We start from the raw sequence: 48,380 nt of genomic DNA, 5'->3' as shown, positions 1-48,380 counted from the left end.
CCGTTCGCGCTGCGCGCGCCGGCCGCACCCGGCTGCGTCGCGTAGACGCCGCCGGCCGGGTACGCCTGCGCGACGGGCGCATCGGGCCGCTTGTAATGCGGCGCCATCGTGCAGCCCGTGGCAAAGAGCGCGACCGCGATTGCAGTCAAAGCGTGTTTTTGCATCATCACTGTCCCTTGTTGCCTTCGTCGCCGTTGCCCGGCTTCTCTTCATGGTGCGAGTGCTCCTGAGCCAGGCGCAGCGCCTCGTCGACGTCTTCCTTCTCGCCGCTGAAGATCGCACGGATCTTCACGAAGAACATCGGGATCATGAAGATCGCGAGGAACGTCGCCGTGATCATCCCGCCGATCACGCCCGTACCGATCGCGTGCTGGCTGGCCGAACCCGCGCCGTTGCTGATCGCGAGCGGCATCACGCCGAGAATGAACGCGAGCGACGTCATCAGGATCGGACGCAGCCGCAGGCGCGCCGCTTCCAGCGCGGCCTCGATCGGCCCCATCTTCTCCGTCATCTGCAGTTCGCGCGCGAACTCCACGATCAGAATCGCGTTCTTCGCGGACAAGCCCACGGTGGTCAGCAGGCCGACCTGGAAGAACACGTCGTTCTCGAGGCCGCGCATCGTTGCCGCGAGCAGTGCACCGATCACGCCGAGCGGCACCACCATGATCACCGAGAACGGGATCGACCAGCTTTCATACAGTGCCGCGAGACACAGGAACACGACGAGGATCGAGATCGCATACAGGATCGGCGCCTGCGAACCGGACTGGATTTCCTGGAACGACAGGCCGGTCCACGAATAGCCGATACCGACCGGCAGCTTCTTCGCGATCTGTTCCATCGCCGCCATCGCCTGACCGGTCGACTTGCCCGGTGCGGCCTGGCCCTGGATTTCCATCGCCGACACACCGTTGTAGCGCTCGAGCTTCGGCGAACCGTACGTCCAGTGACCGGTCGCGAACGAACTGAACGGCACCATCCCGCCCGACCCGTTGCGCACGTACCAGATGTTCAGGTCTTCCGGCGTCATCCGGAACGGTGCGTCTGCCTGCACGTAGACCTTCTTGATCCGGCCATCGGTATCCAGGAAGTTGTTCACGTACTTCGACGCCCACGCGATCGAGAACGTCTGGTCGATCGCATCCGCCGTCACGCCGAGCGCGTTCGCCTTCTCGCGATCGATGTCGACCTTGTACTGCGGCGTATCGTTCAGGCCGTTCGGACGCACACCCTGCAGCGTCGGATCCTTCGAGGCCATCCCGAGCAGCTGGTTACGCGCGGCCATCAGCGCATCGTGGCCGAGGCCCGCGTTGTCCGTCAGCTCGAAGTCGAAGCCGGCAGCGGTGCCGAGTTCAGGAATCGACGGCGGGTTGAACGGGATCACGATCGCGTCCTTGTAGCCCGCGTAGCGCCCGAACATCCGGCCGATCAGCGCCTGCACCTTCTGGTTCGCATGCTGACGCTGCGAGTAGTCCTTCAGGCGAACGAACACGAGACCGGAGTTCTGGCCGCGGCCGGCGAAGCTGAAGCCGTTGACCGTGAACGCCGATTCGACGATTTCCTTCTCGTCCTTCAGCAGGTAGTCGGAAATGTTCGCGAGCGTCTTCGCGGTCGTTTCCTGCGTCGAGCCCGACGGCGTCTGCACGATCACGAACATCAGGCCCTGGTCTTCATCGGGCAGGAACGACTTCGGCAGGCGCACGAACAGCAGGCCGACCGCGACGATCACGACCAGGTAGATGATGAGCCAGCGGCCCGAACGCTTGATCACGTGGTGCACGCCGACGTGGTACTTGTCGCGGCTGTTGTTGAACGTGCGGTTGAACCAGCCGAAGAAGCCCTTCTTCTCTTCGTGATGCCCTTGCGGGATCGGCTTGAGGATCGTCGCGCACAATGCCGGCGTCAGAATCAACGCGACGAGCACCGACAGCACCATCGCCGACACGATCGTCAGCGAGAACTGACGATAGATCGCGCCGACCGAGCCGCCCGAGAATGCCACCGGCACGAACACCGCCGACAGCACGAGCGCCACGCCGACGAGTGCGCCGGTGATCTGGCCCATTGCCTTGCGGGTCGCCTCCTTCGGTGACAGGCCCTCTTCCGCCATCACCCGCTCGACGTTCTCCACGACCACGATCGCATCGTCGACCAGCAGGCCGATGGCGAGCACGAGGCCGAACATCGACAGCGTGTTGATCGAGAAGCCCACCATCGACATGATCGCGAACGTGCCGAGCAGCACCACCGGCACCGCGATCGTCGGGATGATCGTCGCCCGCAGGTTCTGCAGGAACAGATACATCACGAGGAACACGAGCACGATGCCTTCGAGCAGCGTCTTGACCACTTCCTCGATCGACAGCTTCACGAACGGCGTCGTGTCGTACGGGTACTTCACGACGAGACCGTGCGGGAAGAACGGCGCCAGTTCGTCGATCTTCGCGCGCACGGCCTTCGCGGTCGCCAGCGCGTTCGCGTTGGTCGCGAGCTGGATACCGAGTGCCGCGGTCGGCTGACCGTTGTACTTCGTGTCGAAGTTGTAGTTTTCGCCGCCGAGTTCGAGCTTCGCGACATCCTTCAGGCGAACCTGCGAGCCGTCCTGGTTGACCTTCAGCAGGATGTTGCCGAACTGCTCGGGCGTCTGCAGCAGCGTCGATTCGGTGATCGTCGCCTGCAGCATCGTGCCCGGCGTGGACGGCGTGCCGCCGATCTGGCCGCCTGCGATCTGCACGTTCTGTGCGGAGATCGCGGTCGACACGTCGACCGGCGTGAGGCCGTAGTTCGTCAGCCGGGTCGCATCGAGCCAGACCCGCATCGCGTACTGCGAGCCGAACAGCGTGACGGTACCGACGCCGTTCAACCGGCTGATCGGGTCCTTCACGTGCGACGCCACGAAGTTCGCGAGGTCGTACTTGTTCATGCTGCCGTCTTCGGAGTTGAAGGCGAGCACCAGCAGGAAGCTGCTGCTCGACTTCGTCACCGACAGGCCGAGCTGCTGCACGACCTGCGGCAGAATCGGCGTCGCGAGCGACAGCTTGTTCTGCACCTGGACCTGCGCGATGTCGGCGTTGGTACCGGGCGCGAAGGTCAGCGTGATCGTCGCGTTGCCCGAGTCATCGCTGGTCGACGACATGTACAGGAAGTTGTCGAGACCGCTCATCTGCTGCTCGATCACCTGCGTCACCGTGTCTTCCACCGTCTTCGCGGAAGCGCCCGGGTAGTTCGCGGTGATCTGGATCGAGGGCGGCGCGATCGTCGGATACTGCGAGATCGGCAGCGTGAAGATCGCCGCAACCCCGGCCAGCATCAGGATGATGGCGATCACCCACGCGAAGATCGGGCGATCGATAAAAAACTTTGCCATGAAACAGGCTCCCTGTTATTGCGCGCTCGAAGCAGCGGCAGCACTCGCCGGCGCGGCGCCCGATGCGGCAGCACCGGAAGCGGCAGCGGCGCCGGAACCGGCGGCAGCCGGCGCGGCGGTGGCGGCGGCGCCCGATGCGGCTCCGGCCGCCGGTGCGAGCTGTGCCGGTACCGACTTCACGGTCGCACCCGGGCGCACCTTCTCGCCGCCCTGCACGATCACGTGGTCGCCCGCTTGCAGACCGCCTTCGACGATCCAGTTCGGGCCCTGCATACCGGTGGTCTTCAGCGGACGCGGCTCGACCTTGTTGCTGGCGTTCACCACCATCGCGATCGCCTGGCCCTTCTGGTCATGCGTGACGCCGATCTGCGGCACCAGGAATGCGTTCTCGTTCACGCCTTCCTCGATCCGTGCGCGCACGAACATGCCCGGCAGCAGCACGCGGCCCGGGTTCGGGAACACCGCGCGGATCGTCACCGAACCGGTGGCCTGGTCGACCGTCACGTCCGAGAACTGCAGCTTGCCGGCTTCCGAATAGGTCTTGCCGTCTTCCAGGATCAGCGACACCTTCGCGGCGCCCGGGCCGCTCGTCTTCAGGCGGCCGCTCTGCACGTCCTGACGCAGCTTCAGGCCTTCGAGGCTCGACTGCGTGAGGTCGACGTACACCGGATCGAGCTGCTGCACCGTCGACATCAGCGTCGCCTGGCTCGCCTGCACGTACGCGCCCGGCGTCACTTGCGAGATGCCGACGCGGCCGGTGATCGGCGACACGACGTCGGTGTAGCCGAGGTTGATCTGCGCGGTATCGACCGCCGCCTTGCCGGCCGCGACGTCCGCCGCTGCCTGGCCCTGCGTGGCCACTGCGTTGTCGTAGTCCTGCTTGCTGACCGCGTTCGCGGCCACCAGCACCTTGTAGCGCGCGACCAGTGCGTTCTGCGTGACGAGGTTCGCCTGCGCCTTCGCGAGCGTTGCCTTCGCACTGTTCAATGCGGCGATGTACGGCGCCGGATCGATCTTGTACAGACGCTGGCCGGCCTTCACGTCGGTGCCTTCGGTGAATTCGCGGCGCAGCACGATGCCGTCGACCCGCGCGCGCACCTGCGCGACGAGGAATGCGCTGGTGCGGCCCGGCAGTTCGCTGAAGACCGGTACGGCTTGCGGTTGGACGGTGACGACGCCGACTTCCGGCGTTTGCGGCGGCGGTGCCGATTCTTTTTTCCCGCACGCGGCCAGGAAAACGGCGGCCGTCGCGACAGTGATTAAGCGGTATGGAACCCGTTCGACGCGCATGGAGCGACCTCTGTGTATAACCAATGGAATAAGTGCCGCACCCGACCGGAGGGAGCGCAACACGGATGCGCCTCACGGCGCAGATCGAACACCTGAAATACTGGACTGCTAGATACAGCAAGCGGCACGAAACCTCCGTGCCGACAGGTTGCCCCGCACTGCGGACTGTTACTTTGGCGGGAATCAGCAGAGTGGGATATTAACTGATTGCCACTTGGGTCATTCGATCGTAGGGTGGTATTGTATATACATTCATGAATGTATGTAAAAAGCCCGTTTGTGCCTCGCCTGCTGTCCAGTCTTACAGATTGTTACCAACCGCAAGCATAGCCAGTCTATATGACTGCGCCGAGGGTTGCAGACCCTATATTCACCTACGATCATTCCAATCAGGCCTGCACATGGTCAGACGTACCAAGGAGGAGGCGCTCGAGACGCGCAATCGCATTCTCGACGCCGCCGAACACGTGTTCTTCGAGAAAGGCGTGTCGCACACGTCGCTCGCGGACATCGCGCAGCATGCCGGCGTGACGCGCGGTGCGATCTACTGGCATTTCGCGAACAAGAGCGAGCTGTTCGACGCGATGTTCGACCGCGTGTTTCTGCCGATCGACGAGCTGAAGCGGATGCCGCTCGACGCGCCGGGCGGCAATCCGCTCGAGAAGATCCGGCAGATCCTGATCTGGTGCCTGCTCGGCGTGCAGCGCGATGCGCAGTTGCGCCGCGTGTTCAGCATCCTGTTCATGAAGTGCGAGTACGTCGCGGATCTGGAGCCGCTGCTCCAGCGCAACCGTGCGGGGATGAGCGAGGCGCTGCACGCGATCGACGCCGATCTCGCGGGGGCCGTGCGGCTCAAGCTGCTGCCCGAGCGGCTCGATACCTGGCGCGCGACGCTGATGCTGCACACGCTCGTCAGCGGTTTCGTGCGCGACATGCTGATGCTGCCCGACGAGATCGACGCCGAGCAGCATGCGGAAAAGCTCGTCGACGGCTGTTTCGACATGCTGCGCTACAGCCCGGCGATGCTGAAGGACGGTGACTGACCGCGCAACGAGCGGTCGTCTGCGGCGTTGTGTGTTTCATCGGGCGGCGCACCGACCTCGCCAACGCGCTGCCCGCGCCCGCTCCCATCTCCCTCCTGTTTCAGGCCGCCTTCGCGCGCTGCGCGCGAGCCCGCCGGTTCGACGCGGCGACCGAATCGCGCTTCGGCATCGGCGCACCGGCCAGTCCCGCGATCCACGCGTCGGTCGACATCACGGCCGCGAAGTTCGACTGGAACACCACCGAGTACGCGCGGTGAATCTCCTCGGCGCTCGCCGCGCCCGCTTCGTTCTCGTACGGCAGCGTGCCCGTCGCGTCGTCCAGGTACTCGACATTCAGCCCCGCGTGCGCCGCGTGATAGACCGTCGACGCATTGCAGTTGTGCGTCATGTAGCCGGCCACCGTGAGCGTGTCGATCCCGTGCGCGTCGAGCCACGCGGCGAGGTCGGTACCGGCAAACGAGCTTGCCTGCTTCTTCTCGATCAGGTGCGCATACGGCCGGCCGGCAACGACCGCGTGCAGCGCGACGCCGTCGGAGCCGGGCGCGAAGATCGGCGCGCCGGCCGGTGCGACGTGCTGGACGACGATCACCGGCACGCCGGCCGCGTGCGCGGCATCGATCGCGCGGCCGATGTTCGCGAGCGACACGTCGAGCGGCGGATATTCGATCGGCAGGTTGCCCGTCACGTATTCGTTCTGGACGTCGATCACGATCAGGGCGCGACGGGAAACGGCTTGGGAAGCGGAATGCGGGACGGCGTTCGACATGGCGGGCTCCTGGTCCGGGGGCGCGGCCCCGCCCCGGAACGGGACGGCCAGCGGCGCGATGCGATGCGATGCGATGCATTGTCGGCGCGCATCGTTCGCGCGGACAGTGGCCCGATAGCCATTCTTCGATAAAATCGGGCCATTGCCATTCCGGAGCCCGCCATGACCGCCGCCGCCCCGTCCATCCGGACCGCCCAGCCTGCTCCGACCGTCGTTGCCGTGATCGCGTATGACGGCATCAGCCCGTTCCATCTGTCGGTGCCGTCGGTCGTGTTCGGCAAGGAGCGCGACGCGGCCGCCTCGCCGGCGTTCGAGTTCCGCGTCTGCTCGGCCGAACGTGGCCCGCTGTCGACGACGGGCGGCTTCACGATCACCGCGCCGTACGGGCTCGACGGGCTCGACGATGCGGACATCGTCATCGTGCCGGCATGGCGCGACCCCGACGAAGCGCCGCCCGACGTGCTGCTCGACGCCGTCCGCGCGGCCGCCGCGCGTGGCGCGCAGCTCGTCGGGCTGTGCCTCGGCGCCTACGTGCTCGCCGCGGCCGGCCTGCTCGACGGCCGCCCGGCCACCACGCACTGGGCGTGGGCCGACGATTTCGCACAACGCTTTCCGCGCGTGAAGCTCGATCCGGACGTGCTGTACGTGGACGACGGCAACCTGATGACATCGGCCGGCACGGCCGCCGGGCTCGACTGCTGCCTGCACGTCGTCCGGCTGCGCTTCGGCTCGGACGCCGCGAACCGGATCGCGCGCCGCCTCGTGATCCCGCCGCACCGGCAGGGCGGGCAGGCGCAATACGTGCCGCAGCCGGTCGCCGCGCACCCGCGCGATGCGCGGCTCGCAGGCCTGCTCGACTGGGTGCGCGCCCACCTCGACGCCGCACACAGCGTCGATTCGCTCGCCGAACGCGTGCTGATGAGCCGGCGCACGTTCACGCGCCACTTCCGGCAGGCGACCGGCACGACCGTCACCGCGTGGCTGCAGGCCGAGCGGCTCGCGCGCGCGCAGCATCTGCTGGAAACCACCGGGCAATCGATCGACGCAATCGCGCAGGCGGCCGGCTACGGGTCGAGCGTGTCGCTGCGCCAGCATTTCGCGGGCACGCTCGGCACGTCGCCGTCGGCATATCGAAGGGAATTTCGCGGCGCCGGAGCCGGCGCCGATGTCGCGCGGTAACACGCGCGGCGAGCAGGCCGCGCGGCGGAACCGGCCGGCCGCTCAGCCGACGTTGAACCAGCGCGCCGCGTAAAGCAGCAGCGCGACGAAGACGATCATCGCGGCCCACGCCCACACGGGCACCGTGCCGGCGTCGCGATGCGGGAGCGCGCCGGCGGCACGCCCGGTCAGCGCGCTGCCGAGGTGCGGCGGCAGCGCACGCTTCGTCGCGGCCACCAGCGACGCCGGCCGCAGGAACACGTGCTGGCGCCGCGGCGCGGCCGAGCGCGCGCGATTCGGTGCAAGCCCGTGCTTCGCCTGCACGACCGCGCAGAATTCACGGAAGAAATCGTCGGTCCATTCGCGCAGCGTGTTTTCGATCTGCCGCCCCGGCAGCTCGGTGAGCGGGCCGCTCGCCGTCGCCCAGACCACGTACTCGATGCGCGTGGCGTTCGCGTCGTCATCCGGCATCAGCACGAGTTCGACCTGGCCGCGCAGCGCGCCGAGCCCGTCGGCCCGCGCCTTGAAGTTGAGCACGCGGCGCGGCCGCCCTTCCGCGTCACCCTGCTCGGCGGCCGCATGCGCACGCACGTCGTAGCGGGCACGCAGCGGGCCGAGCGGCACCGTGATCGTCAGCGCAAACGCGCCAGGCGCAAGCTTCTCGAAGGATTCGCAATGCTCGAAGCTCGCGCGCAGCAACGCGAGATCCTCGAATGCCTCCCGCACGACGGGCGGGGCGAGCGGTATGCGCAATGTGTCGTTCAGTTCCATGACGCCTCCCCGATGAACACGCGCCGCATCAGGACGTCTCGACGAGACTGTCGATCCGTGCAGCGTCGAAGGCAACGTAGTGCGCGAGCGCCGACGCGGCCTCGTTCGGTTCCTCGTAACTCCATGCGGCGTTCTCGATCACGCCGTCTTCGGTCTGCAAGTCGAAGTGCACGGCCTCGCCCCTGAACGGGGAGGTCGACGTGACGCCTGATTTCACGAGCCGGCGCATGTTGACGTCGCGGCGCGGCAGGTAGTGGGTGTCCGGCAGACCCGTTTCGCGCACGGTCAGCGCGCCGTGCGAATCGGCATACGTGATGCCGCGATGGATCACACGCACGCGATGGCGGTTCGGCACGATTTCGAGGCGAGGGTCGGCTGCGTCGGACATCGTTTCTCCTTGGGGCGGCCAGGCCAAGCCGGGCTCAGGAAACGAAAAAGCCACGGCACGGGTGCCGTGGCTTTCATTATGGGCGAAACCGCCGCCGAATGCGCAACCCCGGCCGGGGCCGCGCGCGGCGGGCTACTGCGCGCTCCACTGGAAGGCGGTTTTCGCGCCGCCCTTCGTGCCGACCGTGACGGCGTGGGATTCCTCGTTGCCCTGGTACGACGCCTGCACCGTATAGCGGCCCGGCGGCACCTTCACGAGCATGTACGGCCCGCGCGCGTCGGTCTTCAGCACTTCGGTACCCTTGCCGTCGACGATCCGCACATGGACGTCGGCCAGGAACTCGCCGCCCTTGCCGGTGAACCGCAGCGCCAGCGGCCAATTCGGCTCGTTGCGCTGGAACGCCGTCGATTCGTCCAGCCCGACGCCGCCGGACACGAAGGTGACGTCGCCCTGCTGGCGCGCGGCGGGCAAGCCGTCCGACTGCGCGTACGCGCCGGTCGCGCCGGCTGCGAGGCCGGCGGCCAGCGCCGCGGCGACGGCAAATCGGGACACGTTGCGTAGATATTGCATGGCTCTCTCCTTGGGGTCGGAACACATACAGGGCGCCGCGTCACACGTTCCGAACGGCGGCGGCGCCCGCCGCGGCCGGCCTGGCCGGCCGTCGGCCGTGGCCGGTCAGCTCAGGTCGACCGGCACGAAGATCTGCGCATTATCGCGCTGGATCAGTAGAGCAAGACTGTTGCCCGCGCCCTTGACCGCATCGCGCAACTGCTCGGGGCTCGTGACCGGACGGCCGTTGACCGCGAGGATCACGTCGCCGGGCTGGATGCCCGCGTTGGCCGCCGGGCCACCGGCCTGCTGCACGATCAGGCCGTGCGACAGGTTGCTGGCACTGCGCTCCTGCGGCGACAGCGGACGCACCGCGACGCCCAGGCGCCCCTGCTCGACCGGCCCGCCGTCGTTCGACGCGAGCTTCGCGTCGGCCATCGCGCCGAGCGTCACGCTGATCGACTTCTTCGACTTGTCGCGCCAGATCTGCAGGTCGGCCTTCGAACCCGGCTTCAGGTTCGCGATCTGCGCGGGCAGCGACGTCGAATCGGCGACCGGCGAGCCGTTGACCGACAGGATCACGTCACCCGGCTGCAGGCCGGCCTTCGCGGCCGGGCCGTTCGCGTCGACCGAGCTGACGAGCGCGCCGTCCGGCTTCTGCAGTCCGAACGAGCTCGCGAGCGTCTGGTTCAGCCCCTGCACGGCAACGCCGAGGCGGCCGCGGCTCACGTGGCCCGTCTTCACGAGCTCGTCCTTCACCTTGATCGCCTCGTTGATCGGGATCGCGAACGACAGGCCCTGGAAGCCGCCCGTCTGCGAGTAGATCATCGAGTTGATGCCGATCACCTCGCCCTGCAGGTTGAACAGCGGGCCGCCCGAGTTGCCGGGGTTCACCGGCACGTCGGTCTGGATGAACGGCGTGTAGTTCTCGTCCGGCAGCGCGCGCGACTTCGCGCTGATGATGCCCGACGTGACCGTGTTGTCGAAACCGTACGGCGAGCCGATCGCGACGACCCACTGGCCGACCTTGCTCTGCGCCGGGTCGCCGATCTTCACGGTCGGCAGGCCGCTTGCGTCGATCTTCAGCACCGCGACGTCGGACTGCTTGTCGGAGCCGACGACCTTCGCCTTGTATTCGCGCTTGTCGGTCAGCTTGACCGTGACGACGTTCGCGCCGTCGATCACGTGCGCATTGGTAAGGATGTACCCGTCGGAGCTGATGACGAACCCGGAACCGAGGCTCGCGCTCGGCTGGTCGTCCGGCTGCGCGTCGCCGCCCATGCCCGGCACCTGGCCGTAGAAGTGCTTGAAGAACTGGTAGAACGGATCGCTCGGGTCGATCGGCAGCTGCGGCTGCGGCACGCGCCGCGACACCTGCTTCACGACGTGCTTCGCACTGATGTTCACGACCGCCGGGCCGTAGGTCTCGACCAGCCCGGAGAAATCGGGAATGCCGGTCTTCGCGGCCGCTTCGGCCGGCATCAGTGCGGCCTGCGCGGGCGTGATGATCTGCGGATCGGCGCGGCGGGTGCCGGCAACATAACCTGCGGACAGGGCGGCCGCCACGGCGACCGCGACGGCGCCGCGCGCAAGGAATCGGGTGTTCATCGTAGGACCTCCTCTTTGTTAGGACGCAGCGTAACGACCCTGGCTTAAAGGAGGCTTAATCAGCCTTAAGCGGGGCTTAAGCGGCCGTCGCCGCCCGCCGCGGAGCGTTCTTCACGCGGATTCGGACGGCTGCGGCGCCTCGGCCGGCATCTCGGCGTCGCGGAACACGACGCTGACGAGCAGGCCGCCCGCGGCCGCATCGCCGAGTGACACCGTCGCGCCCTGCTGCGCGGCCACGCGCTTGACGATCGCGAGCCCGAGCCCGCTGCCCGCCACGTCGGTGCGCGCCCGCGCGGAGCTGTCGCGGTAGAAGCGGTCGAACACGCGTTCGCGCTCCTCGGCCGGAATGCCGGGCCCGCTGTCGCCGATCTGCACGCACGCGCGGCCGGCCGCGTCGCGGGTCAGCGACACGTCGATGCGGCCGCCGTCAGGCGTGTACTTCACCGCGTTGTCGAGCAGGTTGCCGAACATCACGCGCAGCGCGCCGACGTCCGCGACGACGCTCGCCGCGCGCGTCTCCTCGAAGCCGAGATCGATGTCGCGCCGTTGCGCGAGCGGCGCAACCGCGCCCACGCATTCTGCGAGCAGCGCCTGCAGGTCGACCGGCTCGCGCATCGTCGCGCCATCCGGTTCCGCGCGGGCGAGCGCAAGCAGTTGCTCCGTGAGGCGCGTCGCACGCGACACGCCATCCTGGAGATCCGCGACCGCCTCGCGGCGCGACGCGTCGTCCTTCGCGCGGGCGACGAGCTGCGCCTGGATCTGCACGGCCGCGAGCGGCGTGCGCAGTTCGTGCGCGGCGTCGGCCACGAAGGCCTTCTGCGTGTCGAGAGCGGCCGCCAGCCGCGCGAGCAGCCCGTTCAGTGCCCGGACGAGCGGCTGCACCTCGAGCGGCAGGCGCCCATCGGGCAGCGGATCGAGCGCTTCCGGCCGGCGCGCCTCGACCGCGCGCGTCACGCGGCCGAGCGGCGCGAGCCCGCGCCCGACGATCCCCCACACGGCCGCGCCGAGGAACGGCAACAGCACGATCAGCGGCCACAGCGTGCGCAGCGCGACGTTCGCCGCGAGCCGGTTGCGCACCGACAGCGGCTGCGCGAGCTGCACGACGTTGTCGCCGACGATCGCGCCGTACACGCGCCATTCGCCGCGATCGGTGCGTTCGGTCGAGAAGCCGAGCTCCGCGCGCGGCGCGATCGGTGCACGCGGATGCGAGAAGTACATCAGCACCCCGTTGCGGTTCCAGATCTGGATCACGATGCCTTCTTCGCCGTTGGTGCGCGAACCGAACACCTGCGAGAACGGCTCGGACGGCAACGCCGCGGCGATTTCCTGCAACTGGTAGTCGAACAGTTCGTTCGCCTCGGCGAGCGCCTGCCGGTAGATGAGCCAGCCCGCGATGCCCACGCCCGCAACGACGATCGCGAGCAGCCAGATCAGCAATTGATGACGAATCGACCTCACGCGTCAGCTTTCCTTGACGACCATGTAGCCGAGCCCGCGCACGTTGCGGATCAGGTCCGAGCCGAGCTTCTTGCGCAGCGCGTGGATGTAAACCTCGACGGTGTTGCTGCCGATCTCCTCGCCCCAGCCGTACATCTTCTCCTCGAGCTGGCTCTTCGACAGCACCGCGCCGGGCCGCGCGAGCAGCGCCTCGAGCAGCGCGAACTCGCGCGCGGACAGCGCGACGGGCACGCCGTCGAGCGTCACCTGGTGCGAAGCGGGATCGAGCGTCAGCGCGCCGTGGCGGATCAGCGATTCGCTGCGCCCGGCCTGGCGGCGGATCAGCGCGCGCATCCGCGCGCCCAGTTCATCGAGGTCGAACGGCTTGACGAGGTAGTCGTCGGCGCCCGCGTCGAGCCCCTTCACGCGATCGGCCACCGCGTCGCGCGCGGTGACGATCAGCACCGGCAGCGCCAGCCCGCGTGCGCGCAGCGTGCGCAGCACGTCGATGCCGTCGCGCTTCGGCAGGCCGAGGTCGAGCAGCAGCAGGTCGTACGTCTCGCCGCCGAGCGCCGTCAGCGCGGCGTCGCCGTCCTGCACCCAGTCGACCGCAAAGCCGTCCGAGCGCAGCGCCTTGCGCACGCCTTCGGCAATCATTCGATCATCTTCGACAAGCAGAATCCGCATCGGGACAGGCATCCATGGGGCGAGTCAAACACGCCGACCATTGTAGCGCCGCGAACCGGGCGCGCGGCACCGTGCAATGCAACAGAAAGGCGGATTGCAAGGGGGCTGTCCGGACTTGTCTCTACAATGTGCGCTTTGGCGCCGCGCGCGCCCTGCCCGAACGTCGTGCTTCTCCCGTATTCGCTCATGCCGATTTCCGATCTCTCCACCCGGTTCGCCCCCCGCGCCCGCATCTGCCTGCGAGCAGCCGCCATCGTCGCCACCTGTACTGCCCTCGCCTTCGCGCCTGCCGCGCAGGCCGGCAAGAAATCCCGCAAGGAAGCACGCAAGACCACGGTCGTATCGCCCGCCGCACGCGCGGCCGGCCTGCCGGCGTCCGTGCTCGTCGCGTTGCAGCGCGCGAAGGTGCCGGCGTCGGCGATGAGCGTCGTCGTCGAGCGCGTCGGCGATCCGGAACCGCTGATCGCGTGGAATGCGAGCCGGCCGATGATGCCTGCGTCGACGATGAAGCTCGTGACGACCTTCTCCGGCCTGTCGATCCTCGGCCCCGACTACCGCTGGCGCACGACCGCCTACACGGACGGCACGATCGACCCGGACGGCACGCTGCAGGGCAACCTGTACATCAAGGGCACCGGCGATCCGAAGCTCGTGCCCGAGGAGCTGATCGATCTCGTCGACAAGCTCCGCAAGGCCGGTGTCAAGCGCGTGGCCGGCGGCCTCGTGCTCGACAAGAGCTACTTCGCGGCCTCGACCCGCGATCTCCCTTCGTTCGACGACGACGCGAGCGCGCCGTACAACGTCGGCCCCGACCCGCTGCTGTACGCATTCAAGGCCGTTTCGTTCACCGTCACGCCGGGCGACGACGGCAAGGTGGCCGTCGACGTGCTGCCGCCGCTCGCGGACCTGTCGATCGACAACCAGCTGGTCGAGGGCTCGGGCTCGTGCAGCGCGGCCGCCGCGGCCGCGCGCCCGACGCTGACGGCCGGCGGCGGGATCATGACCGCGTCGTTCGCGGGCGACTACCCGCTGCGCTGCGGCGCGCACACGACCAACCTCGCGATCCTCGATCACACGACGTTCTTCGCGCGCGGCTTCCTCGCGCTGTGGCAGCAGGACGGTGGCACGATCGCGGGGCCGGTGAGCGAGGGCAAGGTGCCGACCACCGCGCGGCCCCTCGCCGTGCATCACAGCCCGGTGCTCGGCAGCATCGTCTACGACATCAACAAGTTCAGCAACAACGTGATGGCGCGCAACCTGTTCCTGACGATCGGCGCGGCCAGCGGCAAGCCGCCCGCGACGCCCGAGCAGTCGAGCCGCGTGATCCAGGCGTTCCTGCAGAAGAACGGCATCGCGATGCCCGACCTCGTGCTCGAGAACGGCTCGGGCCTGTCGCGCGAAGAGCATGTGAGCGCGCTGTCGCTTGCCGCGCTGCTGCAGGCCGCGAACGCGAGCCCCGTCGCGCAGGCTTTCGTCGATTCGCTGCCGATCGCCGGCATCGACGGCACGATGAAGAACCGCCTCACCAACGCCGGCGTGCTCGGCAACGCGCACATCAAGACCGGCACGCTGCGCGACGTGCGCGCGATCGCCGGCTACGTCGCCGGTGCGGACGGCCAGAGCTACATCGTCGTGAGCTTCATCAACAACGATCACGCCGAAGCCGCACGGGCCGCGCATGACTCGCTGCTCGAGTGGATCTACGCCGGCGCGCACTGACGTTGCGGCGCGCCACGACACACGGCGCGCCCATGACCTGCTGCCGGCGCACGTCGGCCCGCGTCGGCATCGGCGCAGCACCATGCAGCGGGTCGCCCTGACGCGCCGCCGGGGCGACCCGCCGGCGCCTTCGCACACCGAATCCCGCCCTCCCCGGTTTGAAACGCCAGCCGCCGCCGGCGCGCGACACACCGCGCGCCACTCACGCCCGAAAAACAGGGCCGCACCGCCTGACCCCGTGCCGCGCGGCTTCCGTAAAAACCCTGTCCTCAGAGGGAACCCTCTACGCTGCCCCCTCGCCTAGCGCGTGGCGATTGCGTAGGCTGTTGGCCTGACCGATATCTACAACGGGCGACACGCCCGGCCTCAAGGCTTGCAGGGGAAAGAAGGAGACACGCCCATGCGATTCGACGTCGAATTGCTTCTGCTCGCGCTGGCGCCCGTCTTCCTGCTCTGCATCGCGTGGGAGGCCTGGCACCTCGCCCGCACCCGTGCGCAGGACCCCGTCTATGCGTGGCGCGACACGCTGTGCAACGCGGCGCTCGCGCTGATGCACCAGGGCGCCGACAAGATCGCGTGGCTGTTCGTGATCCCCGTCTATGCGTACTGCTACCGGCACTATCGCCTGTTCACGTGGCACGACGGCTGGCTGTCGTTCGCGGTGCTGTTCGTCGCGCAGGATTTCCTCTACTACGTATTTCATCGTGCGAGCCATCGCGTGCGCTGGCTGTGGGCCGCGCACGTCGTGCACCACTCGTCCGAGCGGATGAATTTCTCGACCGCGTTCCGCCAGAGCCTGATGTACCCGGTCGCGGGGATGTGGGTGTTCTGGCTGCCGCTCGCGTTCGCCGGCTTTCCGCCGCAACAGGTCGTCGGCATCGTGCTGATCAACCTCGCGTTCCAGTTCTTCGTGCACACGCAGGCGATCGGCAAGCTCGGCTGGCTCGAATACGTGCTGAACACGCCGTCGATCCACCGTGCGCATCATGCGCGCAACCCGCGCTACATCGACCGCAATTACGCAGGCGTCCTGGTGATCTGGGATCGCCTGTTCGGCAGCTATGTCGAGGAAACGCCCGACGATCCGCCGCGGTACGGGATCGTCGAGCGGCTCGGCTCGAACAACCCGCTCGTCGCGACGTTCCACGAGTGGGTTTCGATGGCCGGCGACGCGTTGCGCGTCGACGGCTGGCGCAACAAGCTGCGCGCGATTTTCGGCCCGCCCGAATGGGCGAGCGCTTATCATGCGCAGATTGCCGAGGCCGCGAACCCCGATCCGCGCACCGTGCCGCTTGCGGTTGCGCGAGACCAATAAACCGTTTCAGCCAACGGCCGCCGCGCAGCCCGGAACCGAGCAGGCACGCGGCAGATGAGAGACACATCAGGCCATATCTACGAGGAGATCGAACGATGCAGACACAACAACACGCACCCGCCCGCACCCGTCAGCGCATGCTGCGCACCGCGCAGGTCGCGATCGCCGGCGCCGCACTGGCGCTGCTCGCCGCATGCGGCGGCGGTGACGACAACAACAGCAACAGCGCATCGAACACGCCGCCGTCGGGCGTGAAAATGCAGGTCGTATCGTTCGGCGACAGCCTGTCCGACGCCGGCACCTACTCGCAGATCAAGCTCGGCTTCGGCGGCGGCCGCTTCACGACCAACCCGGGCCAGGTGTGGACGCAGAACGTCGCGCAGTACTACGGCGACACGCTGCAGCCCGCGAACCAGGGCGGTTTCGGCATTCCGCTGCAGGCCACCGGCGGCCTCGGCTACGCACAGGGCGGCTCGCGCGTGACCCAGCAGCCGGGCATCGGCCATGCGGACGCCAGCGTGCCGAACGCCGATTACGCGCAAGCGACCACGACGCCGATCGCCGACCAGGTCAAGCAATACGTGTCGCAGCACGGCAGCTTCAACGCGGGCCAGATCGTGCTGCTGAACGGCGGCGCGAACGACATCTTCTACCAGGTCGCGGCGCTGCAGGCCGGCGCGATCACGCCGACGCAACTGCAGCAGAACATCGGCGCCGCCGCGCAACAGCTCGCGGGCATCGTGCAGCAGATCGTCGCCGCCGGCGCGACGCACGTGTTCGTGTCGAACGTGCCGGATATCGGCGGCACGCCGCTCGCGCTCCAGGGCGGTTCGCAGAAGACCCTCACGCAACTGTCGATGCTGTTCAACGGCACACTCGCCGCGACGCTGCAGGCGCTCAAGGTCGACACGACCAAGTACGTGCTGCTCGACACGTTCACGTGGCAGGACGGTATCCTCGCGAACTACCAGGCGAACGGCTTCGCCGTGTCGAACACCGACACCGCCTGTAACCTGAAGGCGATGGTGCAGGCCGCCACGCAGTACGGCGTCGCGAACGCAACCGCATTCGGCTCGTCGCTGTTCTGCTCGCCGCAGAACTACACGGTCGCGAACGCGGACCAGACCTACATGTTCGCCGACACGGTCCACCCGACCACGCGCCTGCATGCGCTGTTCGCGCAGTTCGCGCAGTCGAAGATCGCGGCCTCGGGCGTCGGCAAGTAAGCCGCCGGCCACGCGCCCAAACGAAAACGCCCGACCGGTTCGCGCCGGTCGGGCGTTTTTTCATGTGCGGGAAACCGGCGCGGCGACGGTCGCGTCAGCCGTGCGCCTTCGTCATTCGGCCGCTTCGAACGCCGCGGCTGCGCGGCCGAGCCGGTCGTTGACCGCGATCCATTCGACGGTCTCCGGCAACTTTTCGACGAGGATGCGCGCGACCTGTGCGCGGTCGAGCGCACGCAGCATCCCGTACAGCTCGCGCGCATACGCGGACGGATCTTCCGGTGCCGCGACGAAATGCACGCCGTCGGCCTGCGCCCACTGCCCCGCGCGCGACGCGCGGGCGACCAGCGCGACGCGTTCGCCATCGGTTTGCGCGGCCGCGAGCAACGGCTCGAGCGCGTCGAACGGCAGCAGCGCGAGCGGTGTGCGCGGCGCGTAGTGCGCCTTCAGCGTGCCGGACGCGCGCGGCGCGGTCGCGTCGCTGCCGTCCGGCAGCTTCGGCGCGCGGCCGAGCACGTCGGCGATCTGCTGCGGCGTCACGTGCCCCGGGCGCAGCAGCGCCGGGAAACCGCGCGACAGGTCGACGATCGTCGATTCGATACCGACTTCGGATGCGCCGCCGTCGAGCACGTGCACGGTGTCGCCGAATTCGTCGCGCACGTGCTGCGCGGTGGTCGGGCTCACATGGCCGAACCGGTTCGCGGACGGCGCAGCCACGCCGCCATGCCCGCCGCGCCGCGCGCTGAACGCGGCCAGCAGCGCCTGCGCAACCGGATGCGACGGGCAGCGCAGCCCGACCGAATCCTGGCCGCCGCTCACGGCGTCCGGAATGCGCGCGTGGCGCTTCAGGATCAGCGTCAGCGGGCCCGGCCAGAACGCATCGATCAACGCCTGCGCGTCGGCCGGCAGATCGTCGACCCAGTAGCCGGGATCGCCGCCGGGCGGCAGGTGCACGATCACCGGATGATTCGCGGGCCGCCCCTTCGCCGCGTAGATGCGCGCGACGGCCTCGGGATTCGCCGCATCGCCGCCGAGCCCGTAGACGGTTTCGGTCGGAAAGGCGACGAGCTGGCCCGCGTCGAGCAACGCGGCGGCCGCGTCGATCTGCGCAACAGTCACGGAGTTCGGAAGATCGATGGACATCGGCTGGCGCCTCAGTCGAGCGGCACGCGCAGCAGCTGCGCGCACGCGGTGGCCGCGGCAACGGCTTCGTCGCGCGTTTCGGCCGTGAAGTTCACGTGGCCCATCTTGCGGCCGATGCGCGCCTCTTCCTTGCCGTACAGGTGCAGGTGCGCGGTCGGCATCGCCGCGACCGTGTCCCACGGCGGCGTGACGGACTCGCCTGCGGCACCTGCGCCGGTCGCACCGTTCGGGAACCACACGTCGCCGAGGATGTTCAGCATCGCGGCCGGCGAATGCTGGCGCGTGTTGCCGAGCGGCATGCGCGTCATCGCGCGCACCTGCTGCTCGAACTGGCTCGTTGCGCACGCATCGACCGTGTAGTGGCCGGAGTTGTGCGGGCGCGGCGCCATCTCGTTCGCGACGAACGAACCGTCTTCCAGCACGAAGAATTCGACGCACAGCACGCCGACGTAGCCGAGCGTATCGGCAATCCGCACGGCGGCCTGCTGCGCCTCTTCGACGCGCGCCGCATCGGCGGCCGGCGCGGGCACGACGGTCAGCGCGAGGATGCCGTTGTGGTGCACGTTCTGCGCGAGCGGGAACGCGGCCGAGCGGCCGTCGGCGCCGCGCGCGATCAGCGCCGACACTTCGTATTTCAGCGGCAGGCGCTTTTCGAGCACGCACGGCACGCCGTTCAGCGCCGCATGCGCGTCGCGCGCTTCCTGCGCGGTGCTCACACGCACCTGGCCCTTGCCGTCGTAGCCGAGGCGCGCCGTCTTCAGGATGCCCGGCAGCACCGCGTCGAGGGCGGCGTCGTCGAGCGCGGCAAGCGCCGCCGCCGATTCGATCACGACGTGCGGCGCGACCGGCACGCCCGACGCTTCGATGAAGCGCTTCTCCGCGATCCGGTCCTGCGCGACCGCGACGCAGCGGCCGGCGGGCGCGACGAACGTCGTGCGCGCGAGGAAATCGAGGCTCGCAGCCGGCACGTTCTCGAATTCCGTCGATACCGCGTCGCACAGGTCGGCCAGTTCGGCGAGCGCGGCTTCGTCGTCGTAGGCCGCGCGCAGGTGGCGGTCGGCGACCGCGCCGGCGGGGCTCGTCGGATCGGGATCGAGCACGGCGACGCGATAGCCCATCGACTGGGCGGCAAAGCAGAACATGCGGCCGAGCTGGCCACCGCCGACCATGCCAAGCCACGCGCCGGGCAGGATCGGGGAAACGGAATCAGGAGTTGCGGTCATGTCAGTGGTCGGTCGCGGCGGGCGCTGCCCGCCGCAGTGGGGAGGTCAGGCAGCCGCCGGAATGGCAGTGCGGCCGCCGATGCGCCGTCATTCCAGCGGCGGCAGCACCATCGCGTGCGCGGCTTCGTTCTGGCGCACGCGGAACGCGGCGAGGCGATTCGCATAGTCGACCGCGTTGCCGGACAGGATCGACACCGCGAACAGCGCGGCATTCGCGGCACCAGCCTCGCCGATCGCGAACGTCGCGACGGGCACGCCCTTCGGCATCTGCACGATCGAGTGCAGCGAATCGACACCCTTCAGGTACTTGCTCGCGACCGGCACGCCGAGCACCGGCACCGTGGTTTTCGCGGCCAGCATGCCGGGCAGGTGCGCGGCGCCGCCGGCGCCCGCGATGATCGCGCGCAGCCCGCGCTCGCGCGCCTTCTCCGCATAATCGAACATCTCGTCGGGCATCCGGTGCGCGGACACGACCTTCGCTTCGTACGGCACGCCGAATTCCTGCAGGATGGCGACCGCGTGCTTCATCACGTCCCAGTCGGAACTCGAACCCATCAGCACGCCGACGAGCGGCGCGCTGTGCGTGTGGGCAGTCTGAACTTCGCTCATGTGTTCCGTTCCCCGATCAGGCCAGCGACTGGCCCGTGATGCGCTCGAGCGCTTCCTGGTACTTCGCGGCCGTCTTCTCGACGACGTCGGCCGGCAGCGCCGGCGCCGGCGCGGTCTTGCCCCACGGCTGCGCCTCGAGCCAGTCGCGCACGAACTGCTTGTCGAACGACGGCGGGTTCGTGCCGACTTCGTACTGGTCGGCCGGCCAGAAGCGCGACGAATCGGCGGTCAGCACTTCGTCCATCAGGTACAGCTTGCCGTGGTTGTCGAGGCCGAATTCGAACTTCGTGTCGGCGATGATGATGCCGCGCGTGGCCGCGTAGTCGGCCGCTTCCTTGTACAGCTTGATCGAGATGTCGCGGATCGTCGCGGCCAGCTCGGTGCCGATGCGGCGCTCGGTTTCCTCGAACGTGATGTTCTCGTCGTGCTCGCCCATCTCGGCCTTCGCGGCCGGCGTGAAGATCGGCTCGGGCAGCTTCTGCGCGTTCTGCAGGCCTTCCGGCAGCTGCACGCCGCACACGGCGCCCGACGCCTGGTATTCCTTCCAGCCGCTGCCGGCCAGGTAGCCGCGCACGACTGCTTCGATCATGATCGGCTCGAGGCGCTTGACGACCACGCCGCGGCCCTTCACCTGCTCGACCTCGTCGGCGGCGACAACCGCTTCCGGCGCGTCGCCCGTCAGGTGGTTCGGCACGATGTGCGCGAGCTTGTCGAACCAGAAGTTCGCCATCTGGTTCAGCACGCGGCCCTTGTTCGGAATCGGCTCGCCCATCACCACGTCGAATGCCGACAGGCGATCGGTCGTGACGATCAGGAGCTTGTCGTTGCCGACCGCGTAGTTATCGCGGACCTTGCCGCGACCGAGGAGCGGCAGCGAGCGGAGCGTGGATTCGTAGAGGGTAGACATCGTCTTTTCGCAGATAAGGAGCCAAACAAAAAGGGAAACGCCGTTCCCCGCGGCAGGCGGGAACGGCGGTCTTGCAATACGTCGGCGAACCGGCCGGGCGACAGCGCCCGGGCAGTTGCCGGCCGGCCCTCGTTCGGCCGGACGGAGCGGCTGTGGGGCCGGATCAGATCCGACCGGACAACCTTGCCGTTGCCCACATCGGGCGCGGCAATCGTACTACAGTCTCAGCGCACGACCTGTGCGAGCGCGCCGGACTTGTACTGCTCGGCGATCTTGTCGAGCGCCACCGGCTTGATCTTGCCGGCCTGGCCTTCGCAACCGAACGCGAGGTAGCGGTCGACGCAGACCTGCTTCGCCGCTTCGCGCGCGGGCTTCAGGTAGTCGCGCGGATCGAACTTGCCCGGGTTCTCGAACAGGTAGCGGCGGATCGCACCGGTGATCGCCAGACGCAGGTCGGTGTCGATGTTGATCTTGCGCACGCCGTGCTTGATGCCTTCCTGGATTTCCTCGACCGGCACGCCGTAGGTTTCCTTCATGTCGCCGCCGAATTCGCGGATCTCGGCCAGCAGTTCCTGCGGCACCGACGACGAACCGTGCATCACGAGGTGGGTGTTCGGGATGCGCGCGTGGATTTCCTTGATGCGCTGGATCGACAGGATGTCGCCCGTCGGCTTCTTCGAGAACTTGTACGCGCCGTGCGACGTGCCGATCGCGATCGCGAGTGCATCGCACTGCGTGAGCTTCACGAAGTCGGCGGCCTGCTCCGGATCGGTCAGCAGCTGCTCGCGGGTCATCGTGCCTTCCGCGCCGTGGCCGTCTTCCTTGTCGCCCTTCATCGTCTCGAGCGAGCCGAGCACGCCGAGTTCGGCCTCGACCGTCACGCCGATGGAGTGCGCCATCTCGACGACCTTGCGCGACACGTCGACGTTGTACTCGTACGATGCGACCGTCTTGCCGTCGGCTTCCAGCGAACCGTCCATCATCACGCTGGTGAAGCCGCTGCGGATCGCGGCCATGCAGACTGCCGGCGACTGGCCGTGATCCTGGTGCATCACGACCGGGATGTGCGGGTACGACTCGACTGCTGCTTCGATCAGGTGGCGCAGGAACGGCTCGCCCGCGTACTTACGCGCGCCGGCCGATGCCTGCATGATCACGGGCGCGCCGACCTGGTCCGCCGCCGCCATGATCGCCTGGACCTGCTCCAGGTTGTTCACGTTGAAGGCCGGCAGGCCGTAACCGTGCTCCGCCGCGTGGTCCAGCAATTGACGCATTGATACGAGAGGCATTGTGGAACTCCATGGAATGAAAACCGGTGCGCCCTGACGCCGGCGCGGCGCTCGCTCCCGGTCGAACCCGGGGTGGCGCGGCGCGGCTGAGCGTCGAATAGCCGCATTTTATCGCGAAGCGCCTCCGATTCCGACCGCCCGGTGGCGACGACTCGCAATTTGTTACGTTCGCACGGCACAATGCGGGCAAAAATGAGAAAAAAAGCCGCGTGGGGCTTCGACCCCACGCGGCTTTCGCGTAAAAAACGGTGCCTGATCGATTTTCCAGCCGATCCGGCGCCGGCCCGCAGGCCGGCCCGATGTTCAGCCGGCGCTCAATAGTGCTCGCCGACCCGCACGATCTTCAGCGTGTTGGTGCCGCCCGCCTGCCCCATCGGCTCGCCGACGGTCAGCACGACCATGTCGCCGTGCTGCACGTAGCCCTGCTTGACGACGATCTCGAGCGCCGCCTGCAGCGCCGAGTCGCGGTCGCTGTTGAAGTCGACGTGCAGCGGCGTCACGTTGCGGTACAGCGCCATCGTGCGCTCGCTGCCGACGCGCGGCGTCAGCGCGAAGATCGGCACGTGCGTGTAGTGACGCGACATCCACAGCGCGGTCGCGCCCGATTCGGTCAGCGCGATGATCGCCTTCGCGCCCAGGTGGTATGCGGTGAACAGCGCGCCCATCGCGATCGACTGGTCGATCCGCGTGAACGTGCGGTCGAGGAAATCCTTGTCCAGCTCGACTTCTTCCGACTTCTCCGCCTCGACGCACACGGCCGCCATCGTCTCGATCGTGACGACCGGATACTTGCCGGCGGCCGTCTCGGCCGACAGCATCACCGCGTCGGTGCCGTCGAGCACCGCGTTCGCGACGTCCGATACTTCCGCACGCGTCGGCACCGGCGCGTGGATCATCGATTCCATCATCTGCGTCGCGGTGATCACGAGCTTGTTCGACTCGCGCGCCATCCGGATCATCCGCTTCTGCAGCGCCGGCACGGCCGCGTTGCCCACTTCCACCGCAAGGTCGCCGCGCGCGACCATGATGCCGTCGGACGCGTCGAGAATGCTTTGCAGCGCCGGAATCGCTTCCGCGCGCTCGATCTTCGCGATCATTTTCGGCTTGATGCCGTACGGCGCGCCCGCGATGTTCGCGAGCTGGCGCGCCATTTCCATGTCGGTCGCGTTCTTCGGGAACGACACCGCCACCAGGTCCGCGCCGAGCGACATCGCGGTGCGGATGTCTTCCATGTCCTTCGCGGTCAGTGCGGGGGCCGACAGGCCGCCGCCCTGGCGGTTGATGCCCTTGTTGTTCGACAGCTCGCCCCCCACCTTGACGATCGTGTGGATCTCGTCGCCGAGCACGCGCTCGACGGTCAGCACGATCAGGCCGTCGTTCAGCAGCAGCAGGTCGCCCGTGCGCAGGTCACGCGGCAGTTCCTTGTAGTCGAGGCCGACGCGCTCGTCGTTGCCCAGCTCGCAGCCCGCGTCGAGGATGAAGGCCTGGCCCGGCTCGAGCGTCGTCTTGCCGTTCTCGAACTTGCCGACGCGGATCTTCGGGCCCTGGAGGTCGGCCATGATCGCGATCTCGCGCCCGACCTTGCGGGCGGCCTCGCGCACCATCTCGGCGCGCTGGCGGTGATCGTCGGCCGTGCCGTGCGAAAAATTGAGCCGCACGACATCGAGGCCCGCCTGCATCATCTGCAGCAGAATCTCCGGCGAACTGGAAGCCGGGCCGATCGTGGCGACTATCTTGGTGGCGCGCTGCATGAAACTCCTCATCTGGATCAAGGTGGATGCGCTGGGTGAAACGCTGCGAGAGCCGGAAGCGGCAGGCCCAGCGGCCGCCGCTCCGGGGGGCGTGCCGGTGCTTGCGCCCGGCATCGCTTTGTTCTGAATCTCGTGGTGCTGCTCGGCCGCGTCGCCGGCGGCCGCCGGTGCGCGCGGGGCGGTGTTCGCCCGCGCGGGCGCGCGTTTGCGCTTGCCCGCGCCGGCCGCGGGCTCCGCTTTCGCGGAGCGCGCGGCCTTCGTCACCCCTGCGCGCGCCGCCACGCTCAGGCCGCCCGCGTTTCCAGCACTTCCACCGCCGGCAGCTTCTTCCCCTCGAGGAACTCGAGGAAGGCGCCGCCGCCCGTCGAGATGTAGCTGACCTGGTCATGGATGCCGTACTTCGCGATGGCCGCGAGCGTGTCGCCGCCGCCCGCGATCGAGAACGCGGACGATTTGGCGATCGCTTCCGCGAGCGTCTTGGTGCCGTTGCCGAACTGGTCGAACTCGAACACGCCGACCGGGCCGTTCCACACGATCGTGCCGGCCTTCTCGAGCTGGCTCGCGAGCGCCTTGGCGGTATCGGGACCGATGTCGAGGATCATGTCGTCCGCTTCGATGTCGGCGACCTGCTTCACCGTGGCCACGGCCGTCGGCGAGAACTCCTTGGCCGTCACGACGTCGGTCGGGATCGGCACCGACGCGCCACGCTCGCGCGCTTCGTCGATGATCGCCTTCGCCTCGTTGACGAGGTCGGCTTCCGCGAGCGACTTGCCGATCGACAGGCCGGCCGCGAGCATGAACGTGTTCGCGATGCCGCCGCCGACGATCAGCTGGTCGACCTTGCCGGCCAGCGACTTGAGGATCGTGAGCTTGGTCGACACCTTCGAGCCGGCGACGATCGCCACCAGCGGGCGCGCCGGGTTGCCGAGCGCCTTGCCGAGCGCGTCGAGTTCGGCGGCCAGCAGCGGGCCCGCGCACGCGACCGGCGCGTACTTCGCGATCCCGTGCGTGGTCGCTTCCGCGCGGTGCGCGGTGCCGAACGCGTCGTTCACGTACACGTCGCAGAGCTTCGCCATCTTCTGCGCGAGCTCGTCCGAATTCTTCTTCTCGCCCTTGTTCACGCGGCAGTTCTCGAGCAGCACGACCTGGCCCGGCGCAACGTTCACGCCGTTCTCGACCCAGTTCGACACCAGCGGCACGTCACGGCCGAGCAGCTCGGCGAGCCGCTTCGCGACCGGCGCGAGCGAATCTTCCGGCTTGAATTCGCCTTCGGTCGGACGGCCGAGGTGCGACGTGACCATCACGGCCGCGCCGGCGTCGAGCGCGGCCTGGATGGCCGGCACGGACGCGCGCACGCGCGTGTCTTCGGTGATGTTGCCCTGGTCGTCCTGCGGGACGTTCAGGTCGGCACGGATGAATACCCGCTTGCCGGCGAGCTGGCCGGCGGCGATCAGGTCGGTAAGACGCTTGACTTGGCTCATGTTGAACAAATTGAAGTGGTGGATGGGGAAAGGGGGTTCACGCTGGACGTGCGCGGGCTGCCGCGAAAGGGCGCCGGATGCGGCCGTGGCTGGCGGTTCGCATGACGCGCACGGGTAAAAAATCTTGAACGGGCATTCTAGCCGATCCACCCGGCAGACTGACCCGCGGGCGGCGAATTCCGCCTATTTGGGATCGCGCGCCGGAATGGACACATTGCCGCAACGCAGCAATGCACCCGCGCAAGCGGCCGGTACGCGGCGGGCCTGAACGGCGGACCATCAGAAGACCAGGCGCAGCACGGTGAAGACGAGCATCCCGACGACGATCGTGCCGAGCATGCTGCGCCGCCACAGGAACCAGCCGAGGCCGGCGAGCGCCGCGTAGAACGGATGGTTGGACAGCGCGAACGACAGCCCGCCCGGCGTTTCGAGCACGTCGGGCAGCACGACGGCGACCAGTGCCGCCGCCGGCGCGTAGCGCAACGCGCGCTGCGCACGCTCGGGCAGCACGGTGCGTTCGCCGCCGATCAGGAACAGCGCGCGCGTGACGGCCGTGACGATCGTCATTCCGATGATGACGATCCAGATTTCCGTCGCGCTCATTCAATTTCCTTTTCGTGCACGGTTTCGGTGCGGATGCGCCGCCAGTCGGCCCGCTCGACGAAGAAATCGGCCGTGCAGCCGGCCGCGAGCGCGGCGAGCACCGCGAGCGGCAGCGCGAGCCGGTACGGCAGGTCGAACGCGATGAGCGACACGATGCCGGCGACCGCGACGGCCGCGAGCGTCGAGCGGTTCGCGACCGCCGACACCATGATGGGAATCAGCGCGAGCGTGCCGGCCAGTTCCAGCCCCCAGCTTGCGGGAAAGACGCTCGCGAGCAGGATGCCGGCGAGCGACGACACCTGCCACGACAGCCAGCTCGCAAGCGCCATCCCCCAGAAATACGCTTCCTTGCCGGGCACGTGGCCATAGGCGAAGCCCTGTTTCTGGAACAGCAGGTAGATCACGTCGCCGTTGAAATAGCCGATCGCGAGGCGCCGCCACAGCGGCAGGTAGGAAAAATGGGGAGCCAGCCCGGCGCTGAAGATCACGAAGCGCGTGTTGACCATCGCGGCCGTGAGCAGGATGGTCCAGATCGGCAGCTTCGCCGCGAGGAGCGGCAGCACCGCGAGCTGCGACGAGCCCGCGTAGACCAGCAGCGACATCGCGCTCGCCTGCCAGAGTGTCATGACCGACTTGCTCATCGCGATGCCGGTGACGAGCCCCCACGAGAAAATCGCCATCAGCGTCGGGGAATAGTCGCGCGCGCCCTGGATCAGCGCGAAGCGGTCGGTGGCGGACAATCGAGCGAGCATGGGAAGCGGGCCGCGGCGGGCGGTTCGTCGGGCCGCCGGCGCCTCCTGCCGGTACGACCCGTCGTTATTGGAATCGGTACCGGGCGATTATAGCGCCGGCCCCGCGCCGACCGACCGGATCGCCTTCAAATGACGCTAAAATAAGCGTCTTTCCGGCTCAACGCTGCATACAACCGCATCCCAGGAGAAATCTATGTCAATGGCCGACCGCGACGGCAAGATCTGGATGGACGGCAAGCTGATCGACTGGCGCGACGCCAAGATCCACGTCCTGACCCACACGCTGCATTACGGCATGGGCGTCTTCGAGGGCGTGCGCGCGTACAAGTCGGCCGACGGCAGCACCGCGATCTTCCGCCTGTACGAGCACACGAAACGTCTGCTGAATTCGGCGAAGATCTTCCAGATGGACGTGCCGTTCGACCGGGAAACGCTCGAAGCCGCGCAGCTCGAAGTCGTGCGCGAGAACAAGCTCGAGTCGTGCTACCTGCGCCCGATCATCTGGGTCGGTTCGGAAAAGCTCGGCGTGGCCGCGAAGGGCAACACGATCCACGTCGCGATCGCAGCATGGCCGTGGGGCGCGTACCTCGGCGAGGAAGGCCTCGCGAAGGGCATCCGCGTGAAGACGTCGTCGTTCACGCGCCACCACGTGAACGTGTCGATGGTGCGCGCGAAGGCGTCGGGCTGGTACGTGAACTCGATCCTGGCGAACCAGGAAGCCACCGCCGACGGCTACGACGAAGCGCTGCTGCTCGACGTCGACGGCTACGTGTCGGAAGGCTCCGGCGAGAACTTCTTCCTGGTGAACAACGGCAAGCTGTACACGCCCGACCTGTCGTCGTGCCTCGACGGCATCACGCGCGATACCGTCATCACGCTCGCGAAGGACGCCGGCATCGAGGTGATCGAGAAGCGCATCACGCGCGACGAGGTCTACACGGCCGACGAAGCATTCTTCACCGGCACGGCCGCCGAAGTCACGCCGATCCGCGAGCTCGACAACCGCACGATCGGCAGCGGCGCGCGCGGCCCCGTCACGGAAAAGCTCCAGTCGGCGTTTTTCGATATCGTGTCGGGCAAGAACGCGAAGTACGCGCACTGGCTGACGAAGGTCTGAGCGCGCCGCGCCACCGACCGCCCCACAAAAGAGTGATAAGAGAAAGTCTCATGAGTGAAATCAAGGAAATGCCGCTGGTCGAGCTGACGGCCAAGGATCTTCCCGCGTACTGCCCGAACCCGGCCATGGCGCGCTGGAGCGCCCACCCGCGCGTCTTCATCGACGTCTCGCACGGCGAAGCACGCTGCCCGTACTGCGGCACGCGCTACAAGCTGCGTGACGGCGAGGTCGTCAAGGGCCACTGAGCCCCGGCGCCCGGGCCTGCAGGCTGATGCAGGCCCGCCGACTGCCCAGGCGGCGCAGCCGGATTGCCGGCGCGCCGCCGTTCTCCATTCTGGCAACCCGAACGCGGCGCCTGAGCGCCGTGCTTCATTACGACATCGGAAGTCGACCTGATGCGTCGAGCGCTGGTTATCGCACCGAACTGGATCGGTGACGCATTGATGGCGCAGCCGCTTTTTGCGCTGCTGAAGAAAAACCATCCCCGCATCGCGATCGATGCCGTCGCGCCCTCGTGGGTCGCGCCCGTGCTCGAGCGGATGCCCGAGATCCACGATGTCTACGCGACCGATCTCGCGCACGGCAAGCTGCAGCTGCTGCGCCGCTGGCAACTCGCGAGCGACCTGCGCGACGTCGGCTACGACGCGGCGTACGTGCTGCCGAATTCGCTGAAATCCGCGGTGATCCCGTGGCTCGCGAACATCCCGCTGCGGGTCGGCTACACGGGCGAGCACCGCTACGGGCTGCTGAACGTGCGGCACGCGAACCCCGACAAGTCGGGCGAGCGGCCGCCGATGACGGCCCATTACGCGGCGCTCGCATACGCGCCGGGCGCGAAGCTGCCCGAGTCGATGAAGACGCTGCCCGCGCCGCGCCTCGACGCCGATCTCAACGAGACGGCGCGCGTGTCCGCACGTTTCAATCTCGATACGCGCAAGCCGCTCGTCGTGTTCTGCCCGGGCGCGGAATACGGTCCGGCCAAGCGCTGGCCGCCCGAGCACTTCGCATCGCTCGCCACCATCGTCCACCAGTCGTTCCCGTACACGCAGATCGTCGCGCTCGGCTCGCAGAAGGACGCCGCCGCCGCACAGGCGATCGCGGACCACGCGCCGAACGTGCGCAACCTGTGCGGGCAGACGTCGCTGTCGGAGGCGTGCGCGCTGATCGCGCGCGCGAACGCGGTGGTCACCAACGATTCAGGGCTGATGCACGTTGCCGCCGCGCTACGCCGGCCGCTCGTCGCGCTGTACGGATCGACCGATCCGCGCCACACCCCTCCGCTGTCGGACCTGGCGAAGGTACAATGGCTTCATCTCGAATGCAGTCCCTGCTTCGAACGCGAGTGCCCGCTCGGCCACCTGAAGTGCCTGCGCGAACTCGGTCCCGAGCAGGTATTCGGCGATTTGCGCGGCATGCTCGTCGGGCAGCGCTGACCCTGGCCGGCAGCGTCGCACGGCGCGCCGGGCAATCCGATTCACCGGTGTACGGCGGCTCCATCCGGGCCGCCGTGCTGAATACGGCGCGCGACGCGCGCGAGAGATAACCCCGATGCCACGTTTTGCCCGCCTCTTCGAAGCCGCCGCCGATACGCTGAACGCCTACTACCAGGCCGTCGCCGATGCCAATCTCGACGCGCTGCTGGGATTGTGGATCGACGAGGATTTCGCCAGCTGCGTATGGGCGGACGGCGAGCATCTGCACGGCCTCGACCAGATTCGCAGCGGGCTCGCCAACCGGCTCGCCACGCGCCCCGTGACGATCGAGCCGCTCGACATCCGCGTGTACGACAGCCTCGGCACGGTCGTCTATACGATCGCCGAAGCGCATCAGCAGGCCGACCTGACGGCCGAACCCGACATGGTTTTCGCGACGTACGTGATGATTCACGAACGTGGCGAGTGGCGCATCGCGCATATTCACGCGAGCCCGATTCCCGAACAGGCGGCCGGACAATTCGCCGCGAAGATCCGTCATGGGCAGGGTCCGCTGCACTGACGAAAAGACGAAGCAACGCATACGCGGGGCGATCATGAGTACGGCTTCTCCGCCCACCTCGCCGCTGACCGGGGCCCCGGCCCCCGACGACGACATACTGCGCTATCGCGCACCACGCTGGCTGCCCAATAGCCATGCACAAACCATCGTGCCCGCGCTGTTCGCACGGCGCCCCGTCGTCGCTTACCGACGAGAGCGATGGGAAACCCCCGACCACGACTTCATCGATCTCGATTGGGTCGCGCATCTCGACAGCGCCGCGCCGGCACCCGATGCGCCGCTGTTCGTGCTGTTCCACGGCCTCGAGGGCAGCTCCGGCTCGCACTACGCGCTCGCGATGATGGCCGCCGCGCGCGCAAAGGGCTGGCACGCCGTCGTGCCGCACTTCCGCAGTTGCAGCGGCGAGATCAACCGCCAGCCGCGCTTCTACCATCTCGCCGACAGCGCCGAGGTCGACTGGATCCTGCGCCGGCTCGCCGCGCAGCATCGCGGGCCGCTCGTCGCGGCCGGCGTATCGCTCGGCGGCAACGTGCTGCTGCGCTGGCTCGGCGAGCATCGCAGCGACACGTCGATCCTGCGGGCGGCCGCCGCGATCTCGACGCCGATCGACGTGCATGCCGGCGGGCGCGCGCTGTCGCAAGGCTTTGCGATGGTCTACACGCGCAGCTTCCTGAAGACGCTCAAGCGCAAGGCGCTCGCGAAGCTCGACCAGTACCCGGGGCTGTTCGACCGCGAAGCCATGCTGCAGGCCGTGACGATGCGCGACTTCGACGAGGTCGTGACCGCGCCGCTGCACGGTTTCGCCGATGCGGACGACTACTGGACCAAGGCGACGACACGGCCGCTGCTCCCCGCGATCGACGTGCCGACGCTGATCCTCAACGCCCGCAACGACCCGTTCCTGCCTGAATCGGCGCTACCGGGCCCGGCCGACGTGTCGTCGGCCGTCGAGCTCGACCAGCCTGCAGCCGGCGGGCACGCGGGATTCATGACCGGGCCGTTCCCCGGCCGCCTCGACTGGCTGTCGGCGCGGGTGTTCGGCTATTGCTCCAAATTCGTCGACCATGGATGACATCGTCAGGCAGGCCCTCGCCAAATGGCCGAACGTCCCGCACTGTACCGGCTGGCTGCTGCTCGACCGGCGCGGCGAATGGCGGCTGCGCGACGACGCGGCGCAGGCGGCCGGCGAGCTCGGTTCGCCGATCCGGCATGCGGCGCTGAACGCGTTCATCGGCCGCAACTACGAATGTGATGAGCAGGGCCAGTGGTTCTTCCAGAACGGCCCGCAGCGCGTGTACGTCGAGCTTGCCTATACGCCCTGGGTCGTCCGGCTCGCCGAGCGCGACGGGCAGCTCACGCTCACCGACCAGACCGGCACGCCGTTCGAACCGGACGAAGCCTGGCTCGACGACGCAGGCGGCGTGCTGTTTCGCGCAGCCGGCACGCCGCCGCGCATCGCGGCGCTGCACGATCACGACCTCGGGCTATTCGCCGATCACGCCGATCTCGATGCCGCGCCACCCGTGCTGCGCTGGCGCGACGGCCGCACGCTGCCGCTCGGCAGCATCGCCGGTGCGGACGTGCCCACGCGGTTCGGCTACGTCGCAAGCCCGGCGCAACAGGCCCGCAATACAGCTGACAGCGGCAACTGACCCGCAGCGGCTTCGCCCGCGCTTCCCGTGCGCCGGCCGCTACCCGCGGCCGTTCTTCTCGTCTTCGCGCTCTTCCTTGTAGCGTGCTTCGAATTCCAGCAGCCGCGCGCCGATCATCGACTGCTCGTAGAACGACACGTCCTTCGCATCGCGCGCCTCCTTCAGCTGGCGAATCGCCGACGGCCATGCGCCGTCGAGCGCGAGCTTCTCCGCGAGCGCGCGGCGCCGCGCCAGCAGATCGCCCTTGCCGTCGCTCGCCTTCGCAAGATAGTCCCACCAGTCCGGCTGCTCGGGGTCGGCCTTCGCCTGCGCGCGTGCCTGCGCCTGCGCTTCCGCGAAACGGCGCGCCGCGATCAGCGCCTGAAGATGCGCGACGATCGCGGCGTGCGAGGCCGGCCAGCGCCGCTGCGCGAGCGCCGCAAGCCGCACTGCGTCGTCGGCCCGACCCGCGCGGCGCGCGATGTCGGCGGCCAGGACGTCGAGGCTCGGCGAGCTCGTCGCCGGATCACCCTCGCGCCGCTCACGCGCGTCGAACTCGCTGCGTGCCGACGCGAGCGCCTTGCCGGCTGCGTCGTACTCGCCGAGCAGCGCATTCGCGAGCGCGATGCCATACCAGTTCGCCGCGACGTTCGGCGCGGTGCGATCGTCGATCTCGAACTGCATCCGCCGCGCCTCGGCCGCGATGTCGGTCGGCGCGCGGTTCTGCAGCACGCGCAACCGCGCACGCACGAACCCGTATTCGGGCGACTGGCGCGGCTGCCGGTACGGCGCGCGGCGCGCGCGATCCTCCATGTCGGCGATCCGCTCGCCCGTCAGCGGGTGCGTGCGCGCGTAGGCCGGCACGCCCGCATCGCCCATCGACGCGCGGTCGAGCCGCTCGAAGAAGCCCGGCATCCCGTACGGGTCATAGCCCGCGCCCGCGAGCAGCTGGAAGCCGACGCGATCGGCCTCGCGCTCGGCCGAACGCGAGAAGCGCAGCTGGTTGTCCACCGCGTACGCCTGCCCGCCCACCGCGATCGCGCTGCCGAGGTCGCCGCTTCTCGCGAGAACGCCGGCCAGCACGCCGAGCAGCATCGCCGCGAGCGCCGTATAGCCGGTCTTCTCGTTCGCACCGATCATCCGCGCGATGTGCCGCTGCAGCACGTGCCCCATCTCGTGGCCGACCACCGACGCGAGTTCCGACTCCGTCTGCGTCGTGACGACGAGCCCGCTGTTGATCCCGATGAACCCGCCCGGCATCGAGAACGCATTGATCTGCGGATCGCGCACCGGGAACAGGTCGAAGTCCGGCGTGTAGCCGCCGATGAAGCGCGCGGCCGCCGCAGCCGCGAGCCGCGCCGCCATCGCGTTCAGGTAGTCGCGCACGAGCCAGTCGTCGAGATAGTCGGGATCGCGCCGCACTTCGCGCATCACGCGCTCGCCGAGCCGGCGCTCGGCCTGCGGCGTCAACGAACCGCCGGAACCGTCGCCCAGGTCGGGCAGCTCCAGCGAGCGAAGCGGCGCACGCAGGCTCGCGGCCGGCGCCGACGCGCCGCCCGTATCCGAAAACCGGCTCTCCGCGCCGCCGTACGTGCCGAACACGCCGGCCGCGATGCCGGACGGCACGGTGGAAATCGACCTGGCGCCGCCGGCCGCCGATTCGAGCGGCGGCGCGGACGCGCTCTGCGCATGGCCGCTCGGCGGCAACGCAAGCGCCACCGACAGCGACACGGCAAGCAACTGTTTGACACGCATGGCAGGATGAAAACGACGCCGTCCCGCGCGCCCGGCGCGCATCGCGGCGTTTGGTCTGAATATTCGGGTCATTGTACCGGCGGCAGCATGACTGTCCCGTTCGGCATGGACGCCATCTGCGCCCCCGGCGCTGCGAATGCCACTGCTATGATAGGCGCCCGTCGAACCGTTGGATCGGATCGGGGCGCGGAGATGCGATTCGATGCCCCGGCCAATCACGATGCGCGATCGCGGGACGTGCTCGCGCACGCCGTTCCACTAGAGGAAGACATGTCAGGACTCACCCATTTCGACGCCGCCGGCCATGCCCACATGGTCGACGTCGGCGGCAAGCAGGAAACCCAACGCATCGCGATCGCGCGCGGCACGATCCGGATGCTGCCGGCCACGTTCGCCCTGATCCGCGACGGCAAGGCCAAGAAAGGCGACGTGCTCGGCGTCGCGCGCATCGCGGCCATCCAGGGCGCCAAGCGCACGGCCGACCTGATCCCGCTGTGCCATCCGCTCGCGCTGACGCGCGTGGCCGTCGAGTTCGAACTCGACGACGCGCTGCCGGGCGTCCACTGCATCGTGCAGGTCGAGACGTTCGGGCGCACCGGCGTCGAGATGGAAGCGCTGACCGCCGTGCAGGTCGGGCTGCTGACCGTCTACGACATGTGCAAGGCCGTCGATCGCGGGATGGTGATCACCGATGTGAGCGTGCGCGAGAAGCGCGGCGGGAAGTCGGGGGACTGGGTGGCGGAGGAACCGGCGGGCTGAGCGGCCCTGCGGCGGTCGATCCGGTCAGAAGAACCGCCAGCGGCCTGCCATTGCCCGGCAGGATGGCGTGCGCGCCGAACCGTATGCAGCCTGCCCCGGTTCGTCAGTTACCGCGCTGCGGCTCGAACACGAACGGTTGGGTCAGCAGGAACGGGTTCGCGGTCGCCCCCGTCTGCGTGCAGGTCGCGTGCGTCATCGCGTCGACGGCCGCACGGTCGGCCGCCGCATTGCGGCTGCTCGTCGTCACGGTGACGTTCTGCGCTTCGCCGGACGTCGTCATCAGCGCGCGCACGAGCACGGTCGCCGGGCGCGTGAGCGGCTTCGCGGTATCCGGATAGACGGCGCGCGGAATGTGGCACGTCAGCTTGCTTTCCTGCGACGACGACAGCATCGCGCAGCCGGAAAACAGCATCGCGACGGCGGGCAGGATCAGGTAGGTCGAGCGAATAGCCATGGTCGAATATCGTTCTTGAGCACTCTTCCGGACACACGCGCCGCGCACCGGAACACGTCGCCCGGCCGCCTCGCATGCATCACACTGCGCCGCGGCCATCGGACCGGCGCCCCGTTACGGCCGCACGGCCGATCGATGCTCGGCCGCGATCCTGCGTGGCGGACTTCCCGGGTGGCCGGGGTGTTGCCTGTGTTCGCGCTGCCCTCGCCTCACACGGGTCGGCACGCGAGCGCTTTCACGCATTGTGCACGCGCGGCCCGGCGAGCGGCGGCGATTTGACAATGGTTGACGCGAATCGCCGGGCCTTCAGCTGGAATCCACGCAATCCGCGAGGTAATCGATGCGCGGCCGGATTCGCCGGGTTCGCGCCGGGCGCCAACACCCGACGCGCACCGCTGATCCCACACGGCGCGGCACATGCCGGAATTCCCCGTTCCGGCAGGCGCTACGTGCATCAATCCGAATCGTCGTCCTCGTCGTCGGCCGCATCGGCCGGCACTTCACCGTATTTCGCGACGACCGCCGCCTTGAACGGCTTCAGCGCCGGCTGCTGGTCGCACAGCTTGTACAGCGCGGCCAGTTGCTGCGGCCAGTCCTTCAACTCCTTCGCAAACACGTGCAGGCGCGCGACGGTGTCGAGCGCGTCGGCCTCGCGGCCGGCCAACGCCTGCAGGGCCGCATAGCGGCGCAGCACCGTCTCGCCGGGCAGCAGAGCGATCGCGCGCTCATGCGCGGCGAGCTTGGCCGGCAGGTCGTCCGCCGAAATCGGGAGCAGCGTGGCCGCCCCGTATTCACCCCACGCGCCGAACAGCAGCGACGGCGCATCGCGGTACTGCGCAGCCGGATCGCTGCCGTAGTACAGCACTTCCGCGCGCTGGTAGTCGCGCAACACCGGCACCGCCGCCAGCACGCCGCCGACCGACAGCACCGCGAACAGCCCGAATGCCGCACGCCCCGGCAGGACGCGCAGCGACTTCACCTCCAGCAGCCCGATCACGAACATGGCCGGCAACAGGAAGAACATGTACTGCTGCGGATACTCGACCAGCGCGTGCATCAGCAGGATGCCGATCAGCGCGAAGCCGAACACGCGCATGCTCGACTGCGGCGCGCGCACCGCGCGCACGAACCACGTCACGAGCGCGACGACGAGCACACCCAGGCCGACGAGGCCCGACTTCGCGAGCAGGTCGATGAAGATATCGTGCGAGTTGTTCGCGATCTCGACACCGCCAAGCGAGCGCACGAGCGCGAACTGGTGCGACGGGAATTCACCCCAGCCGACACCGAGCAGCGGATGTTCGCGGAACATCGCGAGCCCGTACTTCCACAGCGCGAGGCGCGGTGCGATCTGCCCCGCGTCACGCATCCGGTCGGCCGCGGATTCCGCGAGACCCAGGTGGTAATGGACGTTCGCCCAGCGCACCGCAACGTTCACCGCGATGAACGCCACCGCGAGCACGACCGGGATCGCCCATGCGCGCGCATTGCCTGGTGCACGGCGCGATTCGAGCCACGCCATCCAGAAGCCCGCGACGACCATCACCGCGACCTGCAGCCACGGCCCGCGCGACACCGTCAGCGCCAGACCGACGGACAGCACGATCGACAGCGCGAGCCACGCCCATACCGCGAGCCGGCGCGTCTGCACGAGATACAGCGCGCCTGCGAGCGCGAACGCGATGTAGCTGGCCAGATGGTTCGCCTGCGCCATGTTGCCGTACGGACGGCGATCGACCGCGACGTTGTACACCACGACGAACGGCGACAGCGCCGACTCGAGGTGGAACAACTGCACGATCTGCGTCCCGACCGCGAACACGCCGCCGACGAGCAGCGCGCCGGCCATCATCCGCGACACGGCCTCGGCCAGCCCGTCGCGCGCGAGCACGTAGCCGGCCTGCATCGCGACCAGCGCGGCGGCGAGATAGCCGACCGCCAGCCAGTTCATCGACGGTACCTTGAGCGGGATCAGCGCGACCTGCGCGATGAGCACCGCGGCGAACCCAAGCGGCGCGACGAACGCGGCCGGCGCCGCAAACGGCTCGGCCGCGCGGCCCGTACGCGCGAGCAGCACGACGGACACCCCCACCAGCAGGTACAGCACCAGCGCGGAAAACTCGGAATAGAAGGTCGGGATCGGATATGTGTGATTCGTGATCGCATACGGCACGATCAGGGCGACAGCCAGCGCAACGAGCGGCAACGAACGGGAAAAAGTAGAAGGCATGAGCGAACCGGATGTCAGCAACCGGCGCACTATACAAAACTTTCCCCCCTCTGTGCGGGGCCTTCGCGCGGCGCCCCGTCGCGGCGCGAAGGCCCCGGCCGGCTGACGAGGCGGCCAGCATGCTGTCCGCGCCGCTCTGCTCCGCCACCGGCGCTACGCGCGACACTCCGCCGGCGCATATTTCGCGGGCAGCGTCGCCGCGTCGCCCGGCAGCGGCCCTGCCCCCGGCGCGGGCAGCGATGACGCCCCCTTGCCGGCGGCGAAGCACTCCCACGCGATCGTGCCGGCCTGCATCGCGCCCTTTTTGAGCGGCACGCGTGCGGTGGGCGCATCGGCCTTGTCGGGCGCGGACGGCACGAGCACCAGCGTATTGCTGCCGGCCGCGGCCACGCGCGTGGTGAACGCGACCGTGATCTGGCCGGTCTCGCCGTCGATCACAACCGATTCGACGTTGCGGGTGCCGGCCGGCGGGCTGTAGCCGCCGTCGAGGCTCGCGCCACTTGCGGCGTTGTCGGCGACGGCGAGCCGCGCGGACGACGCCAGCGCGAGCCCCTCGCCGACGCGCGAGCGCGCAAGGTAATCCTGGTACGCGGGAATCGCATAGGCCGCGATCACACCGACGATCGCCAGCACGATCATCAGTTCGATCAGCGTGAAGCCGGCCGGCCGCCAGCGCGGCGACGGCCGGTTCGCGCGCCGCAGATCGGCGGCCACGCGACGGAACAGGGAAACGGAAAAGGCTTCGAACATGGCAGGCTCCGGAAACGAAAAACGCCTGCCGGTAAAGGCAGGCGTCTCGATCGTAGCCAGCGGGCCGTGAATCCGGCAGTCGGCCGGACGGCCAATGTCAGTGCGCGTGCGGTACGTCGCGGCGCTTCCGGAGCGTATAACCGATCGCCACCACGAACAGCGCGCCCGCGATGCTCGCGCCGTAAAGGACCTCCGGCGTATCGAGCACCGGCCAGCGGTCGCCGACCGGGTCATTCACGATCAGCCCGCCCGCGATCCAGCCGAGCAGCCCGGCGCCGAATGCCACGAAGATCGGGAAACGGTCGAGCAGCTTCAGCACCAGCGTACTGCCCCACACGATGATCGGCACGCTGACGACGAGCCCGAAGATCACGAGCGCGATCCGGTGCGACGGGTCGGCCTGTTCGGCCGCACCCGCGATCGCGATCACGTTGTCGAGGCTCATCACCGCATCGGCGATCACGATCGTCTTCACGGCATCCCACAGCCGGCTGGCCGGCTTGATGTCGTCGTGCGCGTCGCCGGCCGGCGCCATCAGCTTGATGCCGATCCACAGCAGCAGCAACCCGCCACCGAGCTTCAGGAACGGCACGTCGAGCAGCGCGACCGCGAACGTGATCAGCGCGACACGCAGCAGGATCGCCCCCGCGGTGCCCCAGACGACGCCGCGCACCCGCTGGTTCGCGGTCAGGTTGCGGCATGCGAGCGCGATCACGACGGCGTTGTCGCCGCCGAGCAGGATATCGATGATGACGATCTGGAGAACGGCGCCCCAGTGGAGCGACGTCAGGAATTCGAGCATGGCGTGACGGGCAGGACGGCGGCCGCCCGCGGGCGACCCGGTTCATTGCCGGCACATGCGCGATGCATGCCCGGTGCTTACGAATTCATTGCGCGAGCATAACAAAAAACGCCGGCAAAGCCGGCGTTTTCTGCAGGACGAACCCAGGTGGAAATATTACAGCGCCTTCTTCAGCAGACGGCCCATTTCCGACGGGTTGCGCGTGACGGTGATGCCGCACGCTTCCATGATTTCCAGCTTCGCTTCGGCCGTATCCGCACCGCCCGAGATAAGCGCGCCGGCGTGGCCCATGCGCTTGCCCGGAGGCGCCGTGACGCCAGCGATGAAGCCGACCACCGGCTTCTTCATGTTGTCCTTGATCCACTCTGCCGCATTGGCTTCGTCCGGACCACCGATTTCACCGATCATCACGACTGCGTCCGTGTCCGGATCGTCGTTGAACATCTTCATCACGTCGATGTGCTTCAGACCGTTGATCGGGTCGCCGCCGATACCGACTGCCGACGACTGGCCGAGGCCGAGTGCCGTCAGCTGGGCAACCGCTTCATACGTCAGCGTGCCCGAACGCGACACGACGCCGATGCGGCCCTTGCGGTGGATGTGGCCCGGCATGATGCCGATCTTCAGTTCGTCCGGCGTGATCGTGCCCGGGCAGTTCGGCCCGAGCAGCAGCGTCTTGCGGCCTTCGCGACGCATGCGGTCCTTCACTTCGATCATGTCGCGCACGGGAATGCCTTCCGTGATGCAGATCGCGAGATCCAGGTCGGCTTCGACCGCTTCCCAGATCGCAGCAGCAGCGCCTGCCGGCGGAACGTAGATGACCGACACGGTCGCGCCGGTTTCCGCCTTCGCTTCCTTGACGCTTGCGTAGATCGGAATGCCTTCGAAATCTTCGCCGGCCTTCTTCGGGTTCACGCCCGCGACGAATGCTTCGCGGCCGTTTGCGTATTCACGGCAGGCGCGCGTATGGAACTGACCGGTTTTGCCGGTAATGCCCTGCGTGATGACCTTCGTGTCCTTGTTGATCAGAATCGACATGTATTTTGACCTCTGTTCGATTGGCGTCGCGTATGAACCGCGCCGCCATGCGTGTTCATTAGCGCGCGCTTACTTGCCTGCGGCTGCCGCGACGACCTTCTGCGCAGCTTCTTCCATGCTGTCCGCCGAGATGATCGGCAGGCCCGAATCGGCCAGCATCTTCTTGCCGAGGTCCTCGTTCGTGCCCTTCATGCGCACGACGAGCGGCACGTTCAGGTTCACGGCCTTCGAACCGGCGATCACGCCTTCCGCGATCACGTCGCAGCGCATGATGCCGCCGAAGATGTTCACGAGGATCGCCTTCAGATCCGGGTTCTTCAGCATCAGCTTGAACGCTTCCGTGACCTTCTCGGTGGTCGCGCCACCGCCGACGTCCAGGAAGTTCGCCGGCTCGCCGCCGAACAGCTTGATGGTGTCCATCGTCGCCATCGCCAGGCCTGCGCCGTTCACGAGACAGCCGATGTTGCCGTCGAGCGAGATGTACGCGAGGTCGAACTTCGACGCTTCGATTTCAGCCGGATCTTCTTCGTCCAGATCGCGGTACGCGACGATTTCCGGGTGGCGGAACAGCGCGTTCGAGTCGAAGTTGAACTTCGCGTCGAGTGCGATGACCTTGCCGTCGCCGGAAACGTTCAGCGGGTTGATTTCAGCCAGCGATGCGTCGGTTTCCCAGAATGCCTTGTACAGGCCTTGCAGGATCGCGCGCGCTTGCGGGATCGAAGCAGCCGGCACGCCGATCTTCGCGGCGAGGTCGTCTGCCTGCGCGTCGAGCAGGCCCGTCGACGGCTCGACGATGACCTTGTGGATCAGTTCCGGGTGCTTTTCGGCGACTTCTTCGATGTCCATGCCGCCTTCGCTCGAACCCATCAGCACGATCTTCTGCGAGATGCGATCGACGACGAGGCTGACATACAGTTCCTGCTTGATGTCGGCGCCTTCTTCGATCATCAGACGGTTGACCTTCTGGCCTTCCGGACCGGTCTGGTGCGTGACGAGCTGCATGCCGAGGATCTGGTTCGCGTATTCGCGAACCTGCTCGATCGACTTCGCCACCTTCACGCCGCCGCCCTTGCCACGGCCACCCGCGTGAATCTGAGCCTTCACGACCCAAACCGGGCCGCCGAGCTCTTCTGCCACCTTGACGGCCTCGTCAACCGAGAACGCCGGCTTGCCGCGCGGTACCGCGACTCCGAATTTCCGCAGGATTTCCTTACCCTGGTACTCGTGAATCTTCATGCGTGATTCCCTTCAGTCTGAGAGTTGGATGAAAAGTCGCTTTAGACGCTTCTTCGAATGATTTCCGTTCATTCCTTCGTGCTGCCTTCACCGGGCACGTCCGGCCGGCTCGCGCCATACCAGCGCGGGTAGTACTGCCGCACGACCTCGCCGTCGAACCGCAACGCCCGGCAGCGGCCGAGCTGGAAAGGCGCTTCGTCGTGCACGCCGTCATGGTCCGGCCCTTCGCCCCCCTCCTCGCGCACGTTCCACACGTCACCGGCAAACGCCTGGATCGCTGCCGTCGGCAGCACGGCGCACAGTTCGGTGAGATGGGAGCAGCCTGCGACGCCGGCGAGCAGCCGGTTCGCGTTGCGGCGGAAATTGCGGAAGAGATTGAGCCCGATGAGGGCCCGATAGGCGGGAGTGGCGGATTGACAGTGACCGGGATAGGGAACCCATTCCGAAGACGCTTCGGCGTCGACGACATTGAGGTCACGATCGATAGTCACGCGCAGCCAGAGTTCGTGGATCGGCAGGCCCTGGGGCCGGATGCCCGACGCAAGCGCGACATCGCGCGGCTTGTGGTCGGTCAGGCAGGCTTCGATGTCCCACAAGCCGTCGCCGCGCTCGTAAGCTTCCGCTCGGATTGCGCGTTGATGTCGCAACTGACGGGGCACGGGCTCGGATAGCGGCATGCTGGAGGTTGAGGCCGAAGAGGAAAACCCACGGATTTTAGCATATTGGGTATTTGAGACAGTTCGACGCGACGGCGGGTATTCCCGCCTGTCCGGAAGCGGTTGCATTGCAGCAAAATCGCGCGCCACGCGCGCGATCGGCGCGATCAGTCGTCGACCAGGAAATCGTCGCCGACCTTCAGCAACTTCACGATGGTCGCACTCGAGAAGCCGCGCGCGGCGAGAAAGCGCGCCTGCTTCGCACGCTCGGCCGGCGTTTGCGGCAGCGCACCGAATTTCTTGCGCCAGACCGCCTGCGCACGCGCCCATTCGGTCTCGCGGAGCTGGGCATTCACCTCCTCGACGAGCGTGTCGCCCACCGCATGACGCTTCAGCTCGCTGACGATGCGTGCGACGCCGACGCGCGACGCGCGACGATGCACGAGACTCTCGGCAAAGCGCGCATCCGACAGCCAGCCCTCCTGTTCCAGCGCGTCGAGCACGGGGTCGACGGATTCGTCTTCGCCGACGTAGGGCGCGAGCTTGCGCGCGAGTTCCGTGCGACTGTATTCACGCCTGGATAGATAGCCGAGCGCGCGGCCCTTCAGCGATCGCTGTGGTTTCGATGACTTGCGCTCGGCAGCGCCCGGAGCGTCATCTGATGAAGTACTGGAAGAGGCACCCGACGCGCGACGTGTGCGGCGCGGATGCTGGCTGCTGCGCGTATAGACATCTTCCCTGGCCGGCGCCGATGCATCGGCTGCGCTATCGCCCGGGAAGCTGACACCGGACACACGGCGGCGGGAGCGGTCGTGCGCGTCGAACGATTCATCGTCGTCGAACGGATCGACCGGTGCGGCAATCTCAAACGAAACGAGGGCATCGTCGGATGCCCTCGTCGCGGTGCGGTTCGCGGCATTGCTGCCCGCGCCCCGCCGATCGGCGCCCGAGGATCCGGCTCGCCGGCCGGAGCGACCCGCCGTTTCGGGCGCGTCGCTCTCCTCCGGCTCGCCAGCCTGACCTCGGCGCCCGACCATCACTCTTCTTCGTCCATCGCCTCGGCTTCGTCCTGGGCTGCACCATCGGGCATGGTGACCACGCCAAGCGATTCGCGAATGCGGTTCTCGATCTCGCGTGCGATTTCCGGATTTTCGCGCAGGAATTCACGCGCGTTGTCCTTGCCCTGGCCGATCTTCTCGCCGTTGTAGCTGTACCAGGCGCCCGCCTTGTCGACGATCTTCGCCTGCACGCCGAGATCGATGATCTCGCCCTGGCGCGAAATGCCTTCGCCATACAGGATGTCGAAGATCGCTTCGCGGAACGGCGGCGACACCTTGTTCTTGACGACCTTCACGCGGGTTTCGTTGCCGATCACCTCGTCGTTCTTCTTGATCGAGCCGATCCGGCGGATGTCGAGACGCACCGACGAGTAGAACTTCAGTGCGTTACCGCCCGTCGTGGTTTCCGGGTTGCCGAACATCACGCCGATCTTCATCCGGATCTGGTTGATGAAGATCACGAGGCAGTTCGTGCGCTTGATCGTGCCGGTCAGCTTGCGCAGCGCCTGCGACATCAGGCGGGCCTGCAGACCCGGCAGCGAATCGCCCATCTCGCCTTCGATTTCGGCCTTCGGCACGAGCGCCGCGACCGAGTCGATGACGATCATGTCGATCGAGCCCGAGCGCACCAGCGCGTCGGTGATTTCAAGCGCCTGCTCGCCGGTGTCCGGCTGCGAGATCAGCAGCTCCGGCACGTTCACGCCGAGCTTCGCTGCATATTGAACGTCGAGCGCGTGCTCGGCGTCGATAAACGCCGCGGTGCCGCCCAGCTTCTGCAGTTCGGCAATGACCTGCAGCGTGAGCGTGGTTTTACCGGACGATTCCGGACCGTAGATTTCGACCACCCGGCCGCGCGGCAGGCCGCCGACGCCGAGCGCGATATCGAGACCGAGCGAGCCCGTGGACACGACCTGGATGTTCTCGGCCGCCTCGCCGTCGCCCATGCGCATGATCGAGCCCTTGCCGAACTGCTTTTCGATCTGGGCAAGCGCGGCGGCCAGCGCCTTGCTCTTCTCGGCGGTCATCCCGGAGCCCTTCTTGCTATCTTCCATGAATCGTCCTTTGCTATGATGAGCAGCGTCTGTTAGAGGCGCGCCCACTTTCAAGCGCTGCCCACGAATTCAGACACTGTATAAAAAAACAGTGTTTTGTGCAAGCCCGCAATGCAGCGCGTTGTACACGAATAACTTTGGAGACAGCCGGCCGGCGCGGACGCCCCGCCGGCCCATCGGTCAGCACCATGCGAATTCTCATCGCGGAAGATGACAGCATACTCGCGGACGGCCTCACCCGGTCACTCCGCCAATCGGGCTATGCAGTCGACCACGTGAAGACCGGTATCGACGCCGATACCGCGCTGTCGATGCAGACATTCGACCTGCTGATCCTCGATCTCGGGCTCCCGAAAATGCCCGGACTCGACGTGCTCAAGCGCCTGCGCGCCCGCAACTCCAACCTCCCCGTGCTGATCCTGACGGCCGCCGACAGCGTCGACGAGCGCGTGAAGGGGCTCGACCTCGGTGCCGACGACTACATGGCCAAGCCGTTCGCGCTCAACGAGCTCGAGGCGCGCGTGCGCGCGCTGACCCGGCGCGGCGCGGGCGGCGGCCCGACCGTCGTGCGCCACGGCTCGCTCGCGTTCGACCAGGTCGGCCGCATCGCGTATGCGAACGATCAGGTCCTCGACCTCTCCGCGCGCGAGCTCGGCCTGCTCGAGGTGCTGCTGCAGCGGATCGGCCGGCTCGTGTCGAAGGAACAGCTCGTCGACCATCTCTGCGAATGGGGCGAGGAAGTCAGCAACAACGCGATCGAAGTCTACGTACACCGGCTGCGCAAGAAGATCGAACCCAGCGGCGTACGGATCTCGACCGTGCGCGGCCTCGGCTATTGCCTCGAGAAGGTCGCGCCCGCGGCACCGGCCGACACGGCAGCGCCCCAGCCCGCGGTGGCCGGCACGCCGCTGCGCTGAACCCGCGCTTCGCCGCGATGGCCACGCCGGCCCCTACCCGCCACCCGACCGGCGCGCCGTCGTCGGCCGCCGATGAAGCGCGCGACGCGCGCTACGAGAACCCGTTCGCCCCGCCCGACGAAACCGATGCGCCCGAGGCGCCGCGCCCGCGCTCGCTGTTCGGCGAGATCCTCGACTGGATGCTCGCGCCGCTGCTGCTGCTGTGGCCGATGAGCATCGCCGTCACCTATCTGGTCGCAAAGACGATCGCGAACGGCCCGTTCGACCGCGCGCTCGAGACCAACGCCTATGTGCTCGCGCGGCAGATCCATCCGGTGAACGGTGTCGCCGAGCTGACGCTGCCGGAGCAGACCCGCGACTTCCTGCGCGCGGACAACGTCGACAGCGTGTACTTCCAGGTGCTCGGCACGCGCGGCGAGCTGGTCGCGGGCGAAGCCGACATGCCGCTGCCGCGCGACGAGGACCGCCCGCCGCCGGGCGTCGTGATGTTTCGCGACGACCTGCTGCGCGGCAACGACGTGCGCGTCGCGTATACGACGGTCGCGCTGCCGCAATCGGGCAGCCCGCAGCCCGTGCTCGTGCAGGTCGGCGAAACGCTGGACAAGCGCAACGCGCTCGCGAACGACATCATCAAGGGCGTGATCCTGCCGCAGTTCGTGATCCTGCCGCTCGCGATCCTGCTGGTCTGGTTCGGGCTGTCGCGCGGGCTCGCGCCGCTCAACGCGCTGCAGGCGCACATCCGCGCGCGGCGGCCCGACGACCTGTCGCCGGTCGAGGCGCAGCGCGCGCCGCCCGAGATCGAGCCGCTCGTCACGTCGTTCAACGACCTGCTCGCCCGTCTCGAGCAGAACATGGCGCTGCAGAAGCGCTTCATCGCCGACGCCGCCCATCAGATGAAGACGCCGCTCGCGGGCCTGCGCACGCAGGCCGAGTTCGCGCTGCGCCACCCCGTCCCGCCCGACGTGCAGCGCTCGCTCGAGCAGATCGCGACGAGCTCCGAGCAGGCCGCGCGGCTCGTCACGCAGTTGCTTGCGCTGGCGCGTGCCGAGAACCGCGCGAGCGGGCTGACGTTCGAGCCGGTCGAGATCGCCACGCTCGCGCGGCGCGCGGTGCGCGACTGGGTGCAGGCCGCGCTCGCGAAACGGATGGATCTCGGCTACGAAGGCCCGCCGGACTCGCCGGACGACAGGCCGCTCGACGTCGACGGCAATCCGGTGATGCTGCGCGAAATGCTCGGCAACCTGATCGACAACGCGATCCGCTACACGCCGGACGGCGGCCGCATCACGGTGCGCGTGCGCGCGGAGCCCGCTGCACGGCGCGTGCATCTCGAAGTCGAGGACACGGGGCCGGGCATCCCGGCCGCCGAACGCGAGCGCGTCGTGGAACGCTTCTACCGGATCCTCGGCCGCGAAGGCGACGGCAGCGGCCTCGGGCTCGCGATCGTGCGCGAGATCGCCACGCAGCACGGCGGGACGCTGACGCTCGACGATCACGTCTACCAGCAGGCACCGCGCCTCGCCGGCACACTCGTGCGCGTCAGCCTGCCGCTGACCGAAACCGCCCCGGATTAACCCTGACGTGCGCCGCCGCAGCACGCCACGATTGAATCAAAATCGGCAATTTAACGGAAAATCGAAGCACTTCGCAGCACGATAGGCGCATAAAACCGTCGATTCGGCGCGGGTTAACGTGCAGTCGTTTTGCACGCGCGAGTCAGTCGGCCGTAAGTTTCCGTACCAATAATCCTCGACAGGCCCGCCCACCCAAGGCGGCCGCACATCTATATCAAGGGACTTGGAGACGACTCATGGCAACGTTAGGCGGGCAAATTTCGCACGCGCCGATGACGGGCGAAGAGAAGAAGGTCATCTTCGCGTCGTCGCTCGGCACCGTGTTCGAGTGGTACGACTTTTACCTGGCCGGCTCGCTCGCGGCCTACATCAGCAAGAGCTTCTTCTCCGGCGTCAATCCGACCGCCGCCTTCATCTTCACGCTGCTCGGCTTCGCCGCCGGCTTCGCGGTGCGGCCGTTCGGCGCAATCGTGTTCGGTCGCCTCGGCGACCTCGTCGGCCGCAAGCACACGTTCCTCGTGACGATCGTGATCATGGGCGTCTCGACGTTCGTGGTCGGCTTCCTGCCCGGCTACGCGTCGATCGGCATCGCCGCACCCGTGATCTTCATCGCGATGCGGCTGTTGCAGGGTCTCGCGCTCGGCGGCGAGTACGGCGGCGCGGCGACCTACGTCGCCGAGCATGCGCCGGCCAACCGTCGCGGCTTCTACACCGCGTGGATCCAGACGACCGCGACGCTCGGCCTGTTCCTGTCGCTGCTCGTAATCCTCGGCGTGCGCACGTTCATCGGCGAGGAAGCGTTCGGCAGCTGGGGCTGGCGCGTGCCGTTCGTCGCGTCGATCCTGCTGCTCGCGGTGTCGGTGTGGATCCGGATGCAGCTGAACGAATCGCCCGTGTTCCTGCGCATCAAGGCGGAAGGCAAGACGTCGAAGGCGCCGCTGACCGAAGCGTTCGGCCAGTGGAAGAACCTGAAGATCGTGATCCTCGCGCTCGTCGGCCTGACCGCCGGCCAGGCTGTCGTGTGGTACACGGGCCAGTTCTACGCGCTGTTCTTCCTTACGCAGACGCTGAAGGTGGATGGTGCGAGTGCGAACATCCTGATCGCGATCGCCCTCCTGATCGGCACGCCGTTCTTCCTGTTCTTCGGTTCGCTGTCGGACAAGATCGGGCGCAAGCCGATCATCCTCGCGGGCTGCCTGATCGCGGCACTGACCTACTTCCCGCTGTTCAAGGCGCTCACGCACTACGCGAACCCGCAGCTCGAGGTCGCGACGCAGAAGGCGCCGATCACGGTCATCGCCGATCCGGCCGCCTGCTCGTTCCAGTTCAACCCGGTGGGCACGTCGAAGTTCACGAACTCTTGCGACGTCGCAAAAAGCGCGCTCGCGAAGGCCGGCCTGAACTACGAGAACGTCGCGGCACCGGCTGGCACGACGGCCCAGATCAAGGTCGGCGACACCGTGATCCCCGCCTATGAGGGCAAGGCGGCCGACGCGAAGGCGCAGGGCGCGGCGTTCGACAAGACGCTCGCATCGACGCTGAAGGCCGCCGGCTACCCGGCGAAGGCGGACCCGGCGCAGCTCAACTGGCCGATGACGATCGTGATCCTGACGATCCTCGTGATCTACGTGACGATGGTCTACGGCCCGATCGCGGCGATGCTGGTCGAGATGTTCCCGACGCGGATCCGCTACACGTCGATGTCGCTGCCCTATCACATCGGCAACGGCTGGTTCGGCGGCTTCCTGCCTGCAACCGCGTTCGCGATCGTCGCGGCGAAGGGCGACATCTACTCGGGCCTCTGGTATCCGATCGTGATCGCGCTGGCCACGTTCGTGATCGGCCTGCTGTTCGTCAAGGAGACGAAGGACTCGAACATCTACGCGCAGGATTGAGGTTGGGTGCGCAGCGGGGGACGGCCGGCGGATGGTCTCGTTCCGGAGACCGGCTCTCGCCCGCAATGAAGGCCGGCACGGGCCGCCGGCAACTTTTTTCGGGAAAGATGGAAAAAGGTATTGACAGCCGGCCGGCCGATCGACATAATTCAAGTCTTCGGCGAATTAGCTCAGTCGGTTAGAGCGACGGAATCATAATCCGCAGGTCCGGGGTTCGAATCCCTGATTCGCCACCAAATGCGAAAGCCGCTGTTTCGAAAGAAACAGCGGCTTTTTCATTGCTTCATCGAGCGCACGCGGTGCCGCGCGCTGCCAGTCCTTCCACGCGCTGCGCCGCGACTACGCCACCACCGCTCCGCGCTGCGCATCCGGCGCCTTCGCC

Annotated in this window: 44 protein-coding genes, 1 tRNA gene and 1 pseudogene; 17 read left to right on the top strand and 29 right to left on the bottom strand. The window is 67.7% G+C overall.

What is annotated here, in order from left to right; genetic code table 11:
• The 3 genes and pseudogenes from FFS49_RS35970 to FFS49_RS35960 all read right to left on the bottom strand — a co-directional run.
• A pseudogene (locus FFS49_RS35970) lies at positions 1-167 on the bottom strand (multidrug transporter); the annotation flags it as partial.
• Complete coding sequence (gene bpeB, locus FFS49_RS35965; protein ID WP_039368427.1) at positions 167-3,367, bottom strand: efflux RND transporter permease BpeB; 3,201 nt, start codon at positions 3,365-3,367, stop codon at positions 167-169. The pseudogene FFS49_RS35970 and the gene bpeB, both read right to left, overlap by 1 nt.
• 15 nt (positions 3,368-3,382) lie before the next feature.
• Positions 3,383-4,657, bottom strand: coding sequence for an efflux RND transporter periplasmic adaptor subunit (locus FFS49_RS35960; RefSeq protein ID WP_046543586.1), 1,275 nt, complete (start codon positions 4,655-4,657; stop codon positions 3,383-3,385).
• A 401-nt stretch (positions 4,658-5,058) separates the two neighbouring features.
• Here FFS49_RS35960 and FFS49_RS35955 point away from each other — a divergent pair, with 401 nt between their 5' ends.
• Positions 5,059-5,700 carry a TetR family transcriptional regulator gene (locus FFS49_RS35955; protein WP_011353051.1) on the top strand — a complete coding sequence of 214 codons (642 nt, stop codon included), beginning with the start codon at positions 5,059-5,061 and terminating at the stop codon, positions 5,698-5,700.
• A gap of 100 nt (positions 5,701-5,800) precedes the next feature.
• Here the strand turns inward: FFS49_RS35955 and FFS49_RS35950 are convergent, their stop codons facing one another.
• A complete protein-coding gene (locus FFS49_RS35950; RefSeq protein WP_105815815.1) occupies positions 5,801-6,466 on the bottom strand; it encodes a cysteine hydrolase family protein in 666 nt (221 codons plus the stop codon).
• A 162-nt stretch (positions 6,467-6,628) separates the two neighbouring features.
• Here FFS49_RS35950 and FFS49_RS43020 point away from each other — a divergent pair, with 162 nt between their 5' ends.
• Entirely contained in the window at positions 6,629-7,645 is a 1,017-nt protein-coding gene (locus FFS49_RS43020) for a helix-turn-helix domain-containing protein (RefSeq protein ID WP_071335011.1), read from the top strand.
• Positions 7,646-7,687: 42 nt separating this feature from the next.
• Here the strand turns inward: FFS49_RS43020 and FFS49_RS35940 are convergent, their stop codons facing one another.
• From FFS49_RS35940 to FFS49_RS35915, 6 genes are all read right to left on the bottom strand, one after another.
• Positions 7,688-8,395 carry an SRPBCC domain-containing protein gene (locus tag FFS49_RS35940; protein WP_039360656.1) on the bottom strand — a complete coding sequence of 236 codons (708 nt, stop codon included), beginning with the start codon at positions 8,393-8,395 and terminating at the stop codon, positions 7,688-7,690.
• A gap of 28 nt (positions 8,396-8,423) precedes the next feature.
• Positions 8,424-8,783 carry a DUF427 domain-containing protein gene (locus FFS49_RS35935; protein WP_039360653.1) on the bottom strand — a complete coding sequence of 120 codons (360 nt, stop codon included), beginning with the start codon at positions 8,781-8,783 and terminating at the stop codon, positions 8,424-8,426.
• A gap of 132 nt (positions 8,784-8,915) precedes the next feature.
• Complete coding sequence (locus FFS49_RS35930; protein ID WP_046544517.1) at positions 8,916-9,353, bottom strand: carboxypeptidase-like regulatory domain-containing protein; 438 nt, start codon at positions 9,351-9,353, stop codon at positions 8,916-8,918.
• Positions 9,354-9,458: 105 nt separating this feature from the next.
• Entirely contained in the window at positions 9,459-10,940 is a 1,482-nt protein-coding gene (locus tag FFS49_RS35925; protein WP_039360645.1) for a DegQ family serine endoprotease, read from the bottom strand.
• Positions 10,941-11,051: 111 nt separating this feature from the next.
• Positions 11,052-12,398, bottom strand: a complete 1,347-nt coding sequence (locus tag FFS49_RS35920) for an ATP-binding protein (protein WP_039360642.1) — start codon at positions 12,396-12,398, stop codon at positions 11,052-11,054.
• Positions 12,399-12,401: 3 nt separating this feature from the next.
• Positions 12,402-13,064 (bottom strand): response regulator, encoded by a 663-nt coding sequence (locus FFS49_RS35915; protein ID WP_039360640.1) that lies wholly within the window; start codon positions 13,062-13,064, stop codon positions 12,402-12,404.
• Positions 13,065-13,250: 186 nt separating this feature from the next.
• Here FFS49_RS35915 and dacB point away from each other — a divergent pair, with 186 nt between their 5' ends.
• The 3 genes from dacB (at position 13,251) to FFS49_RS35900 (ending at position 17,324) form a co-directional block, all read left to right on the top strand.
• Positions 13,251-14,783 carry a D-alanyl-D-alanine carboxypeptidase/D-alanyl-D-alanine-endopeptidase gene (gene dacB / locus FFS49_RS35910; RefSeq protein ID WP_105815817.1) on the top strand — a complete coding sequence of 511 codons (1,533 nt, stop codon included), beginning with the start codon at positions 13,251-13,253 and terminating at the stop codon, positions 14,781-14,783.
• Between the two features lie 400 nt (positions 14,784-15,183).
• The gene (locus tag FFS49_RS35905) at positions 15,184-16,098 is read left to right on the top strand and encodes a sterol desaturase family protein (protein ID WP_105815814.1); all 915 of its coding nucleotides are present in this window, start codon (positions 15,184-15,186) and stop codon (positions 16,096-16,098) included.
• Positions 16,099-16,193: 95 nt separating this feature from the next.
• Positions 16,194-17,324: an SGNH/GDSL hydrolase family protein gene (locus tag FFS49_RS35900; protein WP_039360633.1), complete on the top strand. Its 1,131-nt coding sequence runs from the start codon at positions 16,194-16,196 to the stop codon at positions 17,322-17,324.
• Positions 17,325-17,435: 111 nt separating this feature from the next.
• On the opposite strand, the gene FFS49_RS35895 is transcribed toward FFS49_RS35900, so the two are convergent.
• The 6 genes from FFS49_RS35895 to pyk all read right to left on the bottom strand — a co-directional run bounded on the left by FFS49_RS35895 (position 17,436) and on the right by pyk (position 24,243).
• Positions 17,436-18,464, bottom strand: coding sequence for an L-threonylcarbamoyladenylate synthase (locus FFS49_RS35895; protein ID WP_071335016.1), 1,029 nt, complete (start codon positions 18,462-18,464; stop codon positions 17,436-17,438).
• 11 nt (positions 18,465-18,475) lie between these two features.
• The gene (locus FFS49_RS35890) at positions 18,476-19,687 is read right to left on the bottom strand and encodes a 5-(carboxyamino)imidazole ribonucleotide synthase (RefSeq protein WP_039360627.1); all 1,212 of its coding nucleotides are present in this window, start codon (positions 19,685-19,687) and stop codon (positions 18,476-18,478) included.
• Positions 19,688-19,774: 87 nt separating this feature from the next.
• Positions 19,775-20,296: a 5-(carboxyamino)imidazole ribonucleotide mutase gene (purE, locus tag FFS49_RS35885; protein WP_105815813.1), complete on the bottom strand. Its 522-nt coding sequence runs from the start codon at positions 20,294-20,296 to the stop codon at positions 19,775-19,777.
• A 16-nt stretch (positions 20,297-20,312) separates the two neighbouring features.
• Positions 20,313-21,203, bottom strand: a complete 891-nt coding sequence (locus tag FFS49_RS35880) for a phosphoribosylaminoimidazolesuccinocarboxamide synthase (RefSeq protein ID WP_039360621.1) — start codon at positions 21,201-21,203, stop codon at positions 20,313-20,315.
• 224 nt (positions 21,204-21,427) lie between these two features.
• Positions 21,428-22,492 (bottom strand): class II fructose-bisphosphate aldolase, encoded by a 1,065-nt coding sequence (fba, locus tag FFS49_RS35875; RefSeq protein WP_034189083.1) that lies wholly within the window; start codon positions 22,490-22,492, stop codon positions 21,428-21,430.
• 314 nt (positions 22,493-22,806) lie between these two features.
• Entirely contained in the window at positions 22,807-24,243 is a 1,437-nt protein-coding gene (pyk, locus tag FFS49_RS35870; protein WP_039360687.1) for a pyruvate kinase, read from the bottom strand.
• Between pyk and FFS49_RS43015 the strand changes: the two genes are divergently transcribed.
• The gene (locus FFS49_RS43015; RefSeq protein WP_256093618.1) at positions 24,242-24,370 is read left to right on the top strand and encodes a hypothetical protein; all 129 of its coding nucleotides are present in this window, start codon (positions 24,242-24,244) and stop codon (positions 24,368-24,370) included. The two genes, pyk and FFS49_RS43015, sit on opposite strands and share 2 nt — an antisense overlap.
• 157 nt (positions 24,371-24,527) lie before the next feature.
• Here FFS49_RS43015 and FFS49_RS35865 read toward each other — a convergent pair whose 3' ends face one another.
• From FFS49_RS35865 to FFS49_RS35855, 3 genes are all read right to left on the bottom strand, one after another.
• Positions 24,528-25,724: a phosphoglycerate kinase gene (locus FFS49_RS35865; protein ID WP_011353068.1), complete on the bottom strand. Its 1,197-nt coding sequence runs from the start codon at positions 25,722-25,724 to the stop codon at positions 24,528-24,530.
• A 279-nt stretch (positions 25,725-26,003) separates the two neighbouring features.
• Positions 26,004-26,327, bottom strand: a complete 324-nt coding sequence (locus FFS49_RS35860) for an AzlD domain-containing protein (protein ID WP_039360615.1) — start codon at positions 26,325-26,327, stop codon at positions 26,004-26,006.
• Complete coding sequence (locus FFS49_RS35855) at positions 26,324-27,079, bottom strand: AzlC family ABC transporter permease (protein ID WP_039360612.1); 756 nt, start codon at positions 27,077-27,079, stop codon at positions 26,324-26,326. Before FFS49_RS35855 ends, FFS49_RS35860 begins: the two co-directional genes overlap by 4 nt.
• A gap of 193 nt (positions 27,080-27,272) precedes the next feature.
• On the opposite strand from FFS49_RS35855, the gene FFS49_RS35850 reads away from it, so the two are divergent.
• The 6 genes from FFS49_RS35850 (at position 27,273) to FFS49_RS35825 (ending at position 31,843) form a co-directional block, all read left to right on the top strand.
• Positions 27,273-28,196: a branched-chain amino acid transaminase gene (locus tag FFS49_RS35850; RefSeq protein ID WP_011353071.1), complete on the top strand. Its 924-nt coding sequence runs from the start codon at positions 27,273-27,275 to the stop codon at positions 28,194-28,196.
• 50 nt (positions 28,197-28,246) lie between these two features.
• Positions 28,247-28,441, top strand: coding sequence for a zinc-finger domain-containing protein (locus tag FFS49_RS35845; protein WP_006749970.1), 195 nt, complete (start codon positions 28,247-28,249; stop codon positions 28,439-28,441).
• A gap of 150 nt (positions 28,442-28,591) precedes the next feature.
• Entirely contained in the window at positions 28,592-29,629 is a 1,038-nt protein-coding gene (gene waaF, locus FFS49_RS35840; protein WP_039360609.1) for a lipopolysaccharide heptosyltransferase II, read from the top strand.
• 115 nt (positions 29,630-29,744) lie between these two features.
• Positions 29,745-30,191, top strand: coding sequence for a nuclear transport factor 2 family protein (locus FFS49_RS35835; protein WP_006749968.1), 447 nt, complete (start codon positions 29,745-29,747; stop codon positions 30,189-30,191).
• 34 nt (positions 30,192-30,225) lie between these two features.
• Entirely contained in the window at positions 30,226-31,263 is a 1,038-nt protein-coding gene (locus FFS49_RS35830; protein WP_105815812.1) for a hydrolase, read from the top strand.
• Positions 31,256-31,843, top strand: coding sequence for a DUF2946 family protein (locus FFS49_RS35825; RefSeq protein ID WP_071335020.1), 588 nt, complete (start codon positions 31,256-31,258; stop codon positions 31,841-31,843). Before FFS49_RS35830 ends, FFS49_RS35825 begins: the two co-directional genes overlap by 8 nt.
• Positions 31,844-31,882: 39 nt before the next feature.
• Here the strand turns inward: FFS49_RS35825 and FFS49_RS35820 are convergent, their stop codons facing one another.
• A complete protein-coding gene (locus FFS49_RS35820) occupies positions 31,883-33,577 on the bottom strand; it encodes a M48 family metalloprotease (protein WP_039360601.1) in 1,695 nt (564 codons plus the stop codon).
• Between the two features lie 270 nt (positions 33,578-33,847).
• On the opposite strand from FFS49_RS35820, the gene moaC reads away from it, so the two are divergent.
• On the top strand, positions 33,848-34,336 hold the full coding sequence (gene moaC / locus FFS49_RS35815) for a cyclic pyranopterin monophosphate synthase MoaC (RefSeq protein WP_105815811.1): 489 nt from the start codon (positions 33,848-33,850) through the stop codon (positions 34,334-34,336).
• 103 nt (positions 34,337-34,439) lie between these two features.
• Here the strand turns inward: moaC and FFS49_RS35810 are convergent, their stop codons facing one another.
• The 9 genes from FFS49_RS35810 to recA form a co-directional block, all read right to left on the bottom strand.
• Complete coding sequence (locus FFS49_RS35810; protein WP_071335022.1) at positions 34,440-34,790, bottom strand: TonB family protein; 351 nt, start codon at positions 34,788-34,790, stop codon at positions 34,440-34,442.
• A gap of 454 nt (positions 34,791-35,244) precedes the next feature.
• Entirely contained in the window at positions 35,245-37,020 is a 1,776-nt protein-coding gene (locus tag FFS49_RS35805) for a Wzy polymerase domain-containing protein (RefSeq protein WP_105815816.1), read from the bottom strand.
• A gap of 153 nt (positions 37,021-37,173) precedes the next feature.
• Positions 37,174-37,770: a pilin gene (locus tag FFS49_RS35800; protein ID WP_089461593.1), complete on the bottom strand. Its 597-nt coding sequence runs from the start codon at positions 37,768-37,770 to the stop codon at positions 37,174-37,176.
• A gap of 97 nt (positions 37,771-37,867) precedes the next feature.
• A complete protein-coding gene (locus tag FFS49_RS35795; protein ID WP_105815810.1) occupies positions 37,868-38,572 on the bottom strand; it encodes a TerC family protein in 705 nt (234 codons plus the stop codon).
• A 156-nt stretch (positions 38,573-38,728) separates the two neighbouring features.
• On the bottom strand, positions 38,729-39,610 hold the full coding sequence (gene sucD / locus FFS49_RS35790; protein WP_006477916.1) for a succinate--CoA ligase subunit alpha: 882 nt from the start codon (positions 39,608-39,610) through the stop codon (positions 38,729-38,731).
• 69 nt (positions 39,611-39,679) lie between these two features.
• Positions 39,680-40,846: an ADP-forming succinate--CoA ligase subunit beta gene (gene sucC / locus FFS49_RS35785; protein ID WP_006755512.1), complete on the bottom strand. Its 1,167-nt coding sequence runs from the start codon at positions 40,844-40,846 to the stop codon at positions 39,680-39,682.
• A 68-nt stretch (positions 40,847-40,914) separates the two neighbouring features.
• Positions 40,915-41,523: a DUF2889 domain-containing protein gene (locus FFS49_RS35780; RefSeq protein ID WP_039360581.1), complete on the bottom strand. Its 609-nt coding sequence runs from the start codon at positions 41,521-41,523 to the stop codon at positions 40,915-40,917.
• A 146-nt stretch (positions 41,524-41,669) separates the two neighbouring features.
• Complete coding sequence (gene recX / locus FFS49_RS35775; protein ID WP_105815809.1) at positions 41,670-42,539, bottom strand: recombination regulator RecX; 870 nt, start codon at positions 42,537-42,539, stop codon at positions 41,670-41,672.
• Complete coding sequence (gene recA, locus FFS49_RS35770; protein WP_039360574.1) at positions 42,539-43,612, bottom strand: recombinase RecA; 1,074 nt, start codon at positions 43,610-43,612, stop codon at positions 42,539-42,541. The genes recX and recA overlap by 1 nt, the downstream gene beginning before the upstream one ends.
• A 188-nt stretch (positions 43,613-43,800) precedes the next feature.
• On the opposite strand from recA, the gene FFS49_RS35765 reads away from it, so the two are divergent.
• The 4 genes from FFS49_RS35765 to FFS49_RS35745 all read left to right on the top strand — a co-directional run bounded on the left by FFS49_RS35765 (position 43,801) and on the right by FFS49_RS35745 (position 48,234).
• Positions 43,801-44,529 carry a response regulator transcription factor gene (locus FFS49_RS35765; protein ID WP_039360681.1) on the top strand — a complete coding sequence of 243 codons (729 nt, stop codon included), beginning with the start codon at positions 43,801-43,803 and terminating at the stop codon, positions 44,527-44,529.
• A 17-nt stretch (positions 44,530-44,546) separates the two neighbouring features.
• Complete coding sequence (locus FFS49_RS35760; RefSeq protein ID WP_071335026.1) at positions 44,547-46,103, top strand: sensor histidine kinase; 1,557 nt, start codon at positions 44,547-44,549, stop codon at positions 46,101-46,103.
• A gap of 236 nt (positions 46,104-46,339) precedes the next feature.
• Positions 46,340-47,998, top strand: a complete 1,659-nt coding sequence (locus tag FFS49_RS35755) for an MFS transporter (protein WP_039360567.1) — start codon at positions 46,340-46,342, stop codon at positions 47,996-47,998.
• Positions 47,999-48,157: 159 nt separating this feature from the next.
• A tRNA-Met gene (locus FFS49_RS35745) sits at positions 48,158-48,234 on the top strand.
• Positions 48,235-48,380: the final 146 nt, after the last annotated feature.

It is taken from the genome of Burkholderia sp. 4NA327C6, from assembly GCF_005502655.1.
GTDB lineage: Bacteria > Pseudomonadota > Gammaproteobacteria > Burkholderiales > Burkholderiaceae > Burkholderia > Burkholderia contaminans.
Note: the sequence above shows the minus strand (reverse complement) of the source record. Positions and strands in the feature narration are given on the sequence as shown.

Bases quoted from the DNA above. Each gene is read 5' to 3' on its own strand.
- FFS49_RS35820 (WP_039360601.1), bottom strand. From the start codon at position 33,577: ATGCGTGTCAAACAGTTGCTTGCCGTGTCGCTGTCGGTGGCGCTTGCG.
- FFS49_RS35755 (WP_039360567.1), top strand. From the start codon at position 46,340: ATGGCAACGTTAGGCGGGCAAATTTCGCACGCGCCGATGACGGGCGAA.
- purE (WP_105815813.1), bottom strand. From the start codon at position 20,296: ATGAGCGAAGTTCAGACTGCCCACACGCACAGCGCGCCGCTCGTCGGC.
- FFS49_RS35905 (WP_105815814.1), top strand. From the start codon at position 15,184: ATGCGATTCGACGTCGAATTGCTTCTGCTCGCGCTGGCGCCCGTCTTC.
- FFS49_RS35880 (WP_039360621.1), bottom strand. From the start codon at position 21,203: ATGTCTACCCTCTACGAATCCACGCTCCGCTCGCTGCCGCTCCTCGGT.
- FFS49_RS35835 (WP_006749968.1), top strand. From the start codon at position 29,745: ATGCCACGTTTTGCCCGCCTCTTCGAAGCCGCCGCCGATACGCTGAAC.
- FFS49_RS43015 (WP_256093618.1), top strand. From the start codon at position 24,242: ATGAAACTCCTCATCTGGATCAAGGTGGATGCGCTGGGTGAAACGCTG.
- waaF (WP_039360609.1), top strand. From the start codon at position 28,592: ATGCGTCGAGCGCTGGTTATCGCACCGAACTGGATCGGTGACGCATTG.
- sucD (WP_006477916.1), bottom strand. From the start codon at position 39,610: ATGTCGATTCTGATCAACAAGGACACGAAGGTCATCACGCAGGGCATT.
- FFS49_RS35960 (WP_046543586.1), bottom strand. From the start codon at position 4,657: ATGCGCGTCGAACGGGTTCCATACCGCTTAATCACTGTCGCGACGGCC.
- FFS49_RS43020 (WP_071335011.1), top strand. From the start codon at position 6,629: ATGACCGCCGCCGCCCCGTCCATCCGGACCGCCCAGCCTGCTCCGACC.
- FFS49_RS35805 (WP_105815816.1), bottom strand. From the start codon at position 37,020: ATGCCTTCTACTTTTTCCCGTTCGTTGCCGCTCGTTGCGCTGGCTGTC.
- recX (WP_105815809.1), bottom strand. From the start codon at position 42,539: ATGGTCGGGCGCCGAGGTCAGGCTGGCGAGCCGGAGGAGAGCGACGCG.
- FFS49_RS35940 (WP_039360656.1), bottom strand. From the start codon at position 8,395: ATGGAACTGAACGACACATTGCGCATACCGCTCGCCCCGCCCGTCGTG.
- FFS49_RS35895 (WP_071335016.1), bottom strand. From the start codon at position 18,464: ATGTCCATCGATCTTCCGAACTCCGTGACTGTTGCGCAGATCGACGCG.
- FFS49_RS35845 (WP_006749970.1), top strand. From the start codon at position 28,247: ATGAGTGAAATCAAGGAAATGCCGCTGGTCGAGCTGACGGCCAAGGAT.
- FFS49_RS35795 (WP_105815810.1), bottom strand. From the start codon at position 38,572: ATGCTCGAATTCCTGACGTCGCTCCACTGGGGCGCCGTTCTCCAGATC.
- FFS49_RS35925 (WP_039360645.1), bottom strand. From the start codon at position 10,940: ATGAACACCCGATTCCTTGCGCGCGGCGCCGTCGCGGTCGCCGTGGCG.
- FFS49_RS35830 (WP_105815812.1), top strand. From the start codon at position 30,226: ATGAGTACGGCTTCTCCGCCCACCTCGCCGCTGACCGGGGCCCCGGCC.
- FFS49_RS35760 (WP_071335026.1), top strand. From the start codon at position 44,547: ATGGCCACGCCGGCCCCTACCCGCCACCCGACCGGCGCGCCGTCGTCG.
- dacB (WP_105815817.1), top strand. From the start codon at position 13,251: ATGCCGATTTCCGATCTCTCCACCCGGTTCGCCCCCCGCGCCCGCATC.
- FFS49_RS35850 (WP_011353071.1), top strand. From the start codon at position 27,273: ATGTCAATGGCCGACCGCGACGGCAAGATCTGGATGGACGGCAAGCTG.
- FFS49_RS35935 (WP_039360653.1), bottom strand. From the start codon at position 8,783: ATGTCCGACGCAGCCGACCCTCGCCTCGAAATCGTGCCGAACCGCCAT.
- FFS49_RS35860 (WP_039360615.1), bottom strand. From the start codon at position 26,327: ATGAGCGCGACGGAAATCTGGATCGTCATCATCGGAATGACGATCGTC.
- FFS49_RS35930 (WP_046544517.1), bottom strand. From the start codon at position 9,353: ATGCAATATCTACGCAACGTGTCCCGATTTGCCGTCGCCGCGGCGCTG.
- FFS49_RS35915 (WP_039360640.1), bottom strand. From the start codon at position 13,064: ATGCGGATTCTGCTTGTCGAAGATGATCGAATGATTGCCGAAGGCGTG.
- FFS49_RS35765 (WP_039360681.1), top strand. From the start codon at position 43,801: ATGCGAATTCTCATCGCGGAAGATGACAGCATACTCGCGGACGGCCTC.
- fba (WP_034189083.1), bottom strand. From the start codon at position 22,492: ATGCCTCTCGTATCAATGCGTCAATTGCTGGACCACGCGGCGGAGCAC.
- FFS49_RS35950 (WP_105815815.1), bottom strand. From the start codon at position 6,466: ATGTCGAACGCCGTCCCGCATTCCGCTTCCCAAGCCGTTTCCCGTCGC.
- bpeB (WP_039368427.1), bottom strand. From the start codon at position 3,367: ATGGCAAAGTTTTTTATCGATCGCCCGATCTTCGCGTGGGTGATCGCC.
- FFS49_RS35855 (WP_039360612.1), bottom strand. From the start codon at position 27,079: ATGCTCGCTCGATTGTCCGCCACCGACCGCTTCGCGCTGATCCAGGGC.
- FFS49_RS35810 (WP_071335022.1), bottom strand. From the start codon at position 34,790: ATGGCTATTCGCTCGACCTACCTGATCCTGCCCGCCGTCGCGATGCTG.
- moaC (WP_105815811.1), top strand. From the start codon at position 33,848: ATGTCAGGACTCACCCATTTCGACGCCGCCGGCCATGCCCACATGGTC.
- FFS49_RS35955 (WP_011353051.1), top strand. From the start codon at position 5,059: ATGGTCAGACGTACCAAGGAGGAGGCGCTCGAGACGCGCAATCGCATT.
- FFS49_RS35890 (WP_039360627.1), bottom strand. From the start codon at position 19,687: ATGACCGCAACTCCTGATTCCGTTTCCCCGATCCTGCCCGGCGCGTGG.
- sucC (WP_006755512.1), bottom strand. From the start codon at position 40,846: ATGAAGATTCACGAGTACCAGGGTAAGGAAATCCTGCGGAAATTCGGA.
- FFS49_RS35865 (WP_011353068.1), bottom strand. From the start codon at position 25,724: ATGAGCCAAGTCAAGCGTCTTACCGACCTGATCGCCGCCGGCCAGCTC.
- FFS49_RS35900 (WP_039360633.1), top strand. From the start codon at position 16,194: ATGCAGACACAACAACACGCACCCGCCCGCACCCGTCAGCGCATGCTG.
- FFS49_RS35825 (WP_071335020.1), top strand. From the start codon at position 31,256: ATGGATGACATCGTCAGGCAGGCCCTCGCCAAATGGCCGAACGTCCCG.
- FFS49_RS35800 (WP_089461593.1), bottom strand. From the start codon at position 37,770: ATGTTCGAAGCCTTTTCCGTTTCCCTGTTCCGTCGCGTGGCCGCCGAT.
- pyk (WP_039360687.1), bottom strand. From the start codon at position 24,243: ATGCAGCGCGCCACCAAGATAGTCGCCACGATCGGCCCGGCTTCCAGT.
- recA (WP_039360574.1), bottom strand. From the start codon at position 43,612: ATGGAAGATAGCAAGAAGGGCTCCGGGATGACCGCCGAGAAGAGCAAG.
- FFS49_RS35780 (WP_039360581.1), bottom strand. From the start codon at position 41,523: ATGCCGCTATCCGAGCCCGTGCCCCGTCAGTTGCGACATCAACGCGCA.